Annotated in this window: 46 protein-coding genes (2 of these 46 running past the window's edge); 21 read left to right on the plus strand and 25 right to left on the minus strand. The window is 73.7% G+C overall.

Annotation, left to right across the window (positions count from 1 at the left end; all coding sequences use genetic code 11):
• Nucleotides 1–383, minus strand: partial view of a hypothetical protein gene (locus tag ACIA6B_RS03285; protein WP_396770476.1) — the 5' end (the start) only. It extends 1,399 nt beyond the left edge of the window; only the first 383 of its 1,782 coding nucleotides appear in the window; its start codon is at nt 381–383; its stop codon lies beyond the left edge, outside the window.
• A 298-nt stretch (nt 384–681) separates the two neighbouring features.
• On the opposite strand from ACIA6B_RS03285, the gene ACIA6B_RS03290 reads away from it, so the two are divergent.
• Entirely contained in the window at nt 682–1,920 is a 1,239-nt protein-coding gene (locus tag ACIA6B_RS03290; RefSeq protein ID WP_396770478.1) for a cellulose-binding domain-containing protein, read from the plus strand.
• A gap of 98 nt (nt 1,921–2,018) precedes the next feature.
• Here the strand turns inward: ACIA6B_RS03290 and rox are convergent, their stop codons facing one another.
• The 4 genes from rox to ACIA6B_RS03310 form a co-directional block, all read right to left on the minus strand.
• Nucleotides 2,019–3,497: a rifampin monooxygenase gene (gene rox / locus ACIA6B_RS03295; RefSeq protein ID WP_396770479.1), complete on the minus strand. Its 1,479-nt coding sequence runs from the start codon at nt 3,495–3,497 to the stop codon at nt 2,019–2,021.
• Nucleotides 3,498–3,648: 151 nt separating this feature from the next.
• Complete coding sequence (locus ACIA6B_RS03300) at nt 3,649–4,383, minus strand: hypothetical protein (protein WP_396770481.1); 735 nt, start codon at nt 4,381–4,383, stop codon at nt 3,649–3,651.
• Between the two features lie 22 nt (nt 4,384–4,405).
• Nucleotides 4,406–4,825, minus strand: coding sequence for a PPOX class F420-dependent oxidoreductase (locus ACIA6B_RS03305; protein ID WP_396770483.1), 420 nt, complete (start codon nt 4,823–4,825; stop codon nt 4,406–4,408).
• 108 nt (nt 4,826–4,933) lie between these two features.
• Nucleotides 4,934–6,241, minus strand: coding sequence for a cellulose binding domain-containing protein (locus tag ACIA6B_RS03310; protein WP_396771211.1), 1,308 nt, complete (start codon nt 6,239–6,241; stop codon nt 4,934–4,936).
• 445 nt (nt 6,242–6,686) lie between these two features.
• Between ACIA6B_RS03310 and ACIA6B_RS03315 the strand changes: the two genes are divergently transcribed.
• The 4 genes from ACIA6B_RS03315 to ACIA6B_RS03330 all read left to right on the plus strand — a co-directional run bounded on the left by ACIA6B_RS03315 (nt 6,687) and on the right by ACIA6B_RS03330 (nt 9,467).
• Nucleotides 6,687–7,184, plus strand: coding sequence for a YcxB family protein (locus tag ACIA6B_RS03315; RefSeq protein ID WP_396770485.1), 498 nt, complete (start codon nt 6,687–6,689; stop codon nt 7,182–7,184).
• 32 nt (nt 7,185–7,216) lie between these two features.
• Nucleotides 7,217–7,684: a hypothetical protein gene (locus ACIA6B_RS03320; protein ID WP_396770487.1), complete on the plus strand. Its 468-nt coding sequence runs from the start codon at nt 7,217–7,219 to the stop codon at nt 7,682–7,684.
• A 113-nt stretch (nt 7,685–7,797) separates the two neighbouring features.
• The gene (locus ACIA6B_RS03325) at nt 7,798–8,664 is read left to right on the plus strand and encodes an oxidoreductase (RefSeq protein WP_396770489.1); all 867 of its coding nucleotides are present in this window, start codon (nt 7,798–7,800) and stop codon (nt 8,662–8,664) included.
• Nucleotides 8,665–8,714: 50 nt separating this feature from the next.
• Nucleotides 8,715–9,467, plus strand: a complete 753-nt coding sequence (locus tag ACIA6B_RS03330) for a FadR/GntR family transcriptional regulator (RefSeq protein ID WP_396770491.1) — start codon at nt 8,715–8,717, stop codon at nt 9,465–9,467.
• A gap of 1 nt (nt 9,468) precedes the next feature.
• Here ACIA6B_RS03330 and ACIA6B_RS03335 read toward each other — a convergent pair whose 3' ends face one another.
• Nucleotides 9,469–10,599: a mandelate racemase/muconate lactonizing enzyme family protein gene (locus tag ACIA6B_RS03335; RefSeq protein WP_396770493.1), complete on the minus strand. Its 1,131-nt coding sequence runs from the start codon at nt 10,597–10,599 to the stop codon at nt 9,469–9,471.
• 25 nt (nt 10,600–10,624) lie between these two features.
• Nucleotides 10,625–13,021, minus strand: coding sequence for an RICIN domain-containing protein (locus ACIA6B_RS03340; protein ID WP_396770495.1), 2,397 nt, complete (start codon nt 13,019–13,021; stop codon nt 10,625–10,627).
• Nucleotides 13,022–13,185: 164 nt separating this feature from the next.
• On the opposite strand from ACIA6B_RS03340, the gene ACIA6B_RS03345 reads away from it, so the two are divergent.
• On the plus strand, nt 13,186–14,211 hold the full coding sequence (locus tag ACIA6B_RS03345; protein ID WP_396770497.1) for a LacI family DNA-binding transcriptional regulator: 1,026 nt from the start codon (nt 13,186–13,188) through the stop codon (nt 14,209–14,211).
• Between the two features lie 19 nt (nt 14,212–14,230).
• On the opposite strand, the gene ACIA6B_RS03350 is transcribed toward ACIA6B_RS03345, so the two are convergent.
• From ACIA6B_RS03350 to ACIA6B_RS03365, 4 genes are all read right to left on the minus strand, one after another.
• Complete coding sequence (locus ACIA6B_RS03350) at nt 14,231–15,934, minus strand: amylo-alpha-1,6-glucosidase (protein ID WP_396770499.1); 1,704 nt, start codon at nt 15,932–15,934, stop codon at nt 14,231–14,233.
• A 37-nt stretch (nt 15,935–15,971) separates the two neighbouring features.
• Complete coding sequence (locus ACIA6B_RS03355) at nt 15,972–16,733, minus strand: carbohydrate ABC transporter permease (protein ID WP_396771213.1); 762 nt, start codon at nt 16,731–16,733, stop codon at nt 15,972–15,974.
• Nucleotides 16,734–16,795: 62 nt separating this feature from the next.
• Nucleotides 16,796–17,683: a carbohydrate ABC transporter permease gene (locus tag ACIA6B_RS03360; protein ID WP_396770501.1), complete on the minus strand. Its 888-nt coding sequence runs from the start codon at nt 17,681–17,683 to the stop codon at nt 16,796–16,798.
• A 4-nt stretch (nt 17,684–17,687) separates the two neighbouring features.
• Complete coding sequence (locus ACIA6B_RS03365) at nt 17,688–18,926, minus strand: extracellular solute-binding protein (protein ID WP_396770502.1); 1,239 nt, start codon at nt 18,924–18,926, stop codon at nt 17,688–17,690.
• A gap of 216 nt (nt 18,927–19,142) precedes the next feature.
• Between ACIA6B_RS03365 and ACIA6B_RS03370 the strand changes: the two genes are divergently transcribed.
• Nucleotides 19,143–20,915, plus strand: coding sequence for a ricin-type beta-trefoil lectin domain protein (locus ACIA6B_RS03370; protein ID WP_396770504.1), 1,773 nt, complete (start codon nt 19,143–19,145; stop codon nt 20,913–20,915).
• 60 nt (nt 20,916–20,975) lie between these two features.
• On the opposite strand, the gene ACIA6B_RS03375 is transcribed toward ACIA6B_RS03370, so the two are convergent.
• From ACIA6B_RS03375 to ACIA6B_RS03395, 5 genes are all read right to left on the minus strand, one after another.
• Complete coding sequence (locus tag ACIA6B_RS03375) at nt 20,976–22,316, minus strand: ricin-type beta-trefoil lectin domain protein (RefSeq protein WP_396770506.1); 1,341 nt, start codon at nt 22,314–22,316, stop codon at nt 20,976–20,978.
• A 78-nt stretch (nt 22,317–22,394) separates the two neighbouring features.
• Nucleotides 22,395–23,513 (minus strand): RICIN domain-containing protein, encoded by a 1,119-nt coding sequence (locus tag ACIA6B_RS03380; protein ID WP_396770508.1) that lies wholly within the window; start codon nt 23,511–23,513, stop codon nt 22,395–22,397.
• 12 nt (nt 23,514–23,525) lie between these two features.
• Nucleotides 23,526–25,232: a family 43 glycosylhydrolase gene (locus ACIA6B_RS03385; RefSeq protein WP_396770510.1), complete on the minus strand. Its 1,707-nt coding sequence runs from the start codon at nt 25,230–25,232 to the stop codon at nt 23,526–23,528.
• Between the two features lie 103 nt (nt 25,233–25,335).
• A complete protein-coding gene (locus tag ACIA6B_RS03390) occupies nt 25,336–26,856 on the minus strand; it encodes an arabinofuranosidase catalytic domain-containing protein (protein ID WP_396770512.1) in 1,521 nt (506 codons plus the stop codon).
• A gap of 497 nt (nt 26,857–27,353) precedes the next feature.
• Complete coding sequence (locus ACIA6B_RS03395) at nt 27,354–27,725, minus strand: helix-turn-helix transcriptional regulator (protein ID WP_107156381.1); 372 nt, start codon at nt 27,723–27,725, stop codon at nt 27,354–27,356.
• A 166-nt stretch (nt 27,726–27,891) separates the two neighbouring features.
• Here ACIA6B_RS03395 and ACIA6B_RS03400 point away from each other — a divergent pair, with 166 nt between their 5' ends.
• The 3 genes from ACIA6B_RS03400 to ACIA6B_RS03410 all read left to right on the plus strand — a co-directional run bounded on the left by ACIA6B_RS03400 (nt 27,892) and on the right by ACIA6B_RS03410 (nt 31,331).
• Nucleotides 27,892–29,043, plus strand: coding sequence for a trypsin-like serine protease (locus ACIA6B_RS03400; protein ID WP_396770514.1), 1,152 nt, complete (start codon nt 27,892–27,894; stop codon nt 29,041–29,043).
• Nucleotides 29,044–29,190: 147 nt separating this feature from the next.
• Nucleotides 29,191–30,327 (plus strand): transporter substrate-binding domain-containing protein, encoded by a 1,137-nt coding sequence (locus tag ACIA6B_RS03405; protein ID WP_396770516.1) that lies wholly within the window; start codon nt 29,191–29,193, stop codon nt 30,325–30,327.
• Nucleotides 30,291–31,331, plus strand: a complete 1,041-nt coding sequence (locus tag ACIA6B_RS03410) for a hypothetical protein (RefSeq protein ID WP_396770518.1) — start codon at nt 30,291–30,293, stop codon at nt 31,329–31,331. Before ACIA6B_RS03405 ends, ACIA6B_RS03410 begins: the two co-directional genes overlap by 37 nt.
• A 34-nt stretch (nt 31,332–31,365) precedes the next feature.
• On the opposite strand, the gene ACIA6B_RS03415 is transcribed toward ACIA6B_RS03410, so the two are convergent.
• Nucleotides 31,366–32,109 (minus strand): SAM-dependent methyltransferase, encoded by a 744-nt coding sequence (locus ACIA6B_RS03415; protein WP_396770520.1) that lies wholly within the window; start codon nt 32,107–32,109, stop codon nt 31,366–31,368.
• Between the two features lie 170 nt (nt 32,110–32,279).
• Between ACIA6B_RS03415 and ACIA6B_RS03420 the strand changes: the two genes are divergently transcribed.
• The gene (locus ACIA6B_RS03420; RefSeq protein ID WP_396770522.1) at nt 32,280–32,966 is read left to right on the plus strand and encodes a hemerythrin domain-containing protein; all 687 of its coding nucleotides are present in this window, start codon (nt 32,280–32,282) and stop codon (nt 32,964–32,966) included.
• A gap of 9 nt (nt 32,967–32,975) precedes the next feature.
• Here ACIA6B_RS03420 and ACIA6B_RS03425 read toward each other — a convergent pair whose 3' ends face one another.
• Complete coding sequence (locus tag ACIA6B_RS03425; protein WP_396770524.1) at nt 32,976–36,398, minus strand: BTAD domain-containing putative transcriptional regulator; 3,423 nt, start codon at nt 36,396–36,398, stop codon at nt 32,976–32,978.
• Between the two features lie 157 nt (nt 36,399–36,555).
• On the opposite strand from ACIA6B_RS03425, the gene ACIA6B_RS03430 reads away from it, so the two are divergent.
• The 3 genes from ACIA6B_RS03430 to ACIA6B_RS03440 all read left to right on the plus strand — a co-directional run bounded on the left by ACIA6B_RS03430 (nt 36,556) and on the right by ACIA6B_RS03440 (nt 43,748).
• Nucleotides 36,556–39,678, plus strand: coding sequence for a hypothetical protein (locus tag ACIA6B_RS03430; RefSeq protein WP_396770526.1), 3,123 nt, complete (start codon nt 36,556–36,558; stop codon nt 39,676–39,678).
• A gap of 223 nt (nt 39,679–39,901) precedes the next feature.
• The gene (locus tag ACIA6B_RS03435) at nt 39,902–43,252 is read left to right on the plus strand and encodes an ALF repeat-containing protein (protein WP_396770528.1); all 3,351 of its coding nucleotides are present in this window, start codon (nt 39,902–39,904) and stop codon (nt 43,250–43,252) included.
• Between the two features lie 4 nt (nt 43,253–43,256).
• The gene (locus tag ACIA6B_RS03440) at nt 43,257–43,748 is read left to right on the plus strand and encodes a hypothetical protein (protein ID WP_396770530.1); all 492 of its coding nucleotides are present in this window, start codon (nt 43,257–43,259) and stop codon (nt 43,746–43,748) included.
• 77 nt (nt 43,749–43,825) lie between these two features.
• Here ACIA6B_RS03440 and ACIA6B_RS03445 read toward each other — a convergent pair whose 3' ends face one another.
• On the minus strand, nt 43,826–44,809 hold the full coding sequence (locus tag ACIA6B_RS03445; RefSeq protein WP_396770532.1) for an NAD(P)-dependent alcohol dehydrogenase: 984 nt from the start codon (nt 44,807–44,809) through the stop codon (nt 43,826–43,828).
• 100 nt (nt 44,810–44,909) lie between these two features.
• On the opposite strand from ACIA6B_RS03445, the gene ACIA6B_RS03450 reads away from it, so the two are divergent.
• Both ACIA6B_RS03450 and ACIA6B_RS03455 read left to right on the plus strand, forming a co-directional pair.
• Nucleotides 44,910–45,698, plus strand: a complete 789-nt coding sequence (locus ACIA6B_RS03450) for a TetR/AcrR family transcriptional regulator (RefSeq protein ID WP_396770534.1) — start codon at nt 44,910–44,912, stop codon at nt 45,696–45,698.
• Between the two features lie 116 nt (nt 45,699–45,814).
• Nucleotides 45,815–46,099: a hypothetical protein gene (locus ACIA6B_RS03455; RefSeq protein ID WP_396770536.1), complete on the plus strand. Its 285-nt coding sequence runs from the start codon at nt 45,815–45,817 to the stop codon at nt 46,097–46,099.
• A 48-nt stretch (nt 46,100–46,147) separates the two neighbouring features.
• On the opposite strand, the gene ACIA6B_RS03460 is transcribed toward ACIA6B_RS03455, so the two are convergent.
• Nucleotides 46,148–49,426 carry a hypothetical protein gene (locus ACIA6B_RS03460; RefSeq protein WP_396770538.1) on the minus strand — a complete coding sequence of 1,093 codons (3,279 nt, stop codon included), beginning with the start codon at nt 49,424–49,426 and terminating at the stop codon, nt 46,148–46,150.
• 270 nt (nt 49,427–49,696) lie between these two features.
• Here ACIA6B_RS03460 and ACIA6B_RS03465 point away from each other — a divergent pair, with 270 nt between their 5' ends.
• Nucleotides 49,697–50,599: a sulfotransferase domain-containing protein gene (locus tag ACIA6B_RS03465; protein WP_396770540.1), complete on the plus strand. Its 903-nt coding sequence runs from the start codon at nt 49,697–49,699 to the stop codon at nt 50,597–50,599.
• Between the two features lie 6 nt (nt 50,600–50,605).
• Here ACIA6B_RS03465 and ACIA6B_RS03470 read toward each other — a convergent pair whose 3' ends face one another.
• Genes ACIA6B_RS03470 through ACIA6B_RS03480 form a run of 3 tightly spaced genes read right to left on the minus strand, consistent with a single transcriptional unit; the run spans nt 50,606 to nt 51,730 of the window.
• Nucleotides 50,606–50,962, minus strand: a complete 357-nt coding sequence (locus ACIA6B_RS03470) for a nuclear transport factor 2 family protein (protein WP_396770542.1) — start codon at nt 50,960–50,962, stop codon at nt 50,606–50,608.
• Nucleotides 50,940–51,410, minus strand: coding sequence for an SRPBCC domain-containing protein (locus ACIA6B_RS03475; RefSeq protein ID WP_396770544.1), 471 nt, complete (start codon nt 51,408–51,410; stop codon nt 50,940–50,942). The genes ACIA6B_RS03470 and ACIA6B_RS03475 overlap by 23 nt, the downstream gene beginning before the upstream one ends.
• Nucleotides 51,407–51,730, minus strand: a complete 324-nt coding sequence (locus tag ACIA6B_RS03480) for an ArsR/SmtB family transcription factor (RefSeq protein WP_396770546.1) — start codon at nt 51,728–51,730, stop codon at nt 51,407–51,409. Before ACIA6B_RS03480 ends, ACIA6B_RS03475 begins: the two co-directional genes overlap by 4 nt.
• A 106-nt stretch (nt 51,731–51,836) precedes the next feature.
• Here ACIA6B_RS03480 and ACIA6B_RS03485 point away from each other — a divergent pair, with 106 nt between their 5' ends.
• Nucleotides 51,837–52,583: a hypothetical protein gene (locus ACIA6B_RS03485; protein ID WP_396770548.1), complete on the plus strand. Its 747-nt coding sequence runs from the start codon at nt 51,837–51,839 to the stop codon at nt 52,581–52,583.
• Nucleotides 52,584–52,649: 66 nt separating this feature from the next.
• Here the strand turns inward: ACIA6B_RS03485 and ACIA6B_RS03490 are convergent, their stop codons facing one another.
• A complete protein-coding gene (locus ACIA6B_RS03490; protein WP_396770550.1) occupies nt 52,650–53,075 on the minus strand; it encodes an iron chaperone in 426 nt (141 codons plus the stop codon).
• Nucleotides 53,076–53,303: 228 nt separating this feature from the next.
• Between ACIA6B_RS03490 and ACIA6B_RS03495 the strand changes: the two genes are divergently transcribed.
• Nucleotides 53,304–53,918, plus strand: a complete 615-nt coding sequence (locus ACIA6B_RS03495) for a dihydrofolate reductase family protein (protein WP_396770552.1) — start codon at nt 53,304–53,306, stop codon at nt 53,916–53,918.
• A gap of 46 nt (nt 53,919–53,964) precedes the next feature.
• The gene (locus ACIA6B_RS03500; protein WP_396770554.1) at nt 53,965–54,825 is read left to right on the plus strand and encodes a hypothetical protein; all 861 of its coding nucleotides are present in this window, start codon (nt 53,965–53,967) and stop codon (nt 54,823–54,825) included.
• A gap of 87 nt (nt 54,826–54,912) precedes the next feature.
• Here ACIA6B_RS03500 and ACIA6B_RS03505 read toward each other — a convergent pair whose 3' ends face one another.
• Nucleotides 54,913–55,809 carry a LysR family transcriptional regulator gene (locus tag ACIA6B_RS03505; RefSeq protein ID WP_396770556.1) on the minus strand — a complete coding sequence of 299 codons (897 nt, stop codon included), beginning with the start codon at nt 55,807–55,809 and terminating at the stop codon, nt 54,913–54,915.
• On the opposite strand from ACIA6B_RS03505, the gene ACIA6B_RS03510 reads away from it, so the two are divergent.
• On the plus strand, nt 55,808–56,746 hold the 5' portion of the coding sequence (locus ACIA6B_RS03510; protein ID WP_396770558.1) for an FAD-dependent oxidoreductase. It continues 123 nt past the right edge of the window; the window shows 939 of its 1,062 coding nt (coding positions 1–939); the start codon lies at nt 55,808–55,810; the stop codon falls past the right edge of the window. The two genes, ACIA6B_RS03505 and ACIA6B_RS03510, sit on opposite strands and share 2 nt — an antisense overlap.

Here is a 56,746-nt window from a genome sequence, read left to right on the forward strand (position 1 = left end):
ACGGCCGCCTCGAAACCGGTGCCGAGCATCCCGACCGGGGCGTAGCCGAGCAGCGTGTCGCTGTAGGCGTAGGTGTACCGCTCGGGATAGAACGTGTTCGAGTGCCAGAGATCGAGCGGGTTGGTCAGCAGCGCGTGCCCCGCCCAGGCCACCTGCCACGCCTGCAACGTGGGATCGCCGAGGTCGCCGGGGATGGTGCTGGCCGGGTGCCGCAGCGTCGGCCAGGTGAGCGCCACCGCGACCAGCAGGCTGGCCAGCGCCGCGAGGACCCATTCGGTGCGGGTGCGACGCCACCACGGCGTGCCCGGGGCCGGGTCGACGGTGGGCTGTTCGGGGGGTGCGCTCTCGGTGCGGTCCCGAGCGTCGGTGGATGGGGCTTCCATGGGATAGATGGTCTGCGATGCGCTGGCCGTTGTCGATCAGCTGTCCGGAGGGTGGACCGCCGACGCTTGATTGAATAGGGATCTGTCAATAGATTGGGGGTGGGCGCCGCCGAGGTCCTCCGACCGGGCCGTCGGCGGCTGACAGCTCCACCCCGAGCCGGGCACGTCGGCCGTACGCGCCGACCGGTCGCCGTGGCGCACCGCCGCGCCACATCCAGGGCACGTTGCCGCGCCGCGTCCGTCCGGGACGCGCGCCGCCGCGTCGCCTCCGCCCCGCTCGATGGCAGAAGGACCCTCCATGACGATTCTCCGCGCCCGCCCCGCCCCGATCCTGGCGGCCGTCGCCGCGCTGGCCGCCACCCTGGCCGCGACCGGCACGGCCCTGCTCGCCGGCCCGGCCGCCGCCGCCCAGGGCTGCCGGGTCGACTACACGCCCAACCAGTGGTCCGGCGGGTTCACCGCCAACGTCAAGGTCTCCCCCGGGGACACGGCCGTCTCCGGCTGGACGGTCACCTGGACGTACCCCGGCGACCAACGCGTCACGAACGGCTGGAACGCCACGGTCACCCAGTCCGGATCGACGGTGACCGCCCGCAACGTGTCGTACAACGGCAGCATCCCGGCCGGCGGCTCCACCGAGTTCGGCGTGCAGGGCACGTTCTCCGCCGGCGGCGGCGCGCCGACCGGGTTCACCCTGAACGGCGTGCCGTGCAACGGCGCCGGGCCGACCGGTGTCCCCACCACCACGGTGCCGACCACCGCGCCGCCCACCTCGACGCCGCCCACCACCGCACCGCCCACGTCGCCGCCGCCGACGACGGACCCGCCGACCACCGCGCCGCCGCCGGCCGGCTGCGCCGGGGCGGCGCTCTGTGACGGCTTCGAGAACCAGACCGGGTCGACGCCGTCCGGTGACTGGACCGTGGTGAACCCGGACTGCGCCGGCGCCGGCACGGCCACCGTCGACACCACCACCACGCACAGCGGCAGCCGGGCGGTCCGGATCAACGGCGCCGCCGGCTACTGCAACCACGTGTTCATCCGGACCACGAAGAACCTCGGCAGCCTGGGCAGCGTCCGGTACGGCCGGATCTGGGTGCGGCACACCACCGCCCAGCCCACCGACCACACCACGATGATGGCGATGACCGACGCCGCCGACGGCAACAAGGACCTGCGGATGGGCGGCCAGAACGGCGCGATGCAGTGGAACCGCGCGTCGGACGACGCCACGCTGCCCGAGCAGAGCCCGGCCGGGGTGGCGCAGAGCCTGCCGCTGCCCACCAACCGGTGGGCCTGCCTGGAGTTCATGGTGGACGGCTCCGCCGGTCAGCTCCGCACCTGGCTGGACGGCGTCGCCGTGCCCGGGCTGACCGCGGACGGCGTACCGACGCACGACATCGACGGCCAGTGGTACAACCGCACCTGGCGGCCCCAGCTCACCGATCTGAAGCTGGGCTGGGAGAGCTACGGCGGCGGGGCCGACACGCTCTGGTACGACGACGTCGCGGTCGGGTCCAGCCGGATCGGCTGCTGAACCGTCGGGCATCGCGGGACGTGTCCGGGGTGTGGTCCGACCACACTCCGGACCATCCCCGGCACCCGGGTCGACGCCCCTGCGGGGCGGACCGCTGGCTAGCGGGCGGGCGCGTCCCGGCCGACGCCGACGCGGCTGCCGCCGAACCACCGGGCCAGCGCCGCGTCCAGCGTCCGCTGGTCGTCGCCGACCCACGCCACGTGCCCGTCCGGCCGGAGCAGGAGCGCCGGCACGTCCAGATCGGCGTCCGGGTCGGTGACCTGCCCGACCCGGTCGGCCCAGCCGGCCACGGACAGCCGCCCGGTCCGGTCGAGCAGCAGTCCCTGGCCGGTACGCAGCACCTCGAACAGGCGGCCGGACCGGAGCCGGACGTCACGCAGCCGCCGCCCGAGCAACTCGTGGCCCGGGCCCAGGTCGTACCGGACGCTGATCGCGGTGATCTTCTCGATCAGGAGCCGGTTGACGGCGTCCACGTCCATCACCTGCGCCAGCAACCGCCGGACCGCCTGCGGCCCGGGCTCGGTGCTCGTCAGGTGCATCTGCGCGCGGGTGTTGTCCAGCACGTCGGCCGCCACCGGATGCCGCTCGGCGTGGTAGGTGTCCAGCAGGTCGTCGGGCGCCCGGCCGGTGACCGCCGCGGCCAGCTTCCAGCCCAGGTTGAACGCGTCCTGGAGACCGAGGTTGAGCCCCTGCCCACCCATCGGCGGGTGGACGTGCGCGGCGTCCCCGGCCAGGAACACCCGCCCGACGCGGTAGCGGTCGGCCTGGCGGGTGGCGTCACCGAAGCGCGACAGCCACCGGGGGGAGTGCACGCCGAAGTCGGTGCCGGCGTACCGGTGGAGCTGACTGCGGAACTCCTCGATCGTCGGCGGCGTCGCCCGGTCCTCGGCCACCCCCGCCGCCGGCACCACCACCCGGAACACGCCCGGCCGGCCGGACGGGCCCAGCCCGAACCGCTTCTCCGTCCGGCGTACCTCGGTCATCACCTCGACGATGTGCTCCGGGGCCGCGGTCACCTCCATCTCGCCCAGCAACGTGTCGACAGTCGACGGCTCACCGGGGAAGCCGACCCCGAGCAGCTTGCGGACCGTGCTGCGCCCACCGTCGCAGCCGACGACGAATCGCGCCCGCAACGGCGTCGCGGTCGCGCCGTCGAGGCCGACGGTCACCCCGTCGTCGTCCTGGTCCAGCGCGACCACGGCGGCACCGCGCCGGATCTCGGCGCCGACCTCGGCCGCGTGCTCGGCGAGCAGCCGGTCGGTGAGCGTCTGCGGAATGCCGAGCACATATCCGTGCGCGGTGTCCAATCCGGCGGGCGCCGGTTTCTCGATTCCCGCGAAGAATCCCCGGATCTCACCGGCGCGGATCGGATACGTCCTGCCGTGGTCGAGGAAACGCTCCAGCAGTCCCCGTTGGTCCAGGATCTCGATGCTGCGGACGTGCAGCCCGAGCGACCGCACGTACGGCGGCGGCTCGGCCTCCTTCTCCAGCACGAGCACGTCGACGCCGTACAGGCGCAGCTCACTCGCCAGCATCATGCCGGTCGGGCCGCCGCCGACCACGATCACATCGAACATGTCATTCCCCCATGGTGGGCCGATTCCTGCGCTCGGCCGACGATTCTGCGTCACGATCGGGGCCTTGCCGCAAGCCCGGGGGTGCGGTATACGTTAATAGTGGCAGGGAGTTCCGCTCCTTGCCTTTCCTGTTTTCTTCCCGGTGGACGGCTCAGCCGTCGACGAGCGCGGCGAAGGATCCGCCGCGGCGGAGTTGGTCGACGAGGTCGAGCACGCCCGCCCGCCCGCCGTGGGCCACCACCCACCGGTGGACCCGGCAGGCCGCCCTGGCGTACACCTGCTCGTCCGCACCGGCGGCGCGTAACCAGTCGGTGAGCGTCTCCGGTAGCGGCCCCGGCGCGGTGTCCCGGCAGCGGTCCGGCGCGCTCGGCGGCCCGAGGTACCGCCGGTCGTCGGAGACCAGCACGGCGAGCCCCTCGTCGAACCACTGGGGAACCTCGTCGCGGCGGGAACCGAGACGCGCGTGGAACTCCACGTGCGACAACTCGTGGGCGGCGATCTCCGGGGAGATGCCGCGGGGCGAGAGCATCAGCGCCCGGTTGCGGATCGCGATCCCACGCTCGCCGCCGCCCCCGATCCGCCGGTAACAGTCGGACGTGAGGCAGGCGAGCACGATCGGGTCGCTCGTCCGCCCCTGGTAGAAGTCGTCGACCCGCCGGCTCGCGTCGCGGTACACCTCGACCAGCCGCCGCCGGTCGGCGTCCGACAGGTCGGGTTCGGCGTAGAGACGGTCGCGCACCGGCACCAACCCGTAGCAGCGGGGGCAGGTGGTGGCGGCGACCGACGGGTACGCCAGCGCCAGCGCGGCCGTCGCGGTCACCGTCAGGACGACCACGGCGGCCACCACCCAGCGCCAGCGCCGCCACCGGCCCGGTCGAACGGGCATGTGCGCTCCTCGCCCGGCCGGCTCAGCCGACCTGACCGTTGTCCTTGAGCGCGCCCCACCCGTGCCAACGGTCGATCTCGATCGACGCGCTGACCCGACCGCGCTCCCGCCGCGGGTACGGCTGCCCGGTGTAGTGCCGGGCGAGCCGGTCGATGTCCGCCAGGTCGGTGTCGTCGCGCAGCTCCACCACACGGCCGACGATGCTGAGGTGGGTGTACCAGCCCTGCTCGTCCAGCACGGTGAGGGTGACCCGGGGATCGTTGCGCAGGTGGCCCAGCCGGCGCCGCCCCTCGTCCATGTTCACCAGGATCCGGCCGTCGTCCCACAGGTACCAGGTGGCCGCGGAGACCGGCTGGCCGTCGGGGCGCAGCGTGGCGATCACGGCGGGGTTCGGCTTGCGGAGCATGGCGACGGCGGGCTCGGGCAGCGGTGGCTTCGACATGGCTCTCCTCTTCGCGGCAGCGCTGTCTCCGCACTGTACGGACCGGCCGTGGCCCGCGCAGGGGAACCGGGCCCGGAGCCGGACGGCTCCGGACCCGGTTCCGCGCCGTCAGGAGGCGGCGCAGCCGACGTTGCCGGGCGCGGTGCCGCCGTCACCGGTGGCGGTGAACCCGAAGGTGGTCGACGCGTTCGGGGCCAACGTGCCGTTGTAGGGGGCGTTCCGGACCTGGACGGTGCCGGTGGTGCCGGTGTTGACGCCGCCCCAGAGGCTGCTGATGGCCTGGCCGTTGGCCAGGGTCAGGCGGGCCGTCCAGCCGTTGATCGTGGCGGTGGTGTTGTTGGCCACGGTGACCTCACCCTGGAAGCCGCCCGGCCAGGTGTTGATCGTGCGGTAGCTGGCCGCGCAGCCGGTCGGCGGGGGAGTCGTCGGCGGCGTGGTCGTGGGCGGGGTCGAGGTGGGCGGCGTGCTCGTGGGCGGTGTGCTGGTCGGCGGCGTGGTGGTGGGCGGCGTGGTCGACGCGAACTGGCTGAAGAACCGCCAGATCTCCCCCGAGGTCCAGGTCCGCGAGTCGTTCGGGGTGCCCGACCCGTCCACCGGGCTCGGCGTGTGGTCACCGTCGAAGGCGGCCCACTGCACCGGGTAACCCGCCCGGCAGCCGGAGTAGACGGTGGTGATGTGGGTGAAGCTGTTCAGGGCCGGCTCACGGGGGGTCTGTGCGGTGCAGCCGTTGTTGCGGACGAACGTGTCCCGCAGCGACCGGCCCATGGAGATGTTCAGCACGCTGTCGTGGGTGCCGTGGATGCCGAAGTAGGGGACCGGCTGGGTGCCGCCGTTGCAGCCGCTCAGGTTGGCGCCGGACAGCACCGCCACCGCGCGGATGACGGTGGGCCGGGCGCAGGCCACCGCGTAGCTCATCGCGCCGCCGTAGCTCCAGCCGAGCGCGAACCGCTGGGTGGTGTCCACGCAGAGGTCGTTCTCGACCTGCCGGGAGATGTCGTCGAAGAGGGTGAGGTCCCGGCCGTTGGTGTTGGCCCAGCCGTTGTCGATGCCCTGCGGCGCGACGAAGATCGTGCTGTTGTTCGACAGCGGCAGGAGTCCGTAGTAGCCGGCCGAGGCGACGTTGTTCGCGGAGCCGTTCAGCCAGTGGAAGCCGAAGACGAGCCGGTAGGGGTGGTTCCGGTCGTACCCGTCCGGGATCCGCAGGATGTAGCTGCGGTTCTGTCCGCCGCTGGAGATGGTGCGCGTCCCGTTGCTGAGCGTGGGGGCCTTGCCGCAGCCGGCGGTCGCCGCGAGCGTGCCGTTCGTCGCGGCCTGCGCCGCGGGGCCGAGGCCGCCGCTCAGCACGCCGCCCGCCGCCGCCGCGAACAGCAGGGCCGCGGCGGCCAGGGATGAGAGAAGCGGGGTACGTTTCACGATTTCTTGCCTCCGTGCCGTCGATGTCTGGTGGCGGTGGTGTGCGCGTGGGCGCCCGGCGACCGCTGACGTGCCGCCGGAAGCGGAAGCCGTGCCGGGTCGCCTGCGAGGTGGCGGGGAGAGCGGTGCGGCCGGGCCGGAACGGGATCCGGCAGCGACCGCCGGTCGGCTGGCGTCGGCGGAACGGCCCGGACCGGTCACCGGCCGGTCGGGCGGCGGAAGAAGGCCGGTGCAGCGCCGTGCCGGTCGACCGGATCGTGGAAGCGTGCCCTGCGCTCCCGTGCCGAAAGATAGCAGGTTATCGATAACATCTTCAACCGGAAGCTTTCCGGTAAGAACGCCGCCGGGGTCCGAAACTCTCGCCCGATCTCCCGAAACGTCCGTCCCGGAGGTGTGCTCTCCACTGTGAGCGATCACAACATCGGACGCGGCCACTAGGGTGCGAGGCGTGCACATCCGATTCGACGTACCCGCCGATCCCACCTACCCGGGCCGGGTGGCCGCCGCGCTCAGCGGCGTCCGGCTGCGCCCGTTCGGCCGCCTCGGCGCGGCGCTGGCCGCGGTCGGAGCGGTCGGCCTGGCCGCCGCGTGGGCGTTCGGGTCAGGCGAACGGGCCGCGCCGCTGTGGACCTCGCTGCTCGTGGCCGGCGTGCTGTCGATGCTGTACGCGCCGTGGGTCCAGTGGCGGGCCCGCCGCCGCTCCGGTGACTACGCCGTCGAGGGCGGCTACGAGATCACCGACGACAACATCATGATGCGCAGCGGCTCGGAGTCCGCCGGCATCGCGTGGGACGGGGTGAGCCGGGTGACGGACACCCCGGAGTTCTGGATCGTGTACGTCGGCCGGATGCCGGCCACCGTCATCCCGCGCCGGTTGATGTCCGCCGGGGAGGCCGAGACGCTGCGCGCGTTCCTGACCGGACGCGGCCTGCTCCGGTCCCGGTGAACCTGTCACCGCCCGTCCCTAGACTGCGGGCCGTGAGATACCAGGAATTCGAGGCGGCCGTCCGCCGGCTGGTCGCCGGCGCCCGCGACGAGGCCGTGCGCGCCTTCGGCGCCGAGACGGTGGCCCGGGTCGTCCGCGACGACGAACTGACCGGCATCGCCGCCGCGGGCGAGCTGGACGACGACGCGGCGGCGGCGTTCACCGCCGCGCGGGCGAACGCCGCGACGGCCGGCGCGGCCGAACTGCGCGCGCTGCTCACCCGCATCGACGACGGCGTCCTCAGCGACGGGGACATGGATCCGGAGCTGCTCGTCGCCCTCTCGGCGCTCGAACACTGGACGACCTACCTGGAGACCGGCCGCCGCGACGAGATCCACGAGCTTGCCGTCCGCGCCGTCGAGCAGGTCGACCACCGGGTCCCGGCCGATCTCGACGACTTCCTGGCCAGCCCCGAGATGGCCGCCGAGTACGCGCGGATCGAGCGCCTGCTCACCGCGTGACGGCCCCGGGCCAGGGTCCGCCTATCCCGGGACCGGCGAGCCCTGGTTGCGCCGGCCGGCGGCGGGCATCGTACGGGTCGTGGGCCGGAGACTCCGGCGCGCGGAAGGGAACCATGACGGACCACGCACTTCCCGGCGGCACCTACCCGGTGGGCGACCTGACCCTCACCCGGGTCGGCTACGGCGCCATGCAGTTGGCCGGTCCGGGCGTGTTCGGGCCGCCCCCGGACCGGGCCGCCGCGGTCGCCGTGCTGCGCACGGCGGTGGAGTTGGGCATCCGGCACATCGACACGGCGGACTTCTACGGTCCGCACGTCACCAACGAGATCATCCGCGAGGCGCTCGCGCCGTACCCGGACGACCTGCACATCGTCACAAAGGTCGGCAACCGGCGTGACGCGCAGGGCGGCTGGCCGCCCGCCCGCACCCCGGCCGAGCTGACCGAGCAGGTGCACGACAACCTGCGACGCCTCGGCCTGGACGCGCTCGACGTGGTGAACCTGCGGGTCGGCGGCATGGACGCACCCGTGCCGGGATCGATCGCCGAGCCGTTCGGCGCGCTCGCCGACCTGCGGGAGCAGGGGTTGATCCGGCACCTGGGGCTGAGCACGGTCACCTCGGAGCAGCTCACCGAGGCGCAGTCGATCGCCCCGGTGGTGTGCGTGCAGAACTTCTACAACCTCGCCAACCGGGGTGACGACGAGCTGGTCGACCGCACCGCCCGGGAGGGCGTCGCGTACGTGCCGTACTTCCCGCTGGGCGGCTTCTCGCCGATGCAGTCCGACGTCCTGGACCGGGTCGCGGCCCGGCTGGCGGTCACACCGATGGCCGTCGCGCTCGCCTGGTTGCTGCACCGCGCACCGAACATCCTGCTCATCCCCGGCACGTCCTCGGTCGCGCACCTGCGCGAGAACGTCGCCGGGGCGGCCCTGGAACTGCCCGCCGACGCCCTCGCCGAGCTGGACGCGGTCGGCGCGTGACCCGGTCACGACGCCCCGGGGCGGCCGTGGCGCTGCACTAGGGTGTGCGCATGACGGCTCGCCTGGACGGGTTCGCCTTTCCACCCCGCCGCCCGGCCGAACGGTTGGGGGTGGCGGTGGTGAGTGAGCTGGTCGAGCTGATCGTCACCGGGCAGCTCGACGCGGGGCAGCTCCTCCCGCCGGAGGGGCCGCTCAGCGAGCACTTCGGCGTGAGCCGGACGGTCATCCGGGAGTCCGTGAAGCGGCTCGAGGAGAAGGGCCTGGTGGTGGTCTCGCAGGGCCGGGGCACCCAGGTCGCCCGGGTCGGCTCGTGGAACATGCTGGATCCGGTGGTGCTCTCCGCGCTCATCGACAACGACGAGTCGTTGGGCGTCCTGGACGAGCTGACGATCGTCCGGGGCAGCCTGGAGGCGGCCATGGCGGGCACGCTGGCGAGCCGGCGTACGCCGGAGGAGCTGACCCGGGTCGAGCACGCGCTGGACGTGATGCGCGAGATCCGGCACGAGAGCGACTCGTTCCGGCAGGCGGACGTGGTCTTCCACTTCACCGTCATGGAGCTGTCCGGGAACCGCCTGGCGGAGAACATCTGCAAGCGCCTCTACCGGCGGGCGATGGAGAGCAGCCGCTACCACGGCATGACGTACGAGAGCGCGTTCGAGTCGACGCTCGACGAGCACGCACGGGTGGTCGACGCGATCGCCCGGCAGGACGTGGCCGCCGCCGAACGCGCCATGCGGGACCACATCGTCACCTCGTGGCAGCGGCGCCGGTTGGCGGGGCCGGGCGGCGACCCGGCGCGGTAGCTCAGGGGTCGGGGACCAGCCGCAGGCCGGCGCGGTCGGGCCGGACGTGCGGGCCGGTCGCCGAGCGGGGCGCGTGGACGGACGCGAGGCGCTGCTCGTCGACCTCGATGCCCAGCCCCGGCCGGTCGCCGAGGACGATGCCGCCGTCCGCGATCTCCTGGTCCACGGTCAGCCCGATCGGCCAGGTGAAGTCCTGGACCTCGCACGACAGGTGGTTGGGCGCCGCCGCGGCGGCGGCGGCCAGCGGGTTGGCGTGGTAGGCCACCGGACTCACCGGCAGGTCCCGCCCGTGCGCGACCGCGGCGGTCCGCAGGAAGTGGGTGATGCCCCAGACGCTGCCCACCTGGACGACGTCGACGGCGTCCGCGTCCAGCAGGGGCCGGAACTGTTCCAGGCCGGTGAGGTTCTCGCCGGTGGCGACCGCCGCCCGGACACCGTGCCGCACCGCCGCGAGGCCGGCCGCGTCCCACCGGCGGACCGGCTCCTCGACCCAGGTCAGGTCGACGGTGCGCTCCAGCGCGGTGACGAACCGGACGGCCTGGGCGCGGTTCCACGACTCGTTGGCGTCGACCATCAGCGCCGGCCGGCCGGTGTTGCGGCCGAGGATCTCCCGGACCGCCTCCAGCCGGCGTCGGTCCCGCTCGACGTCGTGGCCGCCCTTGAGCTTGGCGGCGGTGAAGCCCCGGTCGGCGAAGCGCTCGTACAGTCGCGCGAGCGCGTCGTCGTCGAGGGCGATGTCGAGCCCGGAGGCGTAGCCGGGGACGAACCGGTCGGCCGCGCCGACGGTGCGCCAGAGCGGCTCGTCGGCCGCCTTCGCCTTGAGGTCCCACAACGCCATGTCGAGCGCGCCGACGGCGCCGAACGTCGCACCCGCGTGGCCGGTCTTGAAGACCTGGTTCAGCATCCGGTCGTAGAGCGCCGGGGCGGCGCGGGGATCCGCGCCGTCGACCGCGCCGAAGACCCGCTCGACGTCCCCGTGCGGGCCGAGACCGACGCCTTCCAGACCGACGTCGGTCTCCAGGATCAGCACGGGCACGTCGGTACGCGTCCGCGGCATCACCCCGTTGGCGTCGCCGATCAGCCGTCCCCAGTCGTGTGCGGTGGTGAGGCTGCGGTAGCCGGTGACCTTCACGCCCGTCTCCTCACCGCCGCCCCGGTCAGCCCCGCAGGCTCCACTGCTGGTTGGCCCCGCCGTTGCAGGCCCACAGGATCAGCTTGGTGCCGTTGGCGGTGCCGGCGGCGTTGGCGTCCAGGCAGAGCCCGGACTGCTGGCCGGTGATGGTGCCGTTGGCGTTGACGGTCCACTGCTGGTTGGGCTGGCCGTTGCAGTCCCAGATGATCACGGCGGTGCCGTTGCTGGTGCCCTGGCCGTTGGCGTCCAGGCACTTGCTGCCGTACACCTGGAGCTGCCGACCGGCGGTGACGGTGAAGCGTTGCCCGGTGGCGCTGCCGCAGTCCCAGAGCTGCACCTGGGTGCCGTTCGTGGTGGACGAGTTGGGCACGTCCACGCAGCGGCCGGACTGGCCGCCGACGATCTGCTGGGCGGTGCCGCTCGGCGGCGGGGTGGTCGGGCCGCCGGAGCCCTGCGGGCCGGCGGCGTTCATCACGGTCTGCGCGCCGGCCGGCCAGTTGCCGTTGCTGACCGTCGTGTTGCCGTAGACCACGTTGCCCCGGTCGCCGTTGGTGACGTTGGTGCTGTTGTTCGTCGACCAGTTGTTGGTGAGCGTCCAGTTGCCCATGTTCTCGCCGCCCCAGTAGTTGGCGGTGGCCCAGGTGCCGGTGTTCGAGAAGACGTTGTTGGTGACGGTGTAGTACTTGGAGCCCTCGTCGAAGTAGACGCCGAAGTAGCCGTTGGTCCGCAGGCAGTAGTTCTCGCTGATCAACGCGTTCGGGTCCCAGCCCAGCGTGTAGATGCACCCGCCGTCGTTCATCTGCTGCATCACGTCGTGGACATAGTTGCCGACCACGCGGTTGTTCGACGCGGTGGTCGGCGTGCTGTAGCGCGGCTGGTAGTTGTACAGGCCGCGGCGGGCGTACTCGTTGTTGCCGCCGGCGTCGTTGGCGCCCCAGCCGTACCCGATCGTCAGGCCGGAGTACGGCAGGTTGTAGATCTCGTTGTGGCTGATCGTGGCGTTGGTGACGTACGTGGGCAGCACCGAGCTGATGCCGCGGTAGTCCAGGCCGAGGTCGTGGATCCGGTTGTTGCTGACGGTGATGTCCCGGTTGGTCATCCGGGTGTCGCTCGGGTGGTGCGCGTCGGCGCGTACGCCGCCGATGACGAAGCCGCCGGCGGCGTTGCGGGCGATCTCGGAGCGGGTGACGGTGATGTTGCTGGCGCCCAGCCCGACGCCGGTGGCGTGCGCGTTGGCGTCGTTGCCGATGCCCACGGCGGTCTGGCCCAGGTTGACGAACTGGGAGTCGCTGAACGTGATGGTGTTGGCGGCCGAGATCTGCACCGCGGCGGGCATCTGGGACCAGCTCGGTCGGGCCGCCTCGAACTGCTGGCAGCCGGAGGTGCAGGAGCCCCACGCGGGCCAGGACCAGGAGCCGGCGATGTACGAGCCGGTCTGCTGGTCGACCCAGCCCTGGTTGCTGCTGGGGCCCAGCCAGCTCGTGCCGGTGAAGGTGAGGCCGGAGAACGCGATGTGGTGCGCCGGGCTGGCGTAGCTGCCGCCGACGCTGACCAGCGACTGCGTCACCGGGAACTCGACGTCCACGGTGGACATGTTCTGCCCGGAGCGCGGGATGTAGTAGAGCGTGCCGGTGCCGGTGTCGACGTACCACTCGCCCGGGGAGTCGAGGAACTCGTACGCGTTCACCAGGTAGAACGGTCCGGCCCGGAACGGGTTCATCAGGGTGTCGTAGCCGAAGTTGTTGTTGTTCCAGGCCGGCTGCGCCATGGTGAGCAGGCCGCCGCTGATGCTCTGCACCGGCGAGTACCGGTCGGTGAACGAGTTGATGCCCTCCACCTCGACCCGGTTGGCGTTGGCCAGGTTGTTCAGGTAGTTCAGGTTGCCGTTGGTGATCCGCAGGCCGGTGGCCGAGGCGCTGAAGTCCGACCGGCTCACCGCCGTCCGGGCCCGGGTGGCCAGTTGCCCGTCGACGTAGAGCTGCCGGGTGTTCTGCCCGGCGCCGACGCTCGCCCGCCAGATGTTGCGGCCGGAGTCGGCGACGGACCAGCCGGTCACCTGCTTCGCGCCGCTGATCACCGGGTGCGCTCCGGAGGCGGCCTGCCAGCGCACGGTGTGGCCGTTGGCGCCGGAGTCGGCCGCGCCGAACGTCAGCGGCGACGTCACCCGGTAGACGCCGTCGGCGAGCTGCACCACGATGTCGTCCGACATGCCGCCGACCAGCGAGCGCACGGTGGCCTGGGCCGTGGACAACGAGCAGGGCTGGGTGGCGGTGCAGCCGCTGCCGGTGCCGCCGGGGGACGCGTACACGGTGGTGGCGGCGGCCGAGGCGGACGTGGCGAAGGCCGCGACGGCGACGCCGGCGATCGCCGTGGCCAGCGCGAGGCCGGTCGCGGCCGACCGTCGCAGGGCGGATGCGTTCACGAAACCTCCAGCGGCGCTTATAGGTATGACGTCTCATGTTAAGCAGTTGTCAATATCGAAACAAGTCGATTGCTTGGCGGACGCGCGCGTTGACACCCGTCACCGCCCCGACCTAGGGTCGTCCCACCAGGTGAACCGATTCGACGACCGTTGCCGGGAGCGGGATGAACATCGGTGAGATCGCCCGGCGGGCCGGGGTGTCCCGCAGCACCGTGTCGTACGTGCTGAGCGGCAAGCGGCCGGTCTCGGCGGCCACCCGGCAACGCATCCAGGCGGTCATCGACGAGCTGGACTACCGCCCCAACGCCAACGCGCGGGCCCTCAAGGAGGGCCGGACCCGCACCCTCGGCCTGGTCATCCCGCCGGCCAGCCGACGCCTCACCGACATGCAGCTCGGCTTCGTCGCCAGCGTGGTCGAGGCCGCCGCGCGGGCCGACCTCGACGTGCTGCTGTCGCCGTCCGGCGGTGACCACGACCGGTCGTTCGAACGGATCGTGACCGGCCGCCGCGTCGACGGCGTCGTGCTGATGGAGATCCGGCTCACCGACGAGCGGGTGACCCGGCTGGAGCAGACCGGCCTGCCGTTCGTGACCATCGGCCGCACCGCCCGGCCGGCGGGCACGAGCTGGGTGGACGTGGACTACGACGGTCTCATCGCCAGTTGCGTGCACCACCTGGCGGACCTGGGGCACCGGCACGTCGCCCTGGTGAACCGCTCGGCGGAACTCGTCGCCGCCGGCTACGGCCCCGGCTGCCGGGCGCTGAGCGGCTTCGCCGCGGCGGTCGCGGAACGCGGCCTGACCGGCGTCGACGTCTGCTGCGGCGACGACGTCGCCGCCGGTGAGGCATGCGTCGAGGAGCTGCTGGCGGCCCACCCCGAGGTCACCGCCGTGGCCACCGTCAACGAGGCGGCGCTGCCCGGCATGCAGCGGGCACTGGAGTCCGCCGGGCTCGTGGTGCCGCGCGACTTCTCGCTCACCGGCGTCGCCGCGCGGCACTGGGCGGAAAACCTCCGTCCGCCGCTGACCGCCGCGGACGTGCCGATCGTCGAGATGGGCGCGGAGGCAGTCTCGCTCCTGCTGGAGCGGATCGCCGCGCCCGGGACCGCGCCACGGCACCGGCTCTACCGCCCGCCGGTCTCGCTGCGCGCCAGCACCGGCCCGGCCCCGGCGCGGCGCGCCGCGCCCTGACCGCACCCCGGCCGTCCGCTCACCCCCGCCGCCGCCGGTCGTCGCCGGCGAGCAGCAGATAGCCGCTCGCGGTCCAGGTGTACGCCCGGTCCCGCAGGCCCGCGCCGGTCTTGGCGTCGAAGTTCTCGGCGAAGCCGGAGCGTTCGCAGAGCAGCCGGAACCGCCGGCTGACCTCGTCGGCGAGCGCGACGTGCCCGGCCCGGCGCAGGCCGTCCTCGATCAGGACGGTGGCCGGGGCCCAGATCGGGCCGCGCCAGTACCCGTCGTCCACGTGGTGCGGTGAGTCGAGTGGCTCGGTGGCCAGCCCGTGCTCGGTGAGGTGGGCCTCCAGCCGGCGGGCGAGCGTGGCGGCGACACCGGCCGGGAGCGTCTCGCCGAGCACGATCGGCATGAGGTCGAGCAGGCTGGTGCTGGACCTGCTCGCCCCGGTCCGCGCGCTGCGGGCGGTGAACCGCTCACCGGTCCACAGCTCGCCCAGCAGCGCGTCGCGGATCTCGCCGGCGACGTCGGCCCACCGCGCCGCCTCCGCCGGGCGGTCCAGTTCGGCGGCCAGCTCCGCGAGGCACTCCACCTGCGTCACCAGCAGGGCGGCGAGATCGGGCGCCTCGACCACCCGGTCGTCGTCGAAGGTCGTGGCGTTGTCCCAGCCGCTGTCGTTGCCGTGCTGGTAGTGCGGCAGCCGCCCGCCGGGCGCCCGCCGGTGGTCCAGCCAGAACGTGGTCCACCGGGTCAGCCGCTCGTAGACCTCGACCAGTTCCGCACGCGGCACCGCCCGACCGGACCGTCGCCGCAACTGCCGCCACGCCCAGCCGTGCACGGGCGGCTTGACGAAGTTGTGCAGGACCTCCGAGTGCGTCACCGAGTCGGGCAGCGCGCCGGCCGGGTCCTGATGGTCGAACGGCAGGTGGAACTGGTGCCGGGCGAGGTCGGTCCGGCCGGCCGCCAGCGCGAGCGCGTTGAAGCAGTGGTCCCAGCTCCACACCTTGTTCATCCAGTGCTTCGACATCAGCGTGGCCGGCCGGGTGACGAAGCCGGCCGGCGCCACCGTGGCCGACCACAACACGTACCCGGCCAGCTCGGCGGCCGGGGTCGCCGGGCCGCGCCACGGTGCGACCGCCTCGACGAACGCGGTGAAGTCCGCGTCGGCGGCGGCGACCAGGTCGTCGAAGTCCGCGTCGGCCGCGTACGGTCGGCGGGCCGTCGCGTACTCCTCGATCGCCACCTCCCACGGTCGGTCGGTCGGCAGGACCAGGCCGCGGGCCGCGGTGCCGAGCGCCTGCGTGCCGACCGCCTCGGCGTCGCCGGTCAGCACGGTGACCCGGTACCGGTGGCCGGTCTCGTACGAGGTGAACACGAACCCGGCGTCCACCGGGTCGTCGTAGAGGTACGTCCCGCTGAACGGGGTCAGCGTGGCGGCGGCGGCGCTGATCCGCAGCCCGGACCCGCGGCCCCGGAGCCGGAGCGTGTCCGGGCCCGCGTAGGTCACCTCGACCCGGCCGTGCCGGTCGTGCCAGCTCAGCAACGCCGGACAGGCCGTCACCTCGGCGTCGGCCGGCGGGGTGAACCGGAGCACCGGGTGCATGCCGTTGCGGTGCGAGACCAGGTGCAGGTCGTCGGCCCAGGTGTGCTCGGCGACCACGGGGGAGACGCTGAGCCAGGACCCGTAGTGGCTGAACGGGATCTCCCGGACGGAGAACGTCGGGCCGGAGGGGACGACGGTCATCTGCGGTGACTGCCTTTCTCTGGTGCGGACGGCTCGCTCAGTCCTTGACCGCGCCGGCTGTCACGCCCGCGGCGACGTACCGCTGGGCCACGATCAGCAGGACGGTGGCGGGGACGGAGGCGATCACGGCGGTCGCCATGATGGCGTTCCACTGCTGGTTGTTGTTGCCGATGTAGCGGTAGATGCCGAGGGTCACCGGCCGCGCGGCGCCGCCGGCGTCCAGCGTGGACGCGAAGAGGAAGTCCGACCAGGCCCAGAGGAAGGCGAACAGGGACACCGTGATGACCGAGCTGCGGCTCAGTGGCAGCACCACGGAGCGGAACGTCCGCCACCGGCCCGCGCCGTCCACCACGGCGGCCTGGAGCACCTCGCCCGGGATGCCGGACATGAAGGCCGTGAAGATCAGCACGCCGAACGGCACGGCGATGGTGGAGTCGGCCAGCACCAGACCGGCCGCCGAGTTGAGCAGGCCGAGCCGGAGATAGATGGCGTAGCACCCCATCGCCATGATGATCCCGGGAACCATCTGCGCGATCAGCAGCACGAACCGGAGCACGCCGCCGCCGACCGGGCGCAGGGTGGCCAGGGCGTAGCCGGCGGGCGCGGCGAGGGCCACGGTCAGCGCCACCGTGCCGAGCCCGATCAGCAGGCTGGTGCCGAGGTACGGCAACTGGTCCCGCAGCACCACCTGGTAGCCCTCGACGGTGCCGTGCGTCGGGAACAGGCGCGGCGGGTCGGCGCGCAGGTCGGTGTCCCGGGTGAGGGACACGTTGACCATCCAGTAGACGGGGAACAGCATCAGCGCGGTGAACACCACCCCCAGGCCGGTACGCCACCAGCCGCCCCGGCCCCGCCCGCTGCTCACCACCGCTGCCTCCGCTGGGCCCGGACGTAGGCCAACCCGAACCCGAGGGCGACCACGATCAGCAGGTTGCCGACCGCCGCGCCCGGCCCGAACTCGGGCAGCAGGCTGCCGAAGCCGAGCCGGTAGGACCAGGTGGCGAACGTGGTGGACGAGTCGGTCGGACCACCCCGCGTCATGATCCAGATGAGGTCGAAGACCTTCAGCGTGTAGATCAGCCCGAGCAGCAGGGTGATCGCCGACACCGGCCGCAGCAGCGGGAACGTGATCCGCCAGAACCGTTGCGGCCCGCTCGCCCCGTCCAGCGCCGCGGCCTCGTACACGTCGGTCGGGATCGCCTGGAGGCCGCTGTGGAGGACCACCAGGTTGAACGGCACGCCGATCCAGATGTTCGCGATGATCACCGAGACGAGCGACCACCGCGGCGACGTCAGCCAGTTGACCGGGTCGAGGCCGAGCGCGCCGAGCGCGGCGTTGACCACACCGGCGTCGCTGTTGAGCATCCACGACCAGGTGGAGGCCGAGACGATCAGCGGCAGCAGCCAGGGTACGAGGAACAACGCCCGCAGCGTCGCCGACAGCGGGAAGTGCCGGTGGAAGAAGACCGCGAGCGCCAGCCCGATGGCGAACTGGAACAGCAGCGACACCGCCGTGAACGCCGCCGTGTGGGCGAGCGCCGGCCCGAACGTCGGGTGGGTCAGCACGTCCCGGTAGTTGTCCAGCCCGGCGAACGGGGCGCCGCCGGAGACGAACGACCGGACCGTGTACCGCCGCAGGCTCAGCTCGACGTTGCGGTAGAGCGGGTAGGCGTAGAAGGCCAGCAGATAGATCGTGACCGGGGCCAGGAACGCCCACGCCGTCCACCGGTCGGTGCGGTTTCGGCTCATGGAGCTACTTGGCGACCGCGCCCTGGGCGGCGGACAACGCCGCCCGTGGCGTCTTCGCGCCGCTGAGCGCGCCCTGCACGGCGGTCCAGAGCTGCTCGGAGATCTTCGGGTACCGCGTACCGAGGTCGTCGCCGGTGCGGCCCTTGGCGGCGTTCACCGCGTCGACCCACACCTTCAGCGCGGGGTCGGCCGCGACCTGCTTCTGCTGCACGGCCGCCACCGGCGCGACGTACGACAGCGTGGTGTCGGTGGTCAGCAGGTTGTCCGGGCTGGTCAGGCAGGACACCAGGCGGCGCGAGACGTCGTACCGGCCGGTGTCGCGCTGCACCGGGACGGAGACGAACTCGCCGCCGGTCGGGGCCGGTGCGGTGCCGCCGGCGCTGGCCGGCACCGGGATGATCCCGTACCCGAAGTCGAGCTTCTCGGCGTTGGCGCGCTGCCAGGTGCCGTTCTCGGCGAACGCGAAGTCGCCACCGGCGAACTCCTGCCAACTGGTCGTCTGGGTGTTGTTGATGACGGAGTTCGGCGCGTACCCCCGGGTCAGCCAGTCCTTCCACAGCGTCAGCGCGGACACCGCCGGCGGCGAGTCGAGCGCGGTGAGGCGGGCGCCGGCACCCCAGAACCAGGGCAGGAACTGGAAGCTGCCCTCCTCGGTGCCGATCGCCGAGAACGTGATGCCCTTCTTGCCGGCGGCCGTGACCTTCGCCAGCGCGGCGGTCAGCGAGGGCCAGTCCGTCACCGACGCGACGTCCACCCCGGCCCGACCCAGCAGATCCTTGTTGTACCAGAGCGCGAGCGTGTTGGCCCCGATCGGGACGCCGTACGTCCTGCCGTCGAGCCGGCCGGCGCCGAGCAGGTTGGGCGCGGACGCGGAGGTGTCCAGCCCGGTCTCGTCCGCGGAGGTCAACGCGCCGGCCTGGGCCAGCGTCGAGATCACCGGGTTGTCGATGATCAGCACGTCGGGTGAGTTGCTCTGCTGGGCCGCGAGCAGCGCCTTGTTGGTCAGGTCCGTGGTGTCGTAACCGGTGCGGCGCACCGACACGCCCGCGGCGCTGCCGCAGCTCTGGAGCAGCTTCTCCCAGTCGGATCCGGCGGCGAACTGCGGATACGGGTCCCAGATCGTGTACGCGACCCCGCCGGCGCCCCGGTCCGGGCCGTCCGTCGCGGCGCAGGCGCCGCCGGCGAGGAGGAGAGCGGTCAGGGCGGCGCCGGCCACGCCCCGCCGCCACGCGGATGTCGTCATGGTGTGCCCCCTCGGCATGCGGTGGGCGAATCGGTTCGACCGAAGATAGGCCGCTCCGGCAAGACGGTCAAGATGTTCGATGCCTGCTCAGGAAACATCGACGTCACGGCCAGGTCATCGCGTTGACATTTATCGATATCAACGCCTAAGCTGCGCGGCGAATCGATTCGCCAGGACGTCCTCCGCAGCATCCCCGCCCTGCCGAAGGAGTCACCAGTGGACCTCCCCCGCCCCCGGACACCCCGGATCCGTGGCCTCGCCGCCCGGATCGCGGCCGGCGCCGTCGCCGTCGTCTGCTCGCTCGCGGTCGTCGCGGCCCCGGCTCGGGCCGCCGACGAGTCGCTCACCGTCACCTTCTCCACCGCGCTCGGCACGCCGACCTACCGTGGCTCGGGCTGGATCTACGGGATGACCGAGAACGGTCAGAACCCGCCGGACAACTACTTCCGGGACGTACGGTTCCGGGCCATGCGTGCCGGGGGCGCCCAACTGCCGGGCCAGGGCTGGGTCGGCGGTGGCTACGACCGCCGGTGGAACGCCACCGTGGCGCAGGCCCGACGCACCGCGGCCCTGGGCGGCACGTTCGTGCTGCTCGACCACGACCTGTGGGGCGCCGACGGCGCCGCGATCAGCCGCTTCCCCGGCGACAACGGCGACTGGAGCGACTACGACCGCTTCCTGGACCGACTCTTCGCCGACGTCCGCGCGGCCGGCATCACGGTGCAGTGGGACATCTGGAACGAGCCGAACATCAGCCTGTTCTGGAACCGCCCCCAGTCGCAGTACTTCGAGCTGTGGCGACGCACCTACCAACGCATCCGGGCCACGTTCCCGGGCATGCTGATCGTCGGGCCGAGCTGCGCGTGCGTGCCGTCCACCAGCGGGTGGTGGACGCAGTACCTCGACTACGTCAAGGCCAACAACGTGGTGCCGGACATCTTCAGCTGGCACTCGCTGCCCGGCGACCCGGTGGCGAACGTGGCCACCGCCAACCAGACGCTCGACGCCCGGGGCATCCCGCACCCGCGACCGCACCAGATCAACGAGTACGGCGCGTCCAACCAGCAGAACCCGGCCGGCGGGGCGTGGTACCTGGCCCGGCTGGAACGCGCCGGCGCGGACGGGCTGCGGGCCAACTGGGCCGGCGGTCAGAACCTGCACAACGACCTGGCCAGCCTGCTCACCCGGAACTCCAGCGGGCAGTACCAGCCCCGGGGTGAATGGTGGGCCTACCAGTTCTACGGCTCGATGACCGGCCAGATCGTCGCCGTCACGCCGAGCGCCTCCTACGACGCGTTCGCCACCCGGGACGCCGGCTCGGCGAAGATCCTCGTCGGCGGCAACTCGACCACCGGCAACGTCACCCTCAACCTCCAGCGCCTGGACTCGACCAGCGGGATCGTGGTGAACAACCAGGTCCGGGTGGTGGTGCAGAACATCCCGTACAACAACGGCGGCGCGGTGGCCGGCCCGGTCACGGTCCGGGACAGCGTGGTGACCCTGACCAACAACGGCACCACGGTCACCGTGTCGCACGCGAACATCAACGACACGTCCACCGTCACCCTGTTGCCGCCCGGCGGCGGCGTACCCACCAACCAGAACGTCCAGATCGTCGGCGGCCAGTCCGGCCGGTGCGTGGACCTGCCCGGCTCCACCACCACCAACGGCGCCCAGGCCCAGCTCTGGGACTGCAACGGCGGCGCCAACCAGCGCTTCAGCTACACCGCGGCCAAGCAGCTCACGGTGTACGGCACCAAGTGCCTGGACGCGTCCGGTCAGGGCACCGCCAACGGCACCGCGGTGGTCATCTGGGACTGCAACGGCCAGGCCAACCAGCAGTGGAACGTCAACGCCGACGGCTCGATCACCGGCGTGCAGTCCGGGCTGTGCCTGGACGCCAGCGCGTTCGGCACCACCAACGGCACCAAGGTCCAGCTCTGGCAGTGCCTCAACGGCGCCAACCAACGCTGGACCCTCCGAAGCTGACATGCAAGGCGGGGCCCCTTCTTAACGCTTGCGGTACAGGAAGGGGCCCCGCTTAACACGTCAGCGCCAGCTCCACCGCTGGTTGGCGCCGCCGTTGCAGGCCCAGAGGATGAGCCGCGTGCCGTTGGCGGTGCCGGCGGCGTTGGCGTCCAGGCAGAGCCCGGACTGCACGCCGGTGACGGTGCCGTTCGCGTTCACGTTCCACTGCTGGTTGGGCTGCCCGTTGCAGGTCCACACGATCACCGCGGTGCCGTTGGCGGTGCCGGCGCCGCTCGCGTCCAGGCAGAGGTTGCCGGCGAGCTGCACCTGCCGGCCGGAGGTGGCGGTCCAGAGCTGGCCGGACTGCCCGGCGCAGTCCTGCAACTGCACCTGCGTACCGGAGGTCTGGCTCGGCGCGGTCACGCACCGGCCGGACTGCCCACCGACGAGCTGCCGGGCGGACGTCGGAGGCGGCGTCGTCGTCGGCGGGTTCGTCGGCGTGGTGCCGTCGAACTGGGTGAAGAACCGCCAGACCACCGCCTGGGTCCAGGACCGCTCGCCGGGTGCGAACGGGTCGGCGGTGCCGTCCACGGCATTGGGGGCGTGCGGCCCGTCGAACGCGGCCCACGCGACCGGGTAGCCGGCCCGGCATCCCGAGTAGTAGGTGACGACGTGCGTCAGGCTGCCCGCCGCCGGCTCGGGTGGGTTCTGCGGGGTGCAGCCGTTGTTCCGGACGAACTGGTCGCGCAGCGAACGCCCCAGCGAGATCGGCAGCGTGCCGTCCCGTAACCCGTGAATTCCCAGGTACGCGATGGGCTGGGTGCCGCCGTTGCACCCGCTGAGGTTCGCGCCCGAGTAGACCGCGACCGCGCGGAACACGGTCGCCCGGGCGCACGCGAGGGCGTAGCTCATGCCGCCGCCGTAGCTGAAGCCCATCGCGTACCGCTGCGTGGTGTCGACGCAGAGGCCGGCTTCGAACGTGCGGACCATGTCGTCGACGAAGGTCAGGTCCTGACCGTTCGGATTGGCCCAGCCGTTGCCGTTGCCCTGCGGCGCCACGAAGATGGCGCTGTTGTTGGCCAGCGCCCGGACCCCGTAGTAGGACCAGGGATAGCCGCTGGTCCCGCCGGAGTCGACGTCACCCGCGGTGCCGCCGTTCCAGTGGAAGCCGAAGATCAGCTTGTACGGGCGGTTGTTGTCGTAGTTGTCGGGGATCCGCAGGATGTACGAGCGGTTCTGGCCGCCGCTGGAGATCGTGTGCGAGCCGCTGGTCAGCGCCGGCGCCTTGCCGCAGCCGGCGGTCGCCGCCAGCGCGCCGATGCCGGTGGCGCTCCGCCCGGCGGCGAGTGCGACACCGCTCATGGCGAGCACCAGGCCCGCCACCCCCGCGACGACACCGACGACGAGTCGACGTCTCGGCATGGCGTACTCCTTCCGTCGAGAAGTTGAGCGGGGCCCCTCCTGTACCGGAGGCGTCAAGAAGGGGCCCCGCCTTGCACCTCAGCTTCGGGTGCTCCACAGCTGGTTGGAGCCGCCGTGGCAGTCCCACAGGTTGATCCGCGTGCCGTTGGTGGTGCCGTAGCCGGCCGCGTCCAGGCAACGACCGGACTGCACGCCGCTGATCGTGCCGTTGGCGTTCAGGTTCCACTGCTGGTTGGTCTGCCCGTTGCAGTCCCAGATGATGACCGCGGTGCCGTTCGCGGTCCCGCGCCCGTTCGCGTCCAGGCACTTGTTGCCGAGCACCTGCAACTGCTTGCCGGCGGTGTACGTCCAGCGCTGCATGGTGCCGCCCCAGCAGTCGTACAACTGCACCTGGGTGCCGTTGGTGGTGCTGCCGTTCGGCACGTCCAGGCACCGCCCCGAGCCGGTGCCGACCAGTTGCACGTTCTGGTAGGTGCCGCCGCCGGTGCCCGGGGTGCCGATGCTGCCGGACACCGACTGCAACGCGGCGTACCAGACGGCGGCCATCTTGTCGTAGCCGGTGGCCGTCGGGTGGATGCCGTCGATCAGGTCGGCGGTGGTCAGCGCCGCGTGCTGGTCGACCAGGTGGACGCGCTTGCCGGCGTTCACCTTGGACTGCACGATGCCCGGGATGGCGGCGTTGAACGTCCGCACCGCCGACTCCTGGCCGGAGTTGGCCAACGGGATGATCTGCGCCACGAACACGTCGGCGTTGGGCGCCGTCGTGGTGATCCGGTCGATCAACGTGGAGAGCCGGTTCGGCGCGGTGGAGACGTTGTAGTTCTGCAGGATGTCGTTGGTGCCGATGTGCAGCAGCACGGTGCGCGGCTGGTAGGTGTTGAGCCAGCCGGTGATGTTGGCGTCGATCTGGTCGATCCGCCAGCCCGGGTGGCCCTCGTGATCGTGGTCGCCGAGGTTGCTCGGCCCGTTGAACTGGGAGCCGACGAAGTCGACCCGGTAGCCACCGGCGGCGAGCCGCTGCCACAACCCGATCCGGGAGCCGCCCGGGACCTGCGTGCCCTCGGTGATCGAGTCACCGAGCGGCATCACCCGTACCCCGCCGTTGGACTCGGCCGCCGCCGGGCCGGCCGGGGCCAGCGCGCCGGTGACCGACAGGGCCAGCGCCGCGACCGCGGCGAGCCATTTTCCGGTACGCAATGTCTGCTCCTCTCAGGGGCTGGTGCAGGTGAGGGACGGGGTCGACGGCGAGCCGTTGGCGAGGAAGCCGAACGTGGTCGAGCCGGCGGCCGGCACCGAGCCGTTGTAGGACACGTTGCGGACCGTCGCCGTGGAGCCGCTGGTGCTCAGCGTCCCGCCCCAGATCTGACTGATGCTCTGGCCGCCGGCCAGGCTCCAGCCCACCGTCCAGCCGTCGATCGCCGAGGCGCCGGCCGTGACGGTCACCTCGCCCTGGAACCCGCCGGACCAGGTGCTGGTGGTGCGGTAGCTGGCCGCGCAGGCGCCGCTGGTCGGCGGCGGCGTGGTGGGCGGGGGCGTGGTGGGCGGGGGCGTGGTGGGCGGCGGGGTCGTCGGCGGCGGGGTGGTGGGCGGCGGGGTGCTGCTGCCGGAGCTGAACCGCCAGTGGTCGAGGTTGAACAGCGAGCCGCTGCCGCCGGTGAACCGCAGGTACAGGTCGTGGGTGCCGGTGGCGCCGCTGACCCCGCAGGTGGTGTCGGTCCAGGTCTGCCAGCCGCCGGTGCCGGACACCCGGCAGGTGCCGACCAGCGGGCCGCTGGTGCCGTCCAGGCGCAGCTCGATGCTGCCGCCGCTACCGGCCGAGGCCACCCGGGCGGTGTACGACGTCGCGCCGGTGCCGAACGCCACGCCCTTGACCTTGATGTAGTCGCCATTGTCGATATAGCCGACGTTCATGCCGCCGCCGCTGGCGACCTCGGTCTCGACGCCCTGCCCCCAGGCGATCGTCTCGGCCTCCTGCCGGACGTACGGGTTCAACGTGCCGACCTGCGGGGGCCCGGTGGTGGTCATGGACATGGTCGGGATCGAGCCGTCCGCGCCGTAGGTGAACTTCTCCACCGCCACCGACCGGGTGAAACCGCCGCCGCCCGGCAACGCGCCGTTGTGGTAGAAGAGGTACGAGTTGCCCTTGAAGTCGACGACCCCGGGGTGGTTGGTGAAGCTGCTGCCCTGGGTGGGCATCACCGTGCCGCGGTAGGTCCACGGCCCGAGCGGGCCGGGCGCCGTCGAGTAGGCGAGGAACTCCGAGCAGCACTTGGCGGCGAACACGTTGTAGTAGAGGTTGTTGCGCTTGTAGACCCACGGCCCCTCCTCGTAGAGGGTGGGCCGGTTCGCGTCCCCGGTCCGCGTGCCGAACCCCGCGGTGGTCAGCGGGATCCGTGTGGGGCTGCCCGAGTACGAGGTCATGTCCGCGTTCAGCTTCACGTACCACAGGTTCGGGTTGCCCCAGTAGAGGTACGCCTGGCCGTCGTCGTCGATGAACACGGTGGGGTCGATCTCGCCGTTGCTCACCAGCGGACGGCCGATGGCGTCCCGGAACGGGCCGGTCGGGCTGTCGGCGACCGCCACCCCGATGCCCATCTGGCCGGTCGCCCGCACGACCATGGGTACGTACCAGTAGAACTTGCCGTTGCGGTAGATCGCCTGGCCGGCCCACGCGTCCTGCTTGGCCCAGCTGAAGGTGGCGAGGCTGAGCGGGGAACCGTGGTCGGTCCAGTTGACCATGTCGTCGGACGAGTAGACCCGCCACTCCTTCATGGTGAACCAGGTCGAGTTGTCCTCGTCGTGGCCGGTGTAGAGGTAGACCCGGCCGTTGTAGACAAGTGGCGCCGGGTCGGCCGTGTAGATCGTCTGCACGATCGGGTTGTCCGCCCGGGCGATCGCCGGGAACAGCCCGATCATCGCGAGCAGGGTGGCGAGCAGCGCGAGCCTGCGCCGACCACGGCGATCAGGTCTCGTTGATAGCGCTAACATTGGTGTCCTTCCGGTGGGGGTGCGGGTGGTCTCAGCGGTAGCCGGCGGCCACGACGTTGGCCTGGACCGCGTTCTCGGTCGCGTCGGACGGATAGCCGGCGACCATGGCGCCCTCGTAGAACGTGCCGGCGCTCAGGTTGGCGCCACCGCCGGGCTTGCAGCAGTCGCCGCCGCTGCCCAGGATGATCGCGCCCTGCTTCTTCATCGGGCTGTAGCCGGGGGGAAGCGACCCGTCGTAGAGCGTGTAGAGGTTGCCGGACTGGGCGTTGCTGCCCTTGATGGCGAACCGTGAGGTGCCGTTGTTCTTCAGCGTGGCGGTGACGAACTTGCTGGTGAAGGCGCGCTGGTTGGGGTTCCAGCTCTGGCTGCCGCCGGGGTAGAGCCCCCACTCCAGGTCGGCCTGGACCCAGGGGCCGCTGCCGGAGCAGCCGCCGAACCAGCAACTGGTGCTGAAGTTGATCGCGTCCATCGCACCGGCGGCGTCCGCGCTGCGGGTGGTCTCGCTGTTGCCGTAGTCGAAGCAGCAGCCGCTGTTGACGTGGGTGCCGCTGGTGACCATGTACATGCCCTCCGGCGCGCTGCCGGTCGGGACGCCGGTCAGGTGACCGTCGCGCCAGTAGCTGTTGCCGGGGTTGATGTAGAGCGAGTACGCCTTCGCGCCGCCGACGGTCAGCGCCTCGCTGGTCGCGGTGGCGGGCCGGCTGGACGAGGAGCCGGGGACCTGCGCGGAGCCCTGGTACCACAGGTCGTTGCCGCGTCCCGACTGGTCGTAGACGACCGTGATCACGCAGGTCGTGCCGCCGCAGAACGCGTCCTGGCCGGCGGCGTCGGCGTAGCCGCCGGCGCCCAGCGCGCCGATGTTGCGGGTGGCGCTGTCCGACGAGCGACGGACCTGGTAGAGGTTGCCGCCGTACGCCGAGAACAGCGCGCGGGTGGTGCTGTGCGCCGCCACGCAGGGCGTGCCGCCCGCGGCGTAGATGTCACACGGCCGGCCACCGGGCGGCGGCGGCGAGGTGGGCGGCGGGGACGTCGGCGTGGTGGACGTGGTCCACCGCTGGTTGGCCTGGCCGTTGCAGGTCCAGAGGATCAGCTTGGTGCCGTTGGCGGTGCCGGCGGCGTTGGCGTCCAGGCAGAGCCCGGACTGCTGGCCGGTGATGGTGCCGTCGCCGTTGACGGTCCACTGCTGGTTGGACTGGCCGTTGCAGTCCCAGATGATCACGGCGGTGCCCGGGCTGGTGCCCCGGCCGTTGGCGTCCAGGCACTTGGTCCCGTAGACCGTGAACTGCCGCGCCGACGTGTAGGTCCAGTTCTGCGCCGCCGCGCCGGTGCAGTCGTACAGCTGGACCTGGGTGCCGTTGGTGGTGCTGCCGTTCGGCACGTCCACGCAGCGTCCGGACTGCACGCCCACGACGGCGCCCGGCCCGGGGGCGGCGACCGCCGTCCGGGCCTGGGTGGTCAGGACGGCGCCGCCGGCGGCCAGGACGAGGGCGAGCGTGGCGACCAGCAGTCGTGGTCGTCCGGATCGGAGGGATCGGGGACGGGGGATGGCCATGACGGCTCCTCGGGTGCGCAGGCTCCGGGGCCGTCCGTACCGGCACGGAGCCTCACGGGTGGTGACCGTCGGTGAAGCGCTAACACCCGCTGCGCGCACTCGGCCGCCCGTGCGGCGCGAGGTGTCCGGCCCGGCACGAGGCGGCGCTCCCGGAGGTGCCTCGGTGGTGGCCTACCGGTCGCTGATGTTATCGCGAACATCGACGTGAGTAATTAGAACACATCGATGTCACGACGGCGCGACGAAGCGGGCCGGGCATTCGGGCCGGCGCTTCGGGCACGGCTCGGGCAGGCCACGGCCCGAGCCGTCGCCGGGATCGGTCGAGCGACCCGCCCGGAGGCAGGCGGGCCGGTTCTCCGCCCTGGCCCGCGTCAGGCTCGGCGCGCTCGTCACCCGGCGCGCTCGTCACCCGGCGCGCTCGTCACCCGGCGCGCTCGTCACCCGGCGCGCTCGTCACCCGGCGTGCGCGGCGGCTCCGCCGGGGGGCGTGCCGGCGCTCAGCGCGTCCGCTTCGTCGCCCGCTTGCGCGGCGGGGTCAGCAGGTCGGCGATGGCGGCGATCGCGGACGGCACCACCCGGTAGTACGCCCAGACCCCGCGCTTCTCGCGTTCGAGCAGCCCGGCCTCGGTGAGGATGCGCAGGTGATGGCTCACCGTCGGCTGGGACAGCCCGAGCGGGGCGGTCAGGTCACTCACCGACGCCTCACCCTCCGGGGCGGACTGGATCAGACTGATCAGCCGCAGCCGAGCCGGGTCGGCGAACGCCTTCAGGACGCCCGCGAGGCGCTCGGCGTCGGCACGCTTGATCGGCTCACCGGTCAGCGGCGAGATGGACGGCATCGCTGTTTTCGCAGTTCCCACGCCCTCCATAGTCGCACCGACACCATCAATGGGACGGCAAAACCGCCGACCATCACCGGCGGTGAATCTCCGTGGGTCGGGCGGAGCGCCGGACGGGACCACATCCGAAGATCGAATGACCTAGTCTCGGCGTTCCACACCGGTCGATGAACACACCACGCGGGGAGTCGGGAAGATGCGATCGAAGCGACATGCGGCGCGCTGGGGGTCGACCCTTGCGGTCGCGATCGTCGGCGCGAGCATGCTGAGCGGCGCGGCGGCGCAGGCGGTCGGCGGGTCCGCGCCCGTCGCGGACGGGACCTACGCGTTCACCGCCAAGGTGGAGAACGACCTGCGGGCCTGCACCGGGGCGCTGGTGGATCCGCTGTGGGTGCTGACCGCCACCACGTGCCTGGCGGAGGATCCGCAGACGGTCACGGCGGGCGCCCCGCCGCGCCCCACCACCGTCACCGTCGGCCGGACGGACCTGTCGTCGACCGGCGGGCACCGGCTCGCCGTGATCAGCGTCGTGCCGCACCCGACGCGCAACGTCGTCCTGCTGCGCCTGGAGAAGTCCGCCACCGGCGTCGCGCCGGTGGCGATCGGCAGCGCCCCGGTGGTCGACGAGCAGCTCACCGCGGCCGGATACGGCCGCACCGCCACCGAGTGGGTCCCGGACCGGCTGCACGCCGGTGACCTCACCGTACGGAGTGTCGCCGCCGCCTCGATGGAACTCGACGGCACCGCCTCCGGAGCCACGCTCTGTCGTGGTGACGCGGGCGGCCCGGCCCTGCGCACGGCCGGCGGGGTGGTGACCCTCGTCGGCGTGCACGACCGGTCCTGGCAGGGCGGCTGCCTCGGCGAGACCGAGACCCGCCGGACCGCCACCGCCACCCGGGTCGACGACCTGGGCGGCTGGATCGTGGCCGGCAAGGCGACCGTCCCGCTGGTGATCGGCCTCCGGGCCCGGGTGAACTCGCGCTACGTCACCATGGGCGGACACCTGACCACCCCGCTGATCGCCAGCCGCACCGCCATCGGCTCGTGGGAGAAGTTCGACCGGATCGACGTCGGCGGCGGGTACGTCGCGCTCTACTCGCGGACCGTGAACCGGTACGTGACCGCGCCGGTCAACGGCGGTGTCGCGCCGCTGATCGCCAACGCCGCCGCGCTCGGCGCGTGGGAGAAGTTCACGCTCGTCCGGAACAGCGACGGCAGCACCAGCCTGCTGGCCAACGCCAACGGCAAGTACGTCTCCGCCGACAACGGCGGGGCGAACCCGCTGATCGCCAACCGGGCCGAGATCGGCCCGTGGGAGAAGTTCGACGTGGTCGAGTCCGCGTACTGACGACCGACCGGCCGGCCAGGGTCACCGACATCTCCGGTGCTCCTGGCCGGTCGGCATCCCGACCCTCGGGGCGGCTCGTCCCCGCCTTGCCACGGACCCGACAATGGAACGACTGACGCTCACCGGGCGCGGCGGGGGAGGGCACAGGTGAATCAGGCAGACGAGCCGGCCCCGTCCGGGCCGGCGCCGGGCACGTCGTCGCGGGCCGGCCGGATCCGTCAGCTCCGGCTGGTGGGACTGGTGGTCGTGCTGGCCCTCCTCGCGGCGGCGTTGATCCCGATCGTGCTCCAGTTGGGCCCACCGACCCGCGACGACCTGATGGAGCGCGCCGGCCTCAAGGGCAAGGCGCAACTGCTCGTCGGCGTGAAGGACGACCAACCCGGCGTCTCCCAGCGACTGCCGAACGATGTCTGGAAGGGCTTCGACGTCGACATCGCCTACCTGATCGCCGGCTATCTCGGGTTCGACCGGTCGCAGGTGCGGTTCCTGCCGATGGAGAGCGAGGACCGGGCCCGCCGCCAGGCCCGGGACCGCGACGGCTTCGTCACCGTCGACATGGTGGTCGCCTCGTACAGCATCACCAAGAAGCGGGAAGAGGAGGAGGGGGCGGTCTTCTCCGCGGCCTACCTCCAGACCGAGCAGTCGGTCGTGACGCTGGCCGGCGACCGGGGCCCGGTGAGCAGCCTGGAGGACCTGGCCGGCCGGACCGTCTGCACGCTGACCACCTCGACCGCCATTCCGCGCCTGCGGGAGGCTCGGGCCCGACCGATCGGCCGGAACAAGATCAGTGAGTGCGTCCAGGAGCTGTACGACGGCAAGGTGGACGCGGTCAGCAGCGACGCGGCGATCCTCGCCGGCTTCGTCACCGGCGACCGGGCGGGCGACGAGGGCCAGCGCTTCCCGAGCCTGCTCCGGAACGCCAAGCCGCTGCGGCACTGGGACATCGGCGAGTCGGCAGCGGAGAAGTGGGGCGTCAACACCGGCCCGAACGAGGCGCTCCGCGACCTGGTGGACCTCGCGCTCGACGACTCGGCCACGAACCCGCGGAACTCGGCCTGGGAGCAGGCGTACGACGCCAACTTCCGCTGGCAGCAGCGTTTCAACCTCCCGCAGCCGGTCGCGGTCCAGCAGCAGCCCGACCCCAGGAAGGTGGAGGTACGGCAGTGGCCGTGGGAGAGGATCGCACTGCCGGCCCCGGCATCCTCCGGATCACCGGCGGCCCGGGCAAGAGCGGCCGGCCCCGCCGGATGGCCGGGGCGCGGCAGGCGCAGCAGTGGCTGCTGACGCTCCTCCCCGCGTTCCCCGTCCTGCTCCTGGTGCTGCGGCTGTGGCAACTCAGCCGCCAGGACATGTCGACGATGCTGCTGCTGGTGCAGTACGTCAGCCCGCTGGGCCTGCTCAGCGCGCTGCTGATCGCGTTGGTCTGGGCCTTCCCGCTGGTCGTGCTGATGTTCGGGGTGCTCGGACGGCTGCTGCGGCTCAGCGCCCCGGAGCGCTTCGACCCGGACCGGTCGCTGCTCGCCTCCTGGACGGCGCGCACCCCCGGCTGGGTGGCCACCGCGGCGGTCGCGCTCGGCGCGCTCACCTGGCAGCTCCGCTTCCTGCCGACCCTGCTGATGCTGGCGCTCTGCCTGCTCGCGCTGCGTACCCGCTACCTGTATCCCGACCAGCCGAACCGGATCCTCCTGGTCGGCGTGGCGATCCCGCTGGCCGTGGCGGTGCTGGAGTACGCCGCGCTGGCCCCGGCCGCGTGGACGGCGCTGCACGTCGGTGAGCCGACCACCGCCGTGCTGCTGGTGGTGCCGCCCGCCGCCACCGTGCTGCTCACCGGCGCGATCCCCGGGTGGATCGCGCCGGCGGTCACCCACGGCCTGGCGTACGCGGTCGCGGCCGTGCTGCCGCTGGTGACCGGCGCGGTCTTCCTGGCGGCGCCGGTGCTGCCCACCACCGCGGTCGAGGTCGCCCCACCGGCCTCCGAGGCCGCGACGGGGGACGGCGCGGTCGCCCCGGAGGTGGTGCTCGGCGCGTTGATCACGGTCACCGACACCTCGACGATCATGCTGGACCGGGCGGCCGTCGTCCGGTTCCTGCCCAACGACCACGTGCGTTCGCAGGTGCTCTGCCCGCAGGCCCGACCGGTGCCGTACAGCGTGGTGACGGTGCACGGCTGGCCGGTGGAGGAGACCGTGCTCGACTGGATGATGCTCCGGCGGCCGGTCACCGTGAGGGACGTTCGCTGCGACGGCCGGCTCCCCGCCGGGGACCAGCCCGGCCGGGGCCCACGCTAGCGGTCGGTCCGTGCCCGCGGGCGGTGACCGGCGGTCAGGTGCGGCGCAGCACCAGGGTCGCGAAACCCAGCAGGTTGCGGTAACCGCGCAACCACCCGTCCCGATGCGCCCGGGCGACCGTGAGCGCCTCGGCGGCGTCGGGGTGGCCGGGGTTGTCGAGCGCCCACTCGGTGAGCGAGCCGACCCACGACCATTCGTAGTTGTCCCACTCGGCGGCGTCGCTCAGGTGCGCGTACACCGGGGTCCAGCCGGCCTCCTCGGCGGCGTCCACCAGGCCGGCGAGGTCGGTGTGGTCCTCCGGTTTCGCGTCCAGCGCGGCCAGCGCCTCCGGCGTCGGCGGCGCCTGCCAGAAGCCCTCACCCACCAGCAGGATCCCGTCCGGGTTCACGTGCCGGCCGGCGGCCCGCAGCGTACCGGCGAAGCCGTCGAAGATGTGCGTCGCACCCACACACAGCACCAGGTCGTAGTCGCCGTCCGGCACGTAGCCACGGGCGTCGCGTTCGTGCAGCGTCAGCCGGTCGGCGAGGCCGCGCGTCTCGGCCGCCGCGGCGGCGTGTTCGAGCGCGTGGTGGCTGACGTCGACGCCGTCCGCGTGGCCGTCCGGGTAGTGGGCGAGGGCCTGCATGGCCCAGGCCGCCCGCCCGCAGCCGAGGTCGAGGATGCGCGCCGCCGGCCGCCGGTCCGCCCGACGCAGGAGCCGGTTGACGTTGACGCCGGAGACCGGCGCGGCGATCGGGTGGTGCGAGTGCGCGATGTCGCTGAGTCGTTGACGATCCACGGTTGACAGTGAACACCACCGGGGCGGCGCGCCGGATCACGCTCCGAGGCCGGGCCGGACGGGCGCCCGACGGCCAAGCCGCCACCAAGTGAGCGCCAGGTGCGGCGATCGAGGCTCGGCGCACGACATGCCACCGAGCGGGCCGCTGACCGCAGCGGCCGGAGGAGACCATGGACACGACCGCTTCCGCGACCGGACCGAACCTCGTCGGCTTCCGGGTCAACCACCGCACGATGCGCGCCGACACCCGGCGACTCGCCGATCTGTCGGACCGGGTGGCCGCCGGCCTGATCACCTACGACCGCCGTCGGGCGCGGGCGCTGCGGACGTACGTGTGGCTGCTCTGCGCCGGCATCCACCACCACCATCGGATGGAGGACGAGGTCCTCTGGCCGGTGTTGGAGCGCTCGGCCGCCGCCGAGATCGACCTGCGCGAGCTGAGCGACGACCACGCCTCGCTGGACCCGGTGCTGGACGAGGTACGCGCGGCCGTGGACGACCTGGTCTCCGTGTTCGCCCCCGGTGGGCCGGCGGAGCACCGGGTACGCACCGCCGCGCGGCGGCTCGCCACGGCCCTCGCCCAGCTACGCGACGCCCTCGACGAGCACATCGAGGAGGAGGAACGGCTGATCTTTCCGGTGATCCGCCGGTACGTCAGCGTGGCCGACTGGGACACCGTGGAACGGGCCGTCCGCAAGGGCGGCGCGCTGCGTTTCGAGCTGCCCCGCATCGAGCGGTACGCCGAGCCCGCCGAGCTGGACGAGCTGAAGCGGATCGCCGGACCGGTGCTGCGGCTGACGCTCGCGGCGGTGCGACCGGGCTTCCGGCGACGGGAGGCGCGGGTCTTCGGCGGGTGAGCGGCCGGCTCACGCCGCCACCGGCACGTACGCCGATTCGTCGCTCCACGGCACGGCGCCGACCGCGCGGGCCAGCCGGAGCCCGGCGTCCCGGTGCGCGGCGGCCACCCCCGGGTCGCCGAGCGCGGCGGCCAGCTCGGCGAGCGTCTGGTCCACCGGCCCGAGCGAGATCGACCCGCACTCCAACCCGGCGAAGCGGCCGGCCCACGGCGACAGTTCCCGGTAGCAGCGCCGGGCGGCCGGCACGTCGCCGAGCCGGGCGGCGACCTGACCGCGCACCGTCATCCAGTACAGCCAGAGGTAGTCCGGACGGATCGGGGCCCGGGGCCGCCAGACGGCCCGGGCCCCGGCGTGGTCCCCGGCGGAGAGCAGCGCGTGGGCCAGCACGTCGTGGGTGTCGTCCGGCACCCGCGCGTGCACCTGCCGCAGCTCGTCGACCACCTCGTGCCCGCGCCCGGCCACGGTCAGCGCGGTGAACCGGCCCATCAGCCCCATCGCCGCCGCGTTCGGGCCGCCGACCCGGCTCATCCGGTCGCTGATCTCCGCGTAGCGGCGCGACGCCTCGTCGAGGTCGCCCCGGAACAGCGCGCAGAGACCGGTGAACCAGCCCATCACGGCCAGGATCAGGCCGAGCTGGCCGGTGGTGGCCTCCTCGACCGCCCGGTCGACGTGGTGCCGGGCCCGGTCGAAGTCGGCCTCGGCGAGCGCGGCCTGATAGAGGATGTGGTGGGCCTCGCAGCGGTACGCGGTGAGGCCGGCGGCCTCGGCCGTCGCCAACAGCTCCCGGCCCACCTCGGGCAGCTCGGCGCGGTGCGCCGGAGCGACGGTGACGAAGTAGCGGGCGTTGAGCGCGCGGCAGAGCACGGCCGGGTCGTCCTGCCGGCGGGCCAGCGCGAGGCCCTCCCGGGTGACCTCGTCGGCGCGCTCCTGGTCGGCGCCCTCGATCTCGAACGCCAGCACGCTCAGCAGCCGGGACCGCAGCGCCGGCCGGTCGTCGCCGACCCGGGACAGCTCCTGTTCCAGCAGCCGGACCAGGGCGTCGTCCACCAGGCGGTCCGGTCGGATGGTCCAGGTGACCGGGGCGTCGAAACAGGTGAGCGCCGCGTGGACGGCCGCCGGATCGCCGGTGCCGGTGGCCAGCCGTACCGCCTCGGCGCGGGCGGCGCGGGCGGTGAGCACGTCACCGGCGAGCGCGGCGGCGGTGGCCAGACTGCGGTGCAGGTCGAGGCGGGTCCGGACCGTGGTCGCCGACGCCAGGTCGACCGCACGCAACGCGCCGGCCCAGAGCGCGGCGGCCTCCCGCGGCGCGCCCAGCTCGCCGGCGCGGCGGGCCGCGGCGGCGAGGTGGCCGATCGCGTCGGCCGCGGTGGCCGGGGTGAGGGCCGCGAGCGCGTGCCGCCCCATCGCGGCCACGTCGTCGACGTGCCGCTCCCGCAGCACGTCGAGGACGCGGCTGTGGATGCGGGTGCGCCGCAGCAGCGGGACGCTGTGGTAGAGCGCGTCCCGCATCAGGGCGTGCGCGAACCGCACCCGGCCCGGCGCGGGCTCGACGAGCAGGCCGGCGGTCACCCCGGCCTCCAGCCCGTCGAGGACCTGGTCCTCCGGGCCGCCGTCGACCGCGAGCAGGGTGTCGATGTCGGCGGTCTCGCCGAGGACCGCGGCCTGCCGCAGCACCGTCCGCGCGCCGGCCGGCAACCGTGCCAGCCGCCGCGCCAGCACGTGACCCAGGCCGGCGGGGACGCCGTCCAGCGCCGCTGCCGGCCCTTCGGCCGCGATCAGCTTGGCCAGCTCGATGGTGAACAGCGGATTGCCCGCCGCGCGGTCCCGGACGGTACGCAGCAGTTCGGTGTCGGTGCTGTCCACGCCGTAGCGGCGCAGCAGTTCGCCGACGGCGTCCGCGTCGAGGCCGCCCAGCCCGCAGTCGATGGCCGGTACGCCGGCCAGCGCGGCCCGCGCCACGGTGAGGTCGTCGGTCACCTCGTCCGGCCGGTACGTCGCCACCACCAGGACCGGCGCCCCGGCGAGCGCGGCGGCGAGGTGGCGGAGGATGCGCAACGTCTCGCCGTCGGCGCGGTGGACGTCCTCGACCAGCAGGAGCAGCGGGCCGTGACCGGCCAACCGGGACAGGTAGGCGGCCAGCGCCCGCCGGAGGTGGAACTCGTCGTACTCCCCACGGGCGCCGGCCGACGTGCCGGTCTCCAGCAGCAGGCGCAGCCCGTGGGCCTCCGCCTCGTCGAGCGGGAGATGGCGGCGGGCGGCGGTGACCACCTCGTGCCAGGCCCAGGCCGGCGGTGCGCCCTCCACCTGCGGGCAGGTCCCGGTCACCGGACGCCAGCCATTGCCGGCGAGCGTGTCGGCGAGGTGCTGCGCCAGCGTGGACTTCCCCGCGCCCGCCTCGGCGCCCACCCAGCAGATGCCGAGGCCGGTCCGGGCGGCGCGGGTCGCCGCGGCCCTCAACCGGGCCAACTCGGCCGCCCGGCCCAGCGGTCGCTCCGGGCGTGCCCCGGCGCTCGCGGCGGGAGCGGACGTCGCGGCCGACCCGGCAACGGCCTCCGGCCCGGCGCCGGCCCCCGGTTCGATGACAGTCCTCGGGTCGGCGCCAGCCGCCGGCCCGGTGCCGGTCCTCGGTTCGGTGCCGGCCGCCGGTTCGGCACCCGCGGTGGGCGCCTCCAGCCGGGGACTCTGCCGCAGCAGGTCCGTCTCCAGGTCCCGCAGCTCACGGCTGGGATCGATGCCCAACTGCTCGGCCAGCACCGCCCGGACCGCGCGCAACACCTCCAGCGCGTCCGCCTGCCGGCCGAGGCGGTACAGCGCGACCGCGAGCAGCATGGCGGCCCGTTCCCGCAGCGGGTGCTCCCGTACGTGCGGATCGAGGTCGAGCACCACCTCGCTCGGACGGTCCAGGTCGAGCAGCAGTTTCGCCCGCTGCTCGACGGCGTTCAGCCGCAGCCGGCCCAGCCGCTCGCGTTCCCGGTCCGCCCACGGCTCACCGGCGAACTCGGCGTACGGCGTGCCGCCGTCCCAGCAGGCGAGCGCCGTCTCCAGGTCGGCGACCGCCGCGGCGGGCCGGTCGACGGCGGCCGGGGTCGCCGCCCGCAGCCGCGCCTCGAAGCGCCAGGCGTCCACGTCGGTCACCGGCAGCCGCAGGGCGTAACCGGGGGCGACGGTGACCAGGATCCGGGCCGGGGCGCGGGACGGACGGTCCGGTTCCAGCGCCCGGCGCAGGTTCGACACGTACACCTGGAGCGCCGCCTGGGCCCGGGGCGGCGGGTCCGCGGACCACAGGTCGTCCACCAGCCGGTCGACCGACACCGCGTGACCGCCGCCGGCGACCAGCCGGGCCAGCACCGCGCGCTGCCGGGGCGCGCCGAGGTCGATCGCGGCGCCGCCGTGGAGGGCCCGCACCGGACCGAGCACGCCGATCGTCGTCACGCCGTGACCCTAACCGGACCGGTCCGTCGTGGAGATCATCCATCCGACAGTCCCGACCGGTACGCCAAGCGCGCGTTAAGCACCCGCCAACTCCGGTCCGGCTCGATGGAGGCCGCATCGCGCCCCGCGACCGCGGGGCGTCGGAGAAGGGACATCCATGAGAACCAAGAAGGGCCACGCACACCGGTGGCTCGCCGCGGTGACCGGTGTCGGCCTGGTCGTCGGGCTGGCCGGGCCGGCGGTCGCCGCCGACCCGGTCACCTACGACGAGCAGGCCGTGCACCACGCCCTCTTCGCGGCCGTCGTCCAGGTCCGCGAGGGCGGCACCCCGGGCCTGACCGACGCCGTGCTCGCCGCCGAACTCAGCGACTGGCGCGCCACCCACCCGACCGCCGACGCCGCCGCCGTCGGCGCCCACCTGACCACCGTCACCGCCCTCGTCGGGCCGGCCGTCACCGCGTCCGACGAGTCACCCGGCAAGCTCCACCTGCTCGGCGCGGCCGTGGAGAAACTGGCCGGCAGCGGCGAGGCGCGGCTCGGCGGCCCGGCGGTCCGGGGGCTGCTGCGCAGCACGACAGGTGAGGAACTCGGCGGGATCGTCCCGCCGATCGAGCAGATCCGCAGCGGCACCCAGGACCACATGTGGGAGATGCTGTCGCGGAGCGCGATCGGCCAGGTCTGGGCCGGGCTGCACACCCGGGCCGCCTCCGACACCGTCCTCGCCGAGGTCTGGAACAGCGCGGTCGGCGCCCGGCTCGGCGTACGCCTGGACACCCCGGCGGACGAGCTGGCGCAACTGCCCGACCTGACCGGCCACCTCGACCTTCCGGCGATCACCGCGAAGCGGTACGACAAGGACGCCTACCGGGCGGAGATCCAGACGCAGCTCGACGCCGCGCTCGCCGCGCTGCGGGCGCGGTCGGCGGCCGCGGTGACCGACGCGGTGGCCCAGTCCGACCGCTTCCCGATCGGCGGGCCGGACAAGCCGACAGCCACCGACGAGGCCGCCGCCAAGGCCAAGGCGGAGGCCGACCGCAAGCTCAACGAGAAGCTCGGCCAGGCCGTCACCGTGCTCGGCAAGCTTGCCGGGATGGTGGACAAGCAGTTCGGCCGGCAGATCGAGACCATCGCCAAGGCCGTGGTCGGCGCCATCTCGGCCATCACCACCTACACCGCGGCCATCTCGGCCGCCGGGATCACCACCGCGGCGCTTGCCATGTCCACGTTCACGCTGGTCGGTGGCCTGGTGGGGGCCGCGATGATCCTGCTTCCGCTGTTCACCTCCGGCGGCGGGGCCGACGACGCCACCGGCGCGCAGATCGCGGCGCTGCGGGACCAGATCAGCCGGCTCGCGGCGGGCATGGACAAGCGGTTCGACCGGATCGAGAAGATGCTCGGCGTGATGTACGACGCGCTGAGCGCCCAACTCACCGCGCTCGCCCGGGACCTCGCCGAGGTACGCGCCCAGTTGACCGTCATCGCCGGGCAGCTCATCGTGCTCGACCAGCGGGTCGACGGGCTCGCGCTGGCCAGCCAGGCGGCGTTCGAGCAGATCGCCCAGCAGCCGCTGCGGACCAGCGTCGACCGGTACGTGCACCGCGAGGCGCGCACCGGCTCGGCGATCGACTCCTTCGCGACGTACTTCGACCAGGGTGACTCGCCGACCCGGACGTTCGCGGTCGACTCGGCGCGGCAGGCGCCCCACGTCGTGCCGGTCGGCACGTCGCTGGCCGACCCGGTGTCGACGGTCGGTCTCCACCTGCCGGCCGGCGCGATCGACTACCTGGCCCAGTGGGCGGGCGCCCGGGGCGTCGCGCTGACCCCCGCCCCCGGCGACGCGCCGGCCGGTGGCGTGGCGAACCCGTCGGCGTGGCTGCTGGGCGCGCGGGCGAACCTGATCCTGCAACTACAGAACCCGCAGTACGCCGCCCAGGTCGGCGCGGCCGAGACGCAGAGCACGATCGCCGCCGGTGACGCGGTGAACCGTCGGGTACGGCAGTTCAGCGCCCCGGCCGCGGACGGCGGCACCAACACGCTGTTCCAGCGCCTCATGGCCGACTACCGGTCGGCCACGGGCCAGTGGAAGGCGGCCCTCGACGAGGTCGGCCGGGCGGTGCGTTGGGTGGAGACCGACCGCGACTACGACATGTGGGGCAGCGTCGACCAGGACGTCCCGGCGGCGGGCCGGCTCGCGGACGTGGCCAGGATGTCGTTCTGCGGGCAGGCCGGCAGCGTCACCACGCCGAGCCGGGTCAACCGGTCGGCGCTGCCGAACGTCTACCACCTCGCCACCTACGCGATGGCGCCCGCGCACCGGCCGGAGCTGCGCTCCTGCCTGGACGCCGACTTCGTCAACATCGAGGTGATCGACGGGCCGCGCACCCAGCGGACCAACGCCGACCTGCAACTGGTGGTGCGGCAGCAGGCCAAGTGGCTCGGCGGCGACTGGCAGGACGTGCGGACCGTGACGTGGACGACGCACCTGATCGACGTCTGCCTGTGGGACCAGCGGGCGAACCCGCCGACCGGCTACTGCCGGGAGCCCGACTACTACGTCAACCAGAAGTGGGACTCGACGTACCGGCCGGCGTTGGACAACAGCGGGACGGTGGTGGAGAACCCCGCCGCGGTGGCGCTGGCGCGGACCAAGACGCGGGCCATGCTCACCGGCAAGCAGCGCTACTTCTACCGGGTGGCGGCGCTCGGCACCGGCGTCGACCGGCCGGCGGCCGGCACCTGGTCGGTCTCCCAGCAACTGTGGGACGCCGGGAAGAAGGTCTCCGACACGGTCCGGATGCTCCAGATCTTCTCCGAGCTGGGCTGGTCCTCGGCGTTGGACCGGGACGACGTGCTGCGCGGTCAACTCTTCGGCGACCGGTCCCTGCCGGCGGACTACCGCCTGCCGCGCAGCCAGGACAGCTACAACACCGGCTCGCTGCACCTGTTCAACGCCTACCAGCGGGCGTTGGCGAACTACGCCACCTGCGCCCAGACCCTCGACTGGGACCCCTGCCAGGGCGACGTCTCCGGGCTCGACCCGATGCGGGGACAGGAACGGTTCACCGCCGGGTGCGCCACCGCTCCGGCGACCGAGGCGCCCGACGACCCGCTCGGCTCCTGCGTGCTGCGGGCCGGGACGGTGGGCGTCGACAGCCTGGCCGAGCGGTACGCCTACTGGTCCGGCCGGATCAGGGCCGGTAGCCACCAGGAGGGCCTGGCGGCGGTGCGGACCGTGGTGGGCCTGCTGCGGGCGACGAACGTCAGCGTGCACGCGAGCTGACCCGGATCCGGTCCGAGGGCGTACCGCCGTGGTGCGCCCTCGGACCGGCGGGTATCGACGATTGTGGTGGTTCGTCCACACGGGACATCATCCGGCCCCCGGCGAACATAGCCTGGCCGCGCCGGCACTTCTTGCCGGCGTTGCCATTTGACGAACGGGGGAACAGGCCGTGAGAGGTCGCCGAAGGCGCCCGGGCGGGACGACACTACGTGCCGTCATCGCCATGACCACCACCATGATCGTGACAGCGACGACGTTCGCGTCACCGGCCGGCGCGGCGGACCCGCTGACGCCGGCGGACCGGGCCCGCTGCGTGGAGCTGATGCGCACCGGCGGCCCCGCCGTCTCGCGGGCGGCCGAGGTCGCGTTGACCGGCTCGGACGCGGACCTCCGCGAGTTCCTCGACACCGGCTACTCCGAGGCGGTGGCGCACGACAGCCGGGCCGTGGTGGAGCAGTACCAGGAGATCGGCGGGTCCAACACGAGGCAGGCGGCCGAGGCGGCGTTGGCCGGCACCCCGGCCGACGTGCAGCGGTTCCTGGAGAGCGGCTACGAGGCGCCGCTCGCCCTCGACCTGCGGGTGCGCGCCGCCCAGGTGATGACCGTGGGCGGCCCCCAGGTGAAGGCCGCGACCCAACGCGCGCTGACCGGCACCCCGGAGGACCTGGAGCGGTTCTTCTTCCTGGAGCTGGGCAACGCGCGGATGCTCGACGACCGGGTGCGGATCGGCCAGATCATGACCGCCGGTGGTCCCGCCGTCCGCGAGGCCGCTCAGCAGGCGCTCGCCGGCACCGACCGGGACCTGCGCGACTTCCTGGTCCGGGGGCAGCACGTGGCCCGGGCCCGGGACCAGGAGGTGAGCACGCTCACCCAGTTGGTCAGCCAGGCCAAGGAGGCCGGCGAGATGGCGGCCGAGGAGACCGAGGCCGCCAAGAACGCGTCCGCGCAGGCGGTGGAGGCGGCCCGGCTGGCCAAGGCCGCCGCCGAGCGCGCCAAGGCGGAGACCGAGGCGGCCCGCGAGTCGGCCAAGCTCGCGTCCAGCGCCGCCGCCCGGGCGGCGGACGCGGCGGCCCGCGCGGCCGACGCGGCCCGCACCGCGGTCGGCGCCGCGCGGGCGGCCAACAACGCCGCCCGGCTGGCGTCGAACGCCGCCGCGCGCGCCGCCTCGGCGGCCACGCTCGCCGGGCAGGCGGCGTCCCGCGCGTTCGGCGCCGCCGCCAACGCGGCCACCGACGCGACAAAGGCCGCGGCGGCCCGTACGGCCGCCGCCGAGGCACGTCAGGTGGCGGTCAACGCCCGCAAGGCGGCCGACGCCTCGCTCGCCGCCGGCAACGCGGCCCAGGCCGCCAGCGGCGCGGCCTCCGCCGCGGCCAGCGCCGGCAACAACGCCGCCGCCGCGGCGACGGCCGCCGCGGCCGCCGGCAACTACTCCAACGTGGCGGCGGCGGAGGCCGCGCGGGCCCGGGCCGCCGCCGCGGCGGCCCAGCGCAACGCCGCGGCGGCGACCCGCGCCGCGAACACCGCCGAGCGGTTCGCGCTGAAGTCGGCGCAGGCCGCCCGGCAGGCGTACCAGGCGGCGTTGGACGCGGCGAAGCACGCGGAGGCAGCCGCGGTGGCCGCGGACGACGCCGCGGCGCACGCCGGCGAGGCCGCCACCGCGGCGGCCCGGGCGACGGCCGCCGCCACCGCCGCGACCACCGCCGCGAACACCGCGACCGAGGCGGCCAACCAGGCCGTGCAGGTGGAGGAGGACGCCCGCCTGGCGGACGCCGAACGCCTGGCCGACCAGACCGAGGAGGGCAAGGCGGACGCGGCTGAGGCGCGCGTCGCCGAGCAGGAGCGACTGGACCGGGCCGCGGCGGACGCCGCGGAGGAGGCGCGGCTGGACGAGCAGACCCGGCAGTGGCTGGCCGAGGCCAGTGCCCCGGGTGCCTCGTCGGAGGTGGTCCTGTCCAGCGGGCGTCGGGCCGCCGCGCGTCTGATGACCACCGGCGGCGACTGGACCCGGGCGGCGGCGGGCGCGGCGCTCGCCGGCTCCGAGGCCGATCTCCGCAGCTTCCTCGCCTCCGGGCGGGAGGCCGCCGCCGAGGAGGACGACCGGACGAAGGTCCGGCACATCGCCGCCACCGCCGACAAGCCGGCGCTCAAGACGGCGGCGGAGACGGCGCTGACCGGCTCGCACGACACCGTGGTCACCTTCCTGGAGACCCGGGAGTACCCGGGCAAGGACACCGACGACCGGATCAGGATCGGTCAGTTGATGACCGCCGGCGGCACCCAGATGAAGGCGGCGGGGCAGGCCGCGTTGGACGGCACCGCCGCCGACCGGCACGAGTTCCTCACCACCGGGCAGTACGCCGCGGCCGAGCTGGACGACCGGGTCCGGGTCGGCCAGATCATGACCGCGGGTGGTCCGGAGGTGAAGTCGATGGCCCAGATCGCGCTCACCGGCCCCCGGTCGTACCTGAGGGACTTCCTCACCGACGGGCAGTTCCGCGCGCAGCGTCGGGACGCCGAGGCGGCCACCCACGTCGCCCGGGTCCGTGGCCTGGTCTCCGAGGCGCTGCGGTACGCCGCCGACGCCCGCCGGGACGCCGCGGAGGCGCAGCGGGTGGCGGCGGTCGCCCGCAAGGCGGCCCAGGACGCGGCGCGTTACGCCGAGCAGGCCGCCACCGCGGCCAGCCAGGCCGCCGGTTACGCCGACCAGGCGCGTACCTCGGCGCAGCAGGCGGCGGCGTCCGCGGTGCAGGCCGCGGCGTCGGCGCAGGTGGCCCGCGACGCGGCGGCCGCCGCGCAGCGGGACGCCCAGGCGGCGGCGCGGTCCGCCGCGACGGCCGACGCCGCCGCGGCCCGGGCCGCCTCCTACGCCGATGCCGCCCAGCGGGCTGCCGAGCAGGCCCGCGCCTCGGCGCTGGCCGCCGGCAAGAGCGCGCAGGAGGCGGCGGCGGACGCCCTGGCGGCGCTCGACGCCGCGGTGCGGTTGCAGCGGGAGGAGCAGGCCCGCGGCGGCCCCGAGCAGAGCCCCTGGGAGGTGCCGGTGCCGGGCCAGGACCCGCCACGGGACCCGCCGTTCCGGCTGGGCAACCAACTGCTCGGCAACAACCTGCTGGCCCAGGCGGCCGTCAGGTTGTGGGGCGGCCAGTGCTTCGCCGGCCAGAAGCAGATGATCTGCTACGGCGTGCAGACCCCGAACGGGCGGCCGATGACGATCGGCGACTACCTGCTCTACCCGGACTCGTCGAGTGAGCTGCTCCAGACCGTCAACGCCGAGGCCACCGAGCGGGAGGCGCTGCGCCGGGCCGGGGTGGACGCCGGGACGTACGGCCCGGACCTGCTCGAACACGAGGCACGACATTCCGACCAGTGGCAGCACTTCAGCCCGCCGAACTTCCTGGCGCTCTACTTCTCCGGCACCGCCCTGTCGTACCTGCTCACCGGGACCGACGGCGACGCCAACCCGTGGGAGATCGGGGCCAATCCCTGGAAGGGCGGATACTGGGAGTATGGCAAGGAACCGGCACAGCCCAGCTGGCTCGAACCGGTGGCCAAGTGCATGCTGGGTCTCTGCTGGTGAGCCGATGCTGAGGCCGTCCCGGCTGATCCGGGTGGCGGGCGTCCTCGCGACGCTCGCCACCGTGGCCACCGTCTCCGCGTGCTCGCCGGCCGCGAAGCGGGTGACCGCGGTGCGCCAGGTGGACGGGCAACCCACGATGCTGATCGTCGGCTGCGACACGTTCGACGCCGACCGGGTCAGCGTCTCCACCGAGGGCGTCTCCCCGCCGGCCCAGTGGGACGCCGACCGCGGCGCCGGCGGGGCCGTCGACGAGGTCCGGTTGTTGCAGTCGCCGTCGGGCTGGACGGTCGACGGGCAGACGCTCACCGCGTTCCAGCCCGGTACGGAGTACACCGCCTCCGCCTTCGACAGCGGGCAGGGCACCGTGCCGGTCCGCTTCACGCTGGCGGAGCTGGCCGCGCTGCCGGCGGACCAGGTGCTGGTCGGCGAGCCCGGCGGCAAGCGGAAGGCGGTCACCGAGGACGCGTTCCGCCGCGCGGCGAAGAAGTCCTGCTGACGGCGGAGGAGTGCCGGTCGGGGCCCGGACGGGCTTCGTCCGGCACTCCTCCGCGGCTCAGCCGGTGATTCCGCGGCTCAGCCGGTGATGACGACCTTCGCGCGGGCGTGTCCGCCTTCCAGGTGGCGGATGGCGGCGGGCACCTCCGCGAGCGGATAGGTGCGGTCGACGACCGGCGTGAGGTGGCCGGCTTCGGCGTGGGCGCGTAGCGCGTCGAGGTGTCGCCGGCTGGGTGTCGTGGCGAGGACGACGACGCGGTGCCGGACGAACGGTGCCACCAGCCGGCCACGGGTGAGCAGCCAGACCGGTCCGACGAGGTGGCCGCCGCGGTAGACGCCGCCGCCGGAGAGCACAAGCGTCCCGGTCGGGGTCAGCGCACGCCGCAGCGCGGTGAGCGAGCGGTTGCCGACCAGGTCGAACACGACGTCGTGGCGGCGCGGGTCGCGGGTGAAGTCGTCGCGGGTGTAGTCGATCACGTGATCGGCGCCGAGCGAGCGGACCAGGTCGACGTTGCGGGTGCTACAGACCGCGGTCACGGTCGCGCCGAACGCCTTGGCCAGTTGGACAGCCAGGGTGCCGACGCCGCCGGAGGCGCCGTTGACCAGGACGCGCTGCCCGGGTTGGACCCGCCCGGCGTCGCGCAGCCCCAGCAGCGCGGTGGTGCCGGCCAGCGGCAGCGCCGCCGCCTGCTGCGGTGTCAGGTTCGCCGGCGCCGGCGCGACCAGGTCCTCGGGTACGCACACGTACTCCGCGAACGCGCCGTTGGCGTCGCCGAGGTCGCCGTAGACCGGGTCGCCCACGCGCACCTGCCGGACGTCGGCGCCGACGGCCTCGACCCGACCGGCGAAGTCCCGCCCCCGGATGCGGGCCCGGGGCCGCGTGCGCCCCATCGCCAGTCGCGCCAGCCACGGGTCGCCGCGCGTGGCGTGCCAGTCGTACGCGTTGAGCGCGGCGGCCTCGACCCGCACGCGCACCTGGTCGGCGGTGGGTTGCGGCACCGGAACGTCCGCCAGCGTGAGGGTCTCCGGCGGGCCGTACCGGTCCTGGACGATCGCCTTCATCGTGCCTCCTTGGTGTACGCCGTACACCCATCGTCGGTGTACGGCGTACACCTGTCAAGACGGTTAGGGTTCAACCACCGCCGCCGGGAGCGAGGACGAGATGGCTGAGCAGGCCGACGTGGCGCGCCGGGCGCCACTGAGCAGGGCACGGATCCTGCGGACCGCCGTCGCGCTCGCAGACGAGGCCGGCATCGCCGCTCTCAGCATGCGAAACCTCGCCCAGGAGTTGGGCGTCGTGCCGATGGCCCTCTACAAGCACGTGGCCAACAAGGACGAGCTGCTCGACGGCATGATCGACGCGGTCGTCGCCGAGATCGACCCGCCGGCCGCCGACGGCGACTGGAAACACACGGTCCGCCGACGCGTGCTCTCCGCGCGACAGATGCTCCGCCGCCACCCCTGGGCGTCGCTGGCGATCGAGACGCGCGACACCGCGACGCCCGGCGTGCTGGCCTACCTCGACTCCATGGTCGGGGCGTTCCGGGCCGGCGGGTTCTCCGTCGACCTGGCGCACCACGTGATGCACGCGATGGGCAGCCGGATCCTCGGCTTCAGCCAGGAACTGTTCGACGCCTCCCGGCGCGCCGGCCGGTCCGGCACGTCCGGGCCCGAGCCGCCGGCCGCGTTCCCGCCGGAGGCCGCCGCGCGGTTCCCGCACCTCGCGGAGGTCGCCCGGGCGGCGTCGCACGAGGACGGATCGGTGGTCGGCTCGGGCTGCGACGACCAGTTCGAGTTCGAGTTCGCACTGGACCTGCTGCTGGACGGCGTCGAACGGCTGCACCGGCGGGGCTGGGCCCCGTCGCGCCGGGCCTCCGTCCGCGCGGCGGACAGTAGGCGTGGCACCGAAGTGGACCGACCGGGCACGGAACCGTCGGCATCTCGACAGTGATGCCGACCGTTCAGGGGCGGGGCGGCACGGGCCCGCCACGGCAGACTCGGCTCACATCGTCGTCGACGCCGGCCGGGCCGTTCCGCGCCGGCTCGGCCAGCCGGGAGGGGAACCCGATGCCGTTCGGTCTGGGTGGGTCGAAGTACCGCACCGAGCTTCAGTCGCAGTTGGACCAGTTGGCGATCACCTACACGCGTCAACACCCGAGAAACTCCGCCGACGGGCGCGCGGAACTCTGCGCGGAGATCCGCCAGACCGCGCAGGAGGCGATCGCGGCCGGCCAGCGACGGGCGGTCGAGAAGGCGAGCGGATATCAGACGATCTTCCGCGCGGCCATGGAGTCGGAGATCAGGAACGACTACGACCTGTGGGTCCGGCGGGCCTTCGACGGGCTGGTCTGAACCCACCGACCCGGGTGGGGCGGGGAGCGTCGGCGGTGCGCGCGACGGTCAGCTCATCTCGACGCCGTACGCCTCCTCGCGCACGTCGGCGTCCGGGTGCCGGCGCAGCCCGGTCAGCAGGCCCCGCCACGGCTCCGGCCACCCGGAGACCGCCCCGTGCCGGACCAGCGCCACCGCGAACAGGCCGCCGGCCAGGTCGCCCCGGCCGGCCAGCCGCGCCACCACGTCGTCGAGCCCGGTCAGGTCCGGCCAGTCCGGGAGGGCGCGCAGCCGCGCGCCGACCCGTCCGGCGGCGCGTACCGCGAGGACGGGCCGGCCCGCGCAGAGCGCCGCGACCTCGTCCAGGTTGTCCAGCCGGCCGAGGTCGACCAGCAGGCCGGCAGCCGTGCCGACGAAACCGGGCCGGCCGGCGAGCCACCGGGCGGCGTCGACCAGCGCGGACCGGTCGGCGTCGGCCGGCCGGTGCGCGACCCGCACGGCAGCGCCCCGGGCGAGCACGTCGACGCGTCGCCGGGCGGGTCGGTCGGCGGCCGGGTCGCCGGGCCGGTCGTCGGCGGCGTCCCGGTCGACCAGCCGCGCCAGCGCGATGCCGAGCACCTCGTCGCCGCCGGCCCGCAGCAGGTCGGCCACCGCCACGTCGGCAAGCGTCTCGTCCAGGTCGGTGAGCCGGTCGACGACCAGGTCGGTGACGTCGGCCAACCAGGGCGCCCACTCTCCGAGCCGACCGAACGCGGCGCGCCGGACCTCCCGGTCGGGGGCGCGGCACGCCTCGACGACGAGCGCGGCGTAGCGGGGCCGGTGGCGTTCCGGAATCCAGTACGGGTACGCGCCGAGGACCGCGCGTCGTTCCTCGCGGCTGCCGTCGACCGCGGCCCGCAGGACGGTCCAGCTCGCCTCCGGAGTCAGTCGCTGCCGGGCGGCGGAGACGATCGCCGCCCGCAGGTCCCGGTGCGTTGCCGCATCGAGGTACGCGTCGCGCAGCGTCGCCATCGCCGTGGGCGGCCCGTAGCGGGCCAGCAGCCGGGCGGCCTCCTTCCGGCTGGTGATCTTCGCGGGCCCGGTCCGCAGCAGCGCGCCGAGCAGGTCGACCAGCCGGGACGGCGGGACGTGCCGGGCGGCGCGGGCCGCCGCGTACAGCGCGACCCGGGCCCGGTCGCCGTCGGCGTACCGGAGCAGCACCGGCAGCGCCTCGTCCGGGCGGTCGGTCCGGACCAGCGCGCCCAGCGCCGCCTCGGCGACCGGCACCTCGGGCGCGTCGAGGTGACGCCGGACCAGCGCCCGCCCGGCGTCACCGAGGCCGGCGGCGGCCCGGATGGCCGCCGCGCGCTGCCACACCACGTGGCCGGGGTCGGCGACGACCAGCTCCTGAAGCTCCACGAAGCGGGCCTGCTGTCGGGGCAACCAGCGCGTGGCGCCCGGCGCGTGGCCGGGTACCCAGCGCGTGCCGGCCATGACGAACCGGCCGCGCGGGCGGCGGCGGCCCAACGCCCGGTCGAGCAGGTCGGTGCGGACGCGTCCGACCGCCTCCCACACCTCGTGCAGCGTCACCGCCGACGCGTCGACGTCGAGCACCTCGGCCACCCGCTCGGCGCGGGTTCCCGGGTCGGCGAGCCACAGCGCGATCGCCGTCCGCGCCACTGAGGGCGGCGTGTCCCGGGCGAGCGCCCGGCGCAGCAGCCCCTGGAGCGCGGGCAGCCGCCAGGCCCGCTTGCCCAGCGCGTACGTGAGCGCGAAGAGCGGGGCGTGGTGGCCACGGGTCATGCCGGCCTCGACCCAGCCGCGCAGCCGCTCGAAGACCATCGCCTCCTGCCCGCGCCGCAGCACCTGGTCGAAGCGGCGCAGCATCGGCACGGTCGCGCCGCTGCTCACCCGGTCGATGGTGAGCAGCGCCCAGCCGCGCAGCGGCGCCACGTCGACGTGGTGCGCCAGCACGTCGGCGGCGAGGTGGCTCAGCGCCGACGTGGTGGCGGCCGAGGCGTCCCGCGCGTCGACCGCGTCGGTGGTCACCCGCGTCAGCCCGCCGGCCGTGTCGGCGGTGAGCAGCGGCGCGACCCGGGACAACGCGGTGAGCGCGGAGGCGCGTACCGGGTCCTGCTCGTTGCGCAGCCGGGCGAGCCGGGCGACCAGCTCGGCCACCACCCGCGGGTCGCGGGAGCGGCGGGCGGCGGCCACCAGCAGCGCCCAGCCGGTGGCCCGGTCGTCCGCGTCACCGGAGCGCACCGCGCCGTCCAGCGCGGCGGACGCCTCCGGCCAGGGCAGGTAGGCGCTCCACGCGCGGACGTCGGCCTCCCGTTCCCGGATCCGGGGCAGGCCGAGCACCCGGGTCGCCTCCCGGACCCGGACCGTCGCCGGCAGCACGTCCATCACCTCGGCGGCCGGCACCAGCCGCGTGCTGTCGGCGCCGGCCAGCGCCCGGTCGTACAGCTCGCCGCGCCGGCCCGGCGCGACGGCGTCGAGCAGCGCCGCGAGACCGCGGCCGTGGTCCCGGAGCCGGGCGGCGAGCGGCGCCAGCTCGTCGGTGGGCAGCGTCGCGAGGCGGCGTCGCAGCGCCGGCGTCGGCGCGGTCCGGGCCGCCCAGGCCGCGCGCCCCGGCGCGGTGAACAGGCGTACGACGCGGGCCGCGTCGTGGGCGGCGAGCCGCCCGTACGCGACCGGCGGGCCGGGCAGCGACCGCTCGGGCGCGTACCGTTCGAGCAGGTCGAGCGCTTCCGCCGGGTCGCATCGCAGCACCGCGCCGGCGACCTCGCCCCAGATCCGGGCGCGTTGCTCGGGCGGGGCCGCGGCCAGCCGCTCGCGGGTGCGGGCCAGCAGCGTGCCGGCGTGCCGGCGGACCAGCCGCTCCGGGGCGAGCGCGTGTTCCAGGTCGGGCAGCAACGCCCGTACCGTGTCGGTGCCGCAGGCCGGCAGCACCGCGGCGGCCTCCTCGTCGCCGAACCGGTCGCGTACCTCGGTGATTAGCGCGTCGGCGACGGCCGGCACGGGCCGGCGGCGCAGGGTGCGGTAGACCCGCCGCCGGTCGACAGCGGGCCGGTCGGCGAGGTCGCCGGGCGGCGTGCCGGCGCGCAGCGCCACGGCGAGCGCGGTGGCCCGGATCGAGGGCAGCGGGTCGTGGGTCGCGGCGGCGACGGCGGCGTCGTCCCGGACCACCATCGCGGCGACCAACGCGAGCCGCCGGGCGTAGGCGTCCCCGCCGCGGAGGTCGGCGCAGACCCGGGCCCGGTCGGGCGCGGTGCGTGCCCAGTCGGCGAGGTGGCGCATCCGGGCCCGGTGGGGGAGTGGGTCGAGCGACGTCAGCAGCGCGCGGGTGGCGGGGAGCACGACGCACATTGTGCCGGTGGGTGGCCCGCCCCGGGCGCCGGCCCGACGCCGACGGACCGGCAATCCCGCGCGTCACCATTCCTGCAATTCCTATGTAAATTGCGGATTTTCAGCGTTCTCTCAGGTCTGGTCCGATTGACATTAATGGGACCGTCGGGGATATTCCTAGCGGCGCATCGGGGCGCGGGGCGAGCGGATGGAGTCTGCGATTCCGGCTGTGCGACGTGCGCGTAAGTGTCGGTGTGCCCTGCTCCGCGGGGCGCGGATAGGTTTGGAAGAATGATCAATCGCGCCGTCGAATTCGCCAAGCACAATACGCCGAACTCCATGCGCGTCGCGGCCCGGCGGGCGCAGATGGAAACGCGCAACACGCGGATGCGGCTCACCGTGCCGGTCGTTTCCCGCAGCGAATTCGACAACATCTTCCACTGCACCGTCCGCAAGACGGGCAGCCAGTGGATCAAGGCGTTGTTCAGCGATCCGGCCGTCTACCGGCATTCCGGGCTGCTGCCGTACGACCCGCGTTTCTACTCCGGCGGCGCGACCGCGCCCGTCCCGCGCGGCCGGGTCGGTCTCGCGATCTTCCTCTCCCACCGCCGGTTCGAGGCGGTGCCGAAGGCCGGCACGTACCGCGCCTTCTTCGTGATCCGCGACCCGCGCGACGTGGTGGTGTCGAGCTACTTCTCGCTGCGGAACTCGCACGCCCCGATGGGCGACATCCCGCAGGCCCGCAAGGCCCTCCAGGAGAAGTCGAAGAAGGAGGGGATGCTCTACGTCATCGACCGCCTCCGCGACAAGAAGCAGTTCGGGCAGATGCGCTCGTGGGCGGTGGCCCCGCCCGCGGAGACGTTCCGCCTGTTCCGCTACGAGGACCTGACCGGCGACCGGCAGGCCGAGGAGGTGGACCGGCTGATGCGGCACTGCGGCATCACACTGCCGCCGTCCGACCTGACCGCGCTGCTGGCCCGCTACAGCTTCACGAAGATGAAGAAGGACAAGGAGACGCCGGGCCGGATCTCCCACTACCGCAAGGGCGCGGCCGGCGACTGGCGCAACCACTTCGACGACGACATCTACGCCGCCTACCTCGCAGCCGCCGGCGACCTGGCCGAGGTGTTGGGCTACCCCGCCCGCGACGCGGTCGCCGCCCGGCCCGACGGGCCGGACCCGGCGGCCCGGTAGCCGGCGTCAGGGCAGCGGGACCACGTAGGAGTCGACGCGGGCGATGAGCCCGCCGCGGAACGTGAACAGGTCGTTGAAGGCGAAGCGGAACGGCCCGTGCGCGACGCTGACCCCGCGGCCCTCGCCGGTCACCACGACGACGGGGCCGTCCTCGTGCACCCGTTCGACGTCGAGCTGCGGGCTGCCGGCGAACGCCGGATTCTCGATCTCGCTGTCGAACTCCGCCCGGCCGCGGGTGGTGCGGTGACCGTGGATGACCCATTCCACGTCGTCGGTGAGCGTCGCCAGGATGCGCGGGTGGTCGCCGGCCCGGAAGCCGGCGAAGTATTCGTCGACCAGGTCACGCTGGCTGAGCTGCGGCACTGTCGGCTCCTTCGGTGGAAAGGTGGGCGGCGAGCGCGTCGAGGATCGAGGCGAGCCCGTCCGCGGCCCGGGTGGTCCGCAGCTCCGGCGGGAGCCGGCGCTGGTGGACGGTCAGCTCGGTGCCGTCGCCGACGGGCCGGAGCGTCACGGTCGTGCGCAGGCCGGTCACCGGTTCGTCGAAGACGAGTTCGCGTGGCGGGTCGAGGCGCACGTAGACGAAGCGGAGCCGGCGGGTCGCGCCGTCCGGGGCGCGGGTGTCGAGCGCGAACTCGCCGCCGGGCCGCGCGTCCACGGTCACCGACCCGGGTGGCACCTCGGCGTGCGAGCCGCCCCAGAACGCCGCGAGGCCCGCCGGCGTGGTGAAGGCGGCCCAGACCCGGGTCGCCCCGGCACGGAGGTGTCGACGGGCGACCAGTTCGTCACCGTGCCGCTCGGCGCGGGCGGTCACCGTGCCCCCGCCTCGTCGTCGAGGTGACGGTCGAGCGCGTCGAGCCGGTCGTCCCAGGCCCGGCGCTGCTCGTCGATCCAGGCTCCGACCAGTGCGAGCTGGTCGGCCCGGAGCCGGCAGGGTCGTCGGGTGCCCTCGCGGCGTTGCTCGACCAGGCCGCAGCGGCGCAGCACGCCCACGTGGTGGGAGATCGCCTGCGGGGTCAGGTCGAACGGCTCGGTCAGCTCGCCCACCGTGGCGTCACCGTGGGCGAGGCGGGTCACCAGGGCGCGGCGGACGGGGTCGCCGAGCGCGGCGAACGCCAGATCGAGGTCGGACATGTCCCCACCCTAGTTCAAACCTACGTTTGCGCAAGCATAGGTTTGCATTCGGCTTCGGCGTTTCGGTGGGATCGGGAGTGGGCACGCCGGGAGAAGGGAGGTCGATGTGAACAGACCGAGCCGACCTGACCGGCGGCGACTGTGGGGCCGGTCGGTGCTGGCCACCGCACTGCTGGCCGGCGCCTGCGCCGACGGCGGGACCGACCCGGACCGGGGCGCGCCCCCCGCACCGTCGACGGTCCCCACGTCCGCCGCCGCGCCGTCGGCGTCGGCGTCGACCGCCACGACCGTGACCATCCCGAGGTCCGCGTTCGTCGACCTGCCCGCGGAGCTGCGCAAGGGCGCCCCCCAGCCGATGGAGGTCGCCGACGCGCTGCCGAAGCTGTGCGCCGAGGAGTTCGCCACCGGAGGCCGATCGGTGACCGCGAGCGCCGCGATGATGAGCACCTACCGGACGCCCGGGGACCCACCGGAGAACGTCCCCTACGGCACCCTGCACCAGACCGTCTTCGCCTTCACCGGCACCGGCGCCGGCGACTACCTGCGCCGGGTCCGGGAGGCGCTGGCACGCTGCCGCTCCTTCCCGGAGCGGGGCGCCACTGTCACCGTCCGGTCGCAGCCGCTGGCGAGCACCGGCGACGACGCGCTGCTGGTGACGCTGACCCGGCCGGCGACGAGCCTCGACGGAAGCCCGGCCGAGGGCACCACCACCAGCCAGATCACGGTGGTGAAGTTCGCCGACGCGGTGACCGTCGTGCACGACCAGGGCTGGGAGGGCAGCAGCAACAACCCCGACCTCGCCGACGACGTCGCCCGCGCCGCCGTCCGCGGACTCGACTCCTGGCAACGGTGAGCCGGCCCGCATCGGCGCCCCGCCGGGACGGGCCGACCGCCAGGACCGGGGCAGCCGGAAGGCCCGTCAGGAGACCGCGGTCCGCACCAGCTCGGTGAGCCGCTTCTCCACCATCGGGCTCCACCGCAGCAGCGCGAACGACGCCGGCCACATGTCGCCGTCGTCGAGGTTGGCCGTGTCCTGGAAGCCCACCGTCGAGTAGCGGTAGTTGAACTTCCCCGAATCCTGGAAGAAGACCACAATCTTGCCGGCCGCGTTCGCGTACGCGGGCATGCCGTACCAGGTCTTCGGCGACAGCTCGGGAGCGGCGGCGGTGATCGTCACGTGCACGCGCTCGGCCAGCTCGCGGTCGGCCGGCGCCATCTGCGCGATCCGGTCGAGGACCGCCTGCAACTCGTCGGCCTTCTTCCCGCCCTTCTTCCCCTCGGCGCGCAGCTCGGCCGCGCGCTCCTTCATCGCGGCGCGTTCCTCGGCGCTGAAGCCCTCGCTCATCTCGGTTCCCCCTCGTTCCCCGGCGGTCGACGTGACGCCGCCCCGCTCAGCAGAGACGCTACGACCGCCGCTGGCCACCCGCTTCTCGATTCCTGATCGCCTCGGGAACGAGGCGAGGCGCCGCCGAACCCTCACGTTCTGAGGCGTGACCCGCCGACGAGCCGATGAGTTTGGCATGCGACGGCGGTCCACCCGTCGACATCACTCGGAACATGAAGGAGCACCACGATGGCGAAGGTCGTCTCCACGTTGTTCATCTCGGCCGACGGCGTCGCCGAGATCGACCCGGACTGGCACTTCCCCTACTTCGACGACAACATGGGCCGCGCCGTCACCGAGGACTACGGCACCTCCGACGTCCTGCTGATCGGCCGTGAGACCTACGACAGCTTCGCCGGCGCGTGGCCGGGCCGGGAGGCCGGAGGCGGCGACGACGCGCCGTTCGCCAAGCAGCTCGGCGACATGCGCAAGGTGGTCGTCTCCCGCCAGCCGCTGGAGTTCTCCTGGCGCAACTCCGAGCTGGTCCAGGGCGACCTGGTCGACGCGGTGGCGGCGCTCAAGGCCGACGCCGGCATCAAGGGCATCCTCATCCCCGGTTCGATCTCGGTGGTGCAGCAGTTGCTCGCCGCCGGGCTGGTCGACGAGCTGCGGCTGCTGGTGCACCCGGTGGCGGCCCGCAAGGGACGCAAGCTGTTCGACGAGGGCGACCGGCCGTACCACCTGCGGGTGACCGCGACGGAGGCGTACCCGACGGGCGTCATCCGGGTCATCTACGCGCCGGCCGACGCGCCGGGCCAGGCCGGTTACGACGACGCGAAGGAGCAGTTGGCCACCGGGAGCTGACGCGCGGGGCAGCGGCGGGCCCGCACGCCGTGGCAAGATCCGCGGCGTGCGCCGCGGCCCGTTGCTCCTGACCGGTGCGGCGGCATCCGCCGTGCTGCACGCCGTCGGCGTCCTGGCGGCGCACCCGGTGTGGCGGGGCGCCGAGGTGCTGAGCCTGGCGTTGCTCCTCGCGTACGCGGTGGTCCGTGGGCTGCCGGCGCCGCGCTGGTCGGTGCCGGCGGCGCTGGCGGTGCTGCTGGCGGACGCGGTCCGCACCATGCCGGCGGCGCCCGGCGCCCAGGAGTTCGGCTGGACGGTGTACGGCCGGATCGAGCACGTCGACGTCACGGCCGGCTTCGCGGCGGGTCTCACCGCCTGCGGGGCGGCGCTGGCCGCGACCGTGCTGCTGCTGGTCGGGTGGCGCGCCCGCGTCACGCGTGGCCCGGTGGTGGCCGCCGCGCTGGTGGCGGTGCCGCTCCTCGGATACGCGCTGATCCGGGTCGTCGACCTCCGGCGGGACCTGCTGGCCGAGCAGCGGTCGCGGCCGGGTGGTCCGGACGTGGCGGACGCGGTGGGCGCGCTGATCCTGGCGGTCCTTCCGGCCCTCGCCCTCGCGCTGACCGCGCTGGCGCTCGCCGTGCTGCTGGTCGGCCGGGGTCGCCGGCTCGCCGCGGCCGGCGCGGTCCTGTTGTCGCTGGTGGCGTGGCCACTGATCGACACCAGCATCGACGCGGTGCGGCTGCCCGTCCCGACGTTCACCGGGTCCGAGGTGCTGTACGCCGTCACGCCCACGGCGGCGCTACCGCAACCGGTGCCGGCGCTCGCCGTGCTGGTCGAGCTGACCGCGTACCTGCTGCTCGTCGTCGGCCTCGCCGGAGCCGGCCGCAGCACGCCCGCGACGCCCGCGCCGATGGCCGGTCCGGGGTAACCGCTGGGCGGTCAGCCGGATCACGTGCCGGACTGGGCGCGGGTGGTGACCATCGGTGCCCCGTCCCGGTGAGCGCGGCGGTCCGGTTCAGTCGAGCAGCGCCAGCAGCGCGTGCAACGCCGGGTTGGTGCTCTCCACCGGCCAGGCCAACCCGACGTCCACGGTGGGCGTCGGGGCGGCGAACCGGCGCAGCCGTACGCCGGGCAGCCGCAACGCCCGCGCCCGACCGGCCGGCACGGCCGCGACCACGTCGCCCTCCGCCACCGCACGCAGCAACTGCTCGTCGTCCGGTTCGTGCCGGACCAACCGGAAGCCGCCGCGCGGCCACACCTGGGCGATGGTCCGGTCGAACATGCCGGGCCCGTTCTCCCGTGGCCACATCACCGCCGGCAGGTCGACCACCTCGGCCCGGCCGATCCGGCGGCGGCCGGCGGCCAGCGGGTGGCCCGCCGGCAACGCCAGCAGCAACTCCTCGGTGTCGACCGTGCGGCAGGCCAGCGCGGGCTCGTCCACCGGCGGTCGGACGAACGCCGCGTCCAGCCGGCCGGCGAGCAGGCCGGCCACGTTCGGCGCGGTCCACGCCGTCTCGGACACCACCTCGACGCCGGGGTGGGCGGCCCGGAACCGGGCGATCAGCGTGTCGACCCGGCCGCCGCGCGCCGACCGGGTGTACGCCAACCGCAGCCGACCACCCCGGCCGCGCGCCAGGTCGCGGATGCGGGCGGTGGCGGCGTCCACCTCGGCGAGCAGCCGGGCGGCCTCGTCGGCGACCCGGGCGCCGACCTCGGTCAGCGTGCAGCCCCGGCTGGTGCGGTGCACCAGCGGCACGCCGAGCTGCCGTTCCAGGGCGCGGATCTGCTGGCTGAGCGCGGGCTGAGCGATGCGCAGCCGGGCCGCCGCGCGGGTGAAGTGCAGCTCGTCGGCGAGCACCACGAACGAGCGCAGCCGGCGCAGGTCCGACCAGGCGCCGAGGGCCTCGACCATGCCACCCATCATAAGCGCCGCTTATCGCCGCCGGTCCGATCCGTCTTGGACGGCACCGTCTCCCGGCGGCCACCATCGGCAACACATCGACGGTACGGGGCGAGGGGAGCGGATCATGACGACAGCGGACGTGGTGGTGGTCGGCGGCGGGGTGATCGGGATGACCGCGGCGGTCACGCTTCAGCGGCGCGGCGCGCGGGTCACCGTGCTGACCGCCGACGACCCGGCGGACACGGTGTCCACGGTGGCCGCGGCGGTCTGGTACCCGAGCCACACGGAGGCGGATCCGCGGGTGCTGCGGTGGGCCCGGGACACCCACGCCGAGCTGCGCCGCCAGGCTGCCGACGGGGTGCCCGGGGTGGTGGACCGGCCGACCCGGATGTGGTTGCGCCGCCCGTACGCCGGGCCGCCCTGGTGGGCCGACGCCTGCGGTGACCTGGTGGTCGAGCCGGCCCGGCCGCCGTACACCGCGCTGCTGCGGTTCACCGCGCCGACGGTGGAGATGAACCGCTACCTGACCTGGCTGCACCAGCAGGTGGCGGCCGGTGGCGGCCGGATCGTCAGGCGTGCGCTCGACACGCTCGCCGAGGCGTACGAGGTCGCGCCGACCGTGGTCAACGCGACCGGCCTGGCCGCCGGCCGGCTCGCCGCCGACCCGGCCGTGCACCCGGCGCGCGGGCACATCGTGCTGGTGGCGAACCCCGGCCTGACCGTCTCGGTACGCGACGAGGACGACCCGGCGGGCGTCACGTACGTGCATCCGCGCCGGCACGACGTGGTGCTCGGCGGCACCTACCAGCCCGGGGTGGGGCACACCCGGCCGGACCCGGAGACGGCGGCGGCGATCCGGCGTCGCTGCGTCGCGCTGGTGCCACGGTTGGCGGACGCGCCGGTGCTGGGGGAGCGGATCGGGCTGCGACCGGTCCGGCACGGCGGG

It is taken from the genome of Micromonospora sp. NPDC051141 (genome assembly GCF_044455765.1).
GTDB lineage: Bacteria > Actinomycetota > Actinomycetes > Mycobacteriales > Micromonosporaceae > Micromonospora.

What these genes read in the sequence shown, in the direction of transcription:
- ACIA6B_RS03290 (WP_396770478.1), top strand. Translation starts at nt 682, where the DNA reads ATGACGATTCTCCGCGCCCGCCCCGCCCCGATCCTGGCGGCCGTCGCC.
- rox (WP_396770479.1), bottom strand. Translation starts at nt 3,497, where the DNA reads ATGTTCGATGTGATCGTGGTCGGCGGCGGCCCGACCGGCATGATGCTG.
- ACIA6B_RS03300 (WP_396770481.1), bottom strand. Translation starts at nt 4,383, where the DNA reads ATGCCCGTTCGACCGGGCCGGTGGCGGCGCTGGCGCTGGGTGGTGGCC.
- ACIA6B_RS03305 (WP_396770483.1), bottom strand. Translation starts at nt 4,825, where the DNA reads ATGTCGAAGCCACCGCTGCCCGAGCCCGCCGTCGCCATGCTCCGCAAG.
- ACIA6B_RS03325 (WP_396770489.1), top strand. Translation starts at nt 7,798, where the DNA reads ATGACGGACCACGCACTTCCCGGCGGCACCTACCCGGTGGGCGACCTG.
- ACIA6B_RS03330 (WP_396770491.1), top strand. Translation starts at nt 8,715, where the DNA reads ATGACGGCTCGCCTGGACGGGTTCGCCTTTCCACCCCGCCGCCCGGCC.
- ACIA6B_RS03345 (WP_396770497.1), top strand. Translation starts at nt 13,186, where the DNA reads ATGAACATCGGTGAGATCGCCCGGCGGGCCGGGGTGTCCCGCAGCACC.
- ACIA6B_RS03350 (WP_396770499.1), bottom strand. Translation starts at nt 15,934, where the DNA reads ATGACCGTCGTCCCCTCCGGCCCGACGTTCTCCGTCCGGGAGATCCCG.
- ACIA6B_RS03355 (WP_396771213.1), bottom strand. Translation starts at nt 16,733, where the DNA reads ATGCTGTTCCCCGTCTACTGGATGGTCAACGTGTCCCTCACCCGGGAC.
- ACIA6B_RS03360 (WP_396770501.1), bottom strand. Translation starts at nt 17,683, where the DNA reads ATGAGCCGAAACCGCACCGACCGGTGGACGGCGTGGGCGTTCCTGGCC.
- ACIA6B_RS03365 (WP_396770502.1), bottom strand. Translation starts at nt 18,926, where the DNA reads ATGACGACATCCGCGTGGCGGCGGGGCGTGGCCGGCGCCGCCCTGACC.
- ACIA6B_RS03375 (WP_396770506.1), bottom strand. Translation starts at nt 22,316, where the DNA reads ATGCCGAGACGTCGACTCGTCGTCGGTGTCGTCGCGGGGGTGGCGGGC.
- ACIA6B_RS03385 (WP_396770510.1), bottom strand. Translation starts at nt 25,232, where the DNA reads ATGATCGGGCTGTTCCCGGCGATCGCCCGGGCGGACAACCCGATCGTG.
- ACIA6B_RS03390 (WP_396770512.1), bottom strand. Translation starts at nt 26,856, where the DNA reads ATGGCCATCCCCCGTCCCCGATCCCTCCGATCCGGACGACCACGACTG.
- ACIA6B_RS03395 (WP_107156381.1), bottom strand. Translation starts at nt 27,725, where the DNA reads ATGGAGGGCGTGGGAACTGCGAAAACAGCGATGCCGTCCATCTCGCCG.
- ACIA6B_RS03400 (WP_396770514.1), top strand. Translation starts at nt 27,892, where the DNA reads ATGCGATCGAAGCGACATGCGGCGCGCTGGGGGTCGACCCTTGCGGTC.
- ACIA6B_RS03410 (WP_396770518.1), top strand. Translation starts at nt 30,291, where the DNA reads ATGGCCGGGGCGCGGCAGGCGCAGCAGTGGCTGCTGACGCTCCTCCCC.
- ACIA6B_RS03420 (WP_396770522.1), top strand. Translation starts at nt 32,280, where the DNA reads ATGGACACGACCGCTTCCGCGACCGGACCGAACCTCGTCGGCTTCCGG.
- ACIA6B_RS03430 (WP_396770526.1), top strand. Translation starts at nt 36,556, where the DNA reads ATGAGAACCAAGAAGGGCCACGCACACCGGTGGCTCGCCGCGGTGACC.
- ACIA6B_RS03435 (WP_396770528.1), top strand. Translation starts at nt 39,902, where the DNA reads ATGACCACCACCATGATCGTGACAGCGACGACGTTCGCGTCACCGGCC.
- ACIA6B_RS03440 (WP_396770530.1), top strand. Translation starts at nt 43,257, where the DNA reads ATGCTGAGGCCGTCCCGGCTGATCCGGGTGGCGGGCGTCCTCGCGACG.
- ACIA6B_RS03445 (WP_396770532.1), bottom strand. Translation starts at nt 44,809, where the DNA reads ATGAAGGCGATCGTCCAGGACCGGTACGGCCCGCCGGAGACCCTCACG.
- ACIA6B_RS03450 (WP_396770534.1), top strand. Translation starts at nt 44,910, where the DNA reads ATGGCTGAGCAGGCCGACGTGGCGCGCCGGGCGCCACTGAGCAGGGCA.
- ACIA6B_RS03455 (WP_396770536.1), top strand. Translation starts at nt 45,815, where the DNA reads ATGCCGTTCGGTCTGGGTGGGTCGAAGTACCGCACCGAGCTTCAGTCG.
- ACIA6B_RS03460 (WP_396770538.1), bottom strand. Translation starts at nt 49,426, where the DNA reads ATGTGCGTCGTGCTCCCCGCCACCCGCGCGCTGCTGACGTCGCTCGAC.
- ACIA6B_RS03465 (WP_396770540.1), top strand. Translation starts at nt 49,697, where the DNA reads ATGATCAATCGCGCCGTCGAATTCGCCAAGCACAATACGCCGAACTCC.
- ACIA6B_RS03480 (WP_396770546.1), bottom strand. Translation starts at nt 51,730, where the DNA reads ATGTCCGACCTCGATCTGGCGTTCGCCGCGCTCGGCGACCCCGTCCGC.
- ACIA6B_RS03490 (WP_396770550.1), bottom strand. Translation starts at nt 53,075, where the DNA reads ATGAGCGAGGGCTTCAGCGCCGAGGAACGCGCCGCGATGAAGGAGCGC.
- ACIA6B_RS03495 (WP_396770552.1), top strand. Translation starts at nt 53,304, where the DNA reads ATGGCGAAGGTCGTCTCCACGTTGTTCATCTCGGCCGACGGCGTCGCC.
- ACIA6B_RS03505 (WP_396770556.1), bottom strand. Translation starts at nt 55,809, where the DNA reads ATGGTCGAGGCCCTCGGCGCCTGGTCGGACCTGCGCCGGCTGCGCTCG.